Annotated in this window: 52 protein-coding genes, 2 tRNA genes and 5 pseudogenes (1 of these 59 running past the window's edge); 33 read left to right on the plus strand and 26 right to left on the minus strand. The window is 70.8% G+C overall.

The features are described from left to right. Nucleotides 1-486 (plus strand): annotated as a pseudogene (locus tag ABZV38_RS22180) (xylose isomerase); the annotation flags it as partial. A 57-nt stretch (nt 487-543) separates the two neighbouring features. Here ABZV38_RS22180 and ABZV38_RS22185 read toward each other — a convergent pair. From ABZV38_RS22185 to ABZV38_RS22200, 4 genes are all read right to left on the minus strand, one after another. Then, on the minus strand, nt 544-1788 hold the full coding sequence (locus ABZV38_RS22185; protein WP_356329455.1) for an ROK family protein: 1245 nt from the start codon (nt 1786-1788) through the stop codon (nt 544-546). 109 nt (nt 1789-1897) lie between these two features. Further along, a complete protein-coding gene (locus ABZV38_RS22190) occupies nt 1898-2518 on the minus strand; it encodes a DUF305 domain-containing protein (protein WP_356329561.1) in 621 nt (206 codons plus the stop codon). Nucleotides 2519-2544: 26 nt separating this feature from the next. Next, entirely contained in the window at nt 2545-3195 is a 651-nt protein-coding gene (locus tag ABZV38_RS22195; RefSeq protein ID WP_356329457.1) for a DUF3105 domain-containing protein, read from the minus strand. A 63-nt stretch (nt 3196-3258) separates the two neighbouring features. Beyond that, the gene (locus ABZV38_RS22200) at nt 3259-3696 is read right to left on the minus strand and encodes a hypothetical protein (protein ID WP_356329459.1); all 438 of its coding nucleotides are present in this window, start codon (nt 3694-3696) and stop codon (nt 3259-3261) included. 102 nt (nt 3697-3798) lie between these two features. On the opposite strand from ABZV38_RS22200, the gene ABZV38_RS22205 reads away from it, so the two are divergent. Further along, a complete protein-coding gene (locus ABZV38_RS22205) occupies nt 3799-4632 on the plus strand; it encodes a phospholipid scramblase-related protein (protein ID WP_356329461.1) in 834 nt (277 codons plus the stop codon). 127 nt (nt 4633-4759) lie between these two features. After that, nucleotides 4760-5404: a GNAT family N-acetyltransferase gene (locus ABZV38_RS22210; RefSeq protein ID WP_356329463.1), complete on the plus strand. Its 645-nt coding sequence runs from the start codon at nt 4760-4762 to the stop codon at nt 5402-5404. 73 nt (nt 5405-5477) lie between these two features. Here ABZV38_RS22210 and pcaB read toward each other — a convergent pair whose 3' ends face one another. From pcaB to ABZV38_RS22225, 3 genes are all read right to left on the minus strand, one after another. Beyond that, nucleotides 5478-6848, minus strand: a complete 1371-nt coding sequence (gene pcaB, locus ABZV38_RS22215; RefSeq protein ID WP_356329465.1) for a 3-carboxy-cis,cis-muconate cycloisomerase — start codon at nt 6846-6848, stop codon at nt 5478-5480. Next, nucleotides 6848-6973, minus strand: a complete 126-nt coding sequence (locus ABZV38_RS22220) for a hypothetical protein (protein WP_356329467.1) — start codon at nt 6971-6973, stop codon at nt 6848-6850. The genes pcaB and ABZV38_RS22220 overlap by 1 nt, the downstream gene beginning before the upstream one ends. Before the next feature lie 87 nt (nt 6974-7060). Beyond that, entirely contained in the window at nt 7061-7825 is a 765-nt protein-coding gene (locus ABZV38_RS22225) for a VOC family protein (protein ID WP_356329469.1), read from the minus strand. 147 nt (nt 7826-7972) lie between these two features. Here ABZV38_RS22225 and ABZV38_RS22230 point away from each other — a divergent pair, with 147 nt between their 5' ends. The 8 genes from ABZV38_RS22230 to ABZV38_RS22265 all read left to right on the plus strand — a co-directional run bounded on the left by ABZV38_RS22230 (nt 7973) and on the right by ABZV38_RS22265 (nt 17262). Then, nucleotides 7973-9796, plus strand: coding sequence for an FUSC family protein (locus ABZV38_RS22230; RefSeq protein ID WP_356329470.1), 1824 nt, complete (start codon nt 7973-7975; stop codon nt 9794-9796). After that, complete coding sequence (locus ABZV38_RS22235; RefSeq protein WP_356329471.1) at nt 9793-10299, plus strand: MarR family transcriptional regulator; 507 nt, start codon at nt 9793-9795, stop codon at nt 10297-10299. Before ABZV38_RS22230 ends, ABZV38_RS22235 begins: the two co-directional genes overlap by 4 nt. A gap of 777 nt (nt 10300-11076) precedes the next feature. Then, a complete protein-coding gene (locus ABZV38_RS22240; protein WP_356329473.1) occupies nt 11077-12681 on the plus strand; it encodes an ATP-binding protein in 1605 nt (534 codons plus the stop codon). After that, entirely contained in the window at nt 12678-13085 is a 408-nt protein-coding gene (locus ABZV38_RS22245) for a roadblock/LC7 domain-containing protein (RefSeq protein WP_356329475.1), read from the plus strand. The genes ABZV38_RS22240 and ABZV38_RS22245 overlap by 4 nt, the downstream gene beginning before the upstream one ends. Then, nucleotides 13082-13453, plus strand: coding sequence for a DUF742 domain-containing protein (locus tag ABZV38_RS22250; protein WP_356329476.1), 372 nt, complete (start codon nt 13082-13084; stop codon nt 13451-13453). Before ABZV38_RS22245 ends, ABZV38_RS22250 begins: the two co-directional genes overlap by 4 nt. Next, nucleotides 13434-14048, plus strand: coding sequence for an ATP/GTP-binding protein (locus ABZV38_RS22255; RefSeq protein WP_356329478.1), 615 nt, complete (start codon nt 13434-13436; stop codon nt 14046-14048). Before ABZV38_RS22250 ends, ABZV38_RS22255 begins: the two co-directional genes overlap by 20 nt. Before the next feature lie 118 nt (nt 14049-14166). Then, entirely contained in the window at nt 14167-15759 is a 1593-nt protein-coding gene (locus ABZV38_RS22260; RefSeq protein ID WP_356329480.1) for a cytochrome P450, read from the plus strand. A gap of 156 nt (nt 15760-15915) precedes the next feature. Next, on the plus strand, nt 15916-17262 hold the full coding sequence (locus tag ABZV38_RS22265; protein WP_356329482.1) for a 6-phospho-beta-glucosidase: 1347 nt from the start codon (nt 15916-15918) through the stop codon (nt 17260-17262). 15 nt (nt 17263-17277) lie between these two features. Here the strand turns inward: ABZV38_RS22265 and ABZV38_RS22270 are convergent, their stop codons facing one another. From ABZV38_RS22270 to ABZV38_RS22295, 6 genes are all read right to left on the minus strand, one after another. Continuing rightward, a complete protein-coding gene (locus ABZV38_RS22270) occupies nt 17278-18834 on the minus strand; it encodes a hypothetical protein (protein WP_356329483.1) in 1557 nt (518 codons plus the stop codon). Beyond that, nucleotides 18755-20914, minus strand: coding sequence for a DUF5682 family protein (locus tag ABZV38_RS22275; protein ID WP_356329485.1), 2160 nt, complete (start codon nt 20912-20914; stop codon nt 18755-18757). Before ABZV38_RS22275 ends, ABZV38_RS22270 begins: the two co-directional genes overlap by 80 nt. After that, on the minus strand, nt 20914-22086 hold the full coding sequence (locus ABZV38_RS22280) for an AAA family ATPase (RefSeq protein ID WP_356329487.1): 1173 nt from the start codon (nt 22084-22086) through the stop codon (nt 20914-20916). The genes ABZV38_RS22275 and ABZV38_RS22280 overlap by 1 nt, the downstream gene beginning before the upstream one ends. Further along, nucleotides 22083-25709: a DUF4132 domain-containing protein gene (locus ABZV38_RS22285; RefSeq protein ID WP_356329489.1), complete on the minus strand. Its 3627-nt coding sequence runs from the start codon at nt 25707-25709 to the stop codon at nt 22083-22085. The genes ABZV38_RS22280 and ABZV38_RS22285 overlap by 4 nt, the downstream gene beginning before the upstream one ends. Before the next feature lie 149 nt (nt 25710-25858). Beyond that, nucleotides 25859-26302 (minus strand): hypothetical protein, encoded by a 444-nt coding sequence (locus ABZV38_RS22290; RefSeq protein WP_356329491.1) that lies wholly within the window; start codon nt 26300-26302, stop codon nt 25859-25861. Then, a complete protein-coding gene (locus ABZV38_RS22295) occupies nt 26296-26754 on the minus strand; it encodes an ATP-binding protein (protein ID WP_356329492.1) in 459 nt (152 codons plus the stop codon). The genes ABZV38_RS22290 and ABZV38_RS22295 overlap by 7 nt, the downstream gene beginning before the upstream one ends. 206 nt (nt 26755-26960) lie before the next feature. On the opposite strand from ABZV38_RS22295, the gene ABZV38_RS22300 reads away from it, so the two are divergent. The 3 genes from ABZV38_RS22300 (at nt 26961) to ABZV38_RS22310 (ending at nt 28965) form a co-directional block, all read left to right on the plus strand. After that, entirely contained in the window at nt 26961-27821 is an 861-nt protein-coding gene (locus ABZV38_RS22300; RefSeq protein ID WP_356329494.1) for a helix-turn-helix transcriptional regulator, read from the plus strand. A gap of 2 nt (nt 27822-27823) precedes the next feature. Then, a complete protein-coding gene (locus tag ABZV38_RS22305; RefSeq protein WP_356329563.1) occupies nt 27824-28066 on the plus strand; it encodes a DUF397 domain-containing protein in 243 nt (80 codons plus the stop codon). Nucleotides 28067-28155: 89 nt separating this feature from the next. After that, nucleotides 28156-28965, plus strand: coding sequence for an SAM-dependent methyltransferase (locus ABZV38_RS22310; RefSeq protein WP_356329496.1), 810 nt, complete (start codon nt 28156-28158; stop codon nt 28963-28965). A 107-nt stretch (nt 28966-29072) separates the two neighbouring features. On the opposite strand, the gene ABZV38_RS22315 is transcribed toward ABZV38_RS22310, so the two are convergent. Next, nucleotides 29073-29489, minus strand: coding sequence for a cupin domain-containing protein (locus ABZV38_RS22315; RefSeq protein WP_356329498.1), 417 nt, complete (start codon nt 29487-29489; stop codon nt 29073-29075). 53 nt (nt 29490-29542) lie between these two features. Here ABZV38_RS22315 and ABZV38_RS22320 point away from each other — a divergent pair, with 53 nt between their 5' ends. Further along, on the plus strand, nt 29543-30508 hold the full coding sequence (locus tag ABZV38_RS22320; RefSeq protein WP_356329500.1) for a helix-turn-helix domain-containing protein: 966 nt from the start codon (nt 29543-29545) through the stop codon (nt 30506-30508). Nucleotides 30509-30579: 71 nt separating this feature from the next. Then, nucleotides 30580-31035 carry a YchJ family metal-binding protein gene (locus ABZV38_RS22325; protein WP_356329501.1) on the plus strand — a complete coding sequence of 152 codons (456 nt, stop codon included), beginning with the start codon at nt 30580-30582 and terminating at the stop codon, nt 31033-31035. A gap of 22 nt (nt 31036-31057) precedes the next feature. On the opposite strand, the pseudogene ABZV38_RS22330 reads toward ABZV38_RS22325, so the two are convergent. Both ABZV38_RS22330 and ABZV38_RS22335 read right to left on the minus strand, forming a co-directional pair. Continuing rightward, a pseudogene (locus ABZV38_RS22330) lies at nt 31058-31264 on the minus strand (hypothetical protein); the annotation flags it as partial. 164 nt (nt 31265-31428) lie between these two features. Further along, nucleotides 31429-32268 carry a hypothetical protein gene (locus tag ABZV38_RS22335; protein WP_356329502.1) on the minus strand — a complete coding sequence of 280 codons (840 nt, stop codon included), beginning with the start codon at nt 32266-32268 and terminating at the stop codon, nt 31429-31431. A gap of 142 nt (nt 32269-32410) precedes the next feature. On the opposite strand from ABZV38_RS22335, the pseudogene ABZV38_RS22340 reads away from it, so the two are divergent. Further along, nucleotides 32411-32775 (plus strand): annotated as a pseudogene (locus ABZV38_RS22340) (hypothetical protein); the annotation flags it as partial. Here the strand turns inward: ABZV38_RS22340 and ABZV38_RS22345 are convergent. Beyond that, on the minus strand, nt 32768-32974 hold the full coding sequence (locus ABZV38_RS22345) for a hypothetical protein (RefSeq protein WP_356329568.1): 207 nt from the start codon (nt 32972-32974) through the stop codon (nt 32768-32770). The pseudogene ABZV38_RS22340 and the gene ABZV38_RS22345 overlap by 8 nt on opposite strands. Before the next feature lie 67 nt (nt 32975-33041). On the opposite strand from ABZV38_RS22345, the gene ABZV38_RS22350 reads away from it, so the two are divergent. Beyond that, a complete protein-coding gene (locus tag ABZV38_RS22350; protein ID WP_356329505.1) occupies nt 33042-33227 on the plus strand; it encodes a CsbD family protein in 186 nt (61 codons plus the stop codon). A gap of 142 nt (nt 33228-33369) precedes the next feature. Here the strand turns inward: ABZV38_RS22350 and ABZV38_RS22355 are convergent, their stop codons facing one another. Together ABZV38_RS22355 and ABZV38_RS22360 are read right to left on the minus strand one after the other, a co-directional pair. Then, a complete protein-coding gene (locus ABZV38_RS22355; protein ID WP_030980463.1) occupies nt 33370-33633 on the minus strand; it encodes a hypothetical protein in 264 nt (87 codons plus the stop codon). A gap of 218 nt (nt 33634-33851) precedes the next feature. Beyond that, a pseudogene (locus tag ABZV38_RS22360) lies at nt 33852-34318 on the minus strand (helix-turn-helix domain-containing protein); the annotation flags it as partial. A 159-nt stretch (nt 34319-34477) separates the two neighbouring features. Here ABZV38_RS22360 and ABZV38_RS22365 point away from each other — a divergent pair. The 3 genes from ABZV38_RS22365 (at nt 34478) to ABZV38_RS22375 (ending at nt 36910) form a co-directional block, all read left to right on the plus strand. Continuing rightward, nucleotides 34478-35311, plus strand: coding sequence for a PP2C family protein-serine/threonine phosphatase (locus ABZV38_RS22365; protein WP_356329507.1), 834 nt, complete (start codon nt 34478-34480; stop codon nt 35309-35311). An 89-nt stretch (nt 35312-35400) separates the two neighbouring features. Continuing rightward, the gene (locus ABZV38_RS22370) at nt 35401-36426 is read left to right on the plus strand and encodes an MASE1 domain-containing protein (RefSeq protein ID WP_356329509.1); all 1026 of its coding nucleotides are present in this window, start codon (nt 35401-35403) and stop codon (nt 36424-36426) included. Nucleotides 36427-36742: 316 nt separating this feature from the next. Continuing rightward, entirely contained in the window at nt 36743-36910 is a 168-nt protein-coding gene (locus ABZV38_RS22375) for a hypothetical protein (RefSeq protein WP_356329510.1), read from the plus strand. On the opposite strand, the gene ABZV38_RS22380 is transcribed toward ABZV38_RS22375, so the two are convergent. Beyond that, nucleotides 36899-37960, minus strand: a complete 1062-nt coding sequence (locus ABZV38_RS22380) for an ATP-dependent DNA ligase (RefSeq protein WP_356329512.1) — start codon at nt 37958-37960, stop codon at nt 36899-36901. The genes ABZV38_RS22375 and ABZV38_RS22380 overlap by 12 nt on opposite strands. A 96-nt stretch (nt 37961-38056) precedes the next feature. Between ABZV38_RS22380 and ligD the strand changes: the two genes are divergently transcribed. After that, complete coding sequence (gene ligD, locus ABZV38_RS22385) at nt 38057-39067, plus strand: non-homologous end-joining DNA ligase (RefSeq protein ID WP_356329565.1); 1011 nt, start codon at nt 38057-38059, stop codon at nt 39065-39067. Continuing rightward, nucleotides 39064-40143, plus strand: coding sequence for an ABC transporter permease (locus ABZV38_RS22390; RefSeq protein ID WP_356329514.1), 1080 nt, complete (start codon nt 39064-39066; stop codon nt 40141-40143). Before ligD ends, ABZV38_RS22390 begins: the two co-directional genes overlap by 4 nt. A 14-nt stretch (nt 40144-40157) precedes the next feature. Here the strand turns inward: ABZV38_RS22390 and ABZV38_RS22395 are convergent, their stop codons facing one another. Both ABZV38_RS22395 and ABZV38_RS22400 read right to left on the minus strand, forming a co-directional pair. After that, nucleotides 40158-42392 (minus strand): family 16 glycoside hydrolase, encoded by a 2235-nt coding sequence (locus ABZV38_RS22395; protein ID WP_356329516.1) that lies wholly within the window; start codon nt 42390-42392, stop codon nt 40158-40160. Next, nucleotides 42389-44827, minus strand: coding sequence for a ThuA domain-containing protein (locus tag ABZV38_RS22400; protein ID WP_356329517.1), 2439 nt, complete (start codon nt 44825-44827; stop codon nt 42389-42391). Before ABZV38_RS22400 ends, ABZV38_RS22395 begins: the two co-directional genes overlap by 4 nt. 291 nt (nt 44828-45118) lie before the next feature. Between ABZV38_RS22400 and ABZV38_RS22405 the strand changes: the two genes are divergently transcribed. After that, nucleotides 45119-46117 (plus strand): multicopper oxidase domain-containing protein, encoded by a 999-nt coding sequence (locus ABZV38_RS22405; RefSeq protein ID WP_356329519.1) that lies wholly within the window; start codon nt 45119-45121, stop codon nt 46115-46117. A 3-nt stretch (nt 46118-46120) separates the two neighbouring features. On the opposite strand, the gene ABZV38_RS22410 is transcribed toward ABZV38_RS22405, so the two are convergent. Further along, a complete protein-coding gene (locus ABZV38_RS22410) occupies nt 46121-48313 on the minus strand; it encodes an SNF2-related protein (RefSeq protein ID WP_356329521.1) in 2193 nt (730 codons plus the stop codon). A 402-nt stretch (nt 48314-48715) separates the two neighbouring features. Between ABZV38_RS22410 and ABZV38_RS22415 the strand changes: the two genes are divergently transcribed. The 8 genes from ABZV38_RS22415 to ABZV38_RS22450 all read left to right on the plus strand — a co-directional run bounded on the left by ABZV38_RS22415 (nt 48716) and on the right by ABZV38_RS22450 (nt 53867). After that, nucleotides 48716-48982 (plus strand): hypothetical protein, encoded by a 267-nt coding sequence (locus tag ABZV38_RS22415; protein WP_356329570.1) that lies wholly within the window; start codon nt 48716-48718, stop codon nt 48980-48982. After that, complete coding sequence (locus ABZV38_RS22420; RefSeq protein WP_356329566.1) at nt 48939-49031, plus strand: S1 RNA-binding domain-containing protein; 93 nt, start codon at nt 48939-48941, stop codon at nt 49029-49031. The genes ABZV38_RS22415 and ABZV38_RS22420 overlap by 44 nt, the downstream gene beginning before the upstream one ends. Nucleotides 49032-49453: 422 nt before the next feature. Further along, complete coding sequence (locus ABZV38_RS22425) at nt 49454-50251, plus strand: VOC family protein (RefSeq protein ID WP_356329523.1); 798 nt, start codon at nt 49454-49456, stop codon at nt 50249-50251. Nucleotides 50252-50334: 83 nt separating this feature from the next. Further along, the gene (locus ABZV38_RS22430; RefSeq protein WP_356329525.1) at nt 50335-50589 is read left to right on the plus strand and encodes a WhiB family transcriptional regulator; all 255 of its coding nucleotides are present in this window, start codon (nt 50335-50337) and stop codon (nt 50587-50589) included. A gap of 67 nt (nt 50590-50656) precedes the next feature. Continuing rightward, complete coding sequence (locus ABZV38_RS22435; protein ID WP_356329527.1) at nt 50657-52276, plus strand: GMC family oxidoreductase N-terminal domain-containing protein; 1620 nt, start codon at nt 50657-50659, stop codon at nt 52274-52276. A gap of 15 nt (nt 52277-52291) precedes the next feature. Next, a tRNA-Gly gene (locus ABZV38_RS22440) sits at nt 52292-52361 on the plus strand. 17 nt (nt 52362-52378) lie between these two features. After that, a tRNA-Ala gene (locus ABZV38_RS22445) sits at nt 52379-52452 on the plus strand. A 14-nt stretch (nt 52453-52466) separates the two neighbouring features. Further along, nucleotides 52467-53867: an SDR family oxidoreductase gene (locus ABZV38_RS22450; RefSeq protein WP_356329529.1), complete on the plus strand. Its 1401-nt coding sequence runs from the start codon at nt 52467-52469 to the stop codon at nt 53865-53867. Nucleotides 53868-54082: 215 nt separating this feature from the next. Here ABZV38_RS22450 and tnpA read toward each other — a convergent pair. Further along, nucleotides 54083-54349: pseudogene (gene tnpA, locus ABZV38_RS22455) on the minus strand (IS200/IS605 family transposase); the annotation flags it as partial. On the opposite strand from tnpA, the gene ABZV38_RS22460 reads away from it, so the two are divergent. Further along, on the plus strand, nt 54308-54757 hold the full coding sequence (locus ABZV38_RS22460; protein ID WP_356329571.1) for a hypothetical protein: 450 nt from the start codon (nt 54308-54310) through the stop codon (nt 54755-54757). The pseudogene tnpA and the gene ABZV38_RS22460 overlap by 42 nt on opposite strands. Before the next feature lie 31 nt (nt 54758-54788). Here ABZV38_RS22460 and ABZV38_RS22465 read toward each other — a convergent pair whose 3' ends face one another. Together ABZV38_RS22465 and ABZV38_RS22470 are read right to left on the minus strand one after the other, a co-directional pair. Then, nucleotides 54789-55763: an acyl-ACP desaturase gene (locus ABZV38_RS22465; protein ID WP_266999701.1), complete on the minus strand. Its 975-nt coding sequence runs from the start codon at nt 55761-55763 to the stop codon at nt 54789-54791. 268 nt (nt 55764-56031) lie between these two features. After that, a protein-coding gene (locus tag ABZV38_RS22470) for an ABC-F family ATP-binding cassette domain-containing protein (RefSeq protein WP_356329530.1) crosses the window boundary here: on the minus strand, nt 56032-56900 show its 3' portion. Its footprint extends 763 nt past the window's final position; 869 of the gene's 1632 nt are visible here — the last part of the coding sequence; its start codon lies beyond the right edge, outside the window — the gene reads right to left on this strand; its stop codon occupies nt 56032-56034.

A 56900-nucleotide genomic window follows, 5' to 3' on the forward strand; every position in this document is an offset into this window, starting at 1 on the left:
AACTTCCCGCACGGCATCGCGCAGGCCCTGTGGGCCGGCAAGCTCTACCACATCGACCTCAACGGCCAGTCCGGCATCAAGTACGACCAGGACCTGCGCTTCGGCGCCGGCGACCTGCGCCAGGCCTTCTGGCTCGTCGACCTCCTGGAGACCTCCGACTACGAGGGCCCGCGCCACTTCGACTTCAAGCCGCCGCGGACCGAGGGCTACGACGGTGTCTGGGCGTCGGCCGCGGGCTGCATGCGCAACTACCTGATCCTCAAGGAGCGCGCCGCCGCCTTCCGCGCCGACCCGGACGTCCGGGAGGCGCTGCGCGCGTCCCGGCTCGACGAGCTGGCCCAGCCCACCGCCGAGGACGGCGTGGCGGGGCTGCTGGCCGACCGGTCGGCCTACGAGGACTTCGATGTGACCGCGGCGGCGGAGCGCAGCATGGCGTTCGAGGCGCTGGACCAGCTGGCGCTGGACCACCTGCTCGGGGTCCGCTGAGGCCAGGGGGCGGGGCCGCCGGACCGGAGCCAGGTCCGGCGGCCGCACACCCCGTTGTCAGCCCGCCGCCCGTGCCGCGTACGCCGCGGGGTCGGCCAGTACGTCCTGCATCACCAGCGCTGCCGCACCCCGTGCGGCATCGCCCGCGACGGACGAGGCGCGCAGCCGCCCGCCGCTGCGGGACCACAGCCCGGACACCACCCTGCCCGTGAGCTCCTCGTCGGCGGGCGCCGACAGCCACGGCATCAGGCTCCGGTAGATCCCGCCGAGCACCACCGCGTCCGGGTCGAGCAGATTCACCGCCCCGGACAGCACCCGCCCCAGCATCCGGCCGGCCTCGGCCACCGCAGCCACCGCCCGCTCGTCCCCGGCCCGCGTGCGCCGCTCCAGCTCGGCCACTCCCATGCCGCGGCCGGTCTCCTCGATCCCGGCCGCCCGCAGGAGCGCCGCCTGTCCCGCGTACTGCTCCAGGCAGCCGCGCGAACCGCACCGGCACTCCGGACCGTCCGCGTCGACCACCACATGCCCGATCTCCCCGGCGAACCCGTGCGCGCCGCGCAGCAGTTCACCGTCGATGACCAGGGCGCCGCCGACGCCGATCTCACCCGTCAGGTACAGAAAGCTGCGCACCTCGTCGAGCCCGCCGAACCAGAGCTCGGCCAGCGCCGCCAGATTGGCCTCGTTCTCCGAACTCACCGGCAGTTCCGTGCAGCCGGGGCGCAGTGCGGCGAGCGAAGCCGAGAAGAGCTCCTCGGCCGGAACCTGGTGCCAGCCCAGGTTGGGTGCCTGGCGCACCGTGCCGCCGGACACCAGACCGGGCAGTGCGAGCGCCACCCCGACCGGGAACAGGTCCTGCTCGGCCGCCGAGTCCAGGGTGCGCGCCGCGATCCCGGCGGCCCGCGCCAGCACCTCGGCGGGCGGTGCGCCCCGGTTGTCGAGGTGCTCGGTCAGCCGGACCCGGCCGGTGCCGGCCAGATCGACGACGCACACCGACACATAGTCGATGTTGACTTCCACACCGAGCCCGGCGGGGCCGGTGCGTGCCACCTTGAGTGCGGTGCCGGGGCGTCCGGCCTGCCCGCTGAACGTCTTGCCGGACTCGGTCAGGAATCCGCTGTCGAGCAGTTGCTCGACCAGGGAGGACACGGCGGCCCGGGTCAGCCCCACGCGCGCGGCCACCCCGGCCCGGGTCGCCTCGCGGTCGCCCTCGTCACGGACGGCACGCAGCACCAGGCTGAGGTTGCTCCGTCGCACGGTGTCCTTGTCGGCCTTGGGCCCCAGCGTCGTGAGGTTGCTCTTCATATCGCTGATGAGCCTATGCGATGCCGTACGTCAGTACGGTCCGGAGCAGGCTCCGGACCGGGCTCGGGGGTCTCCTGTGTAAGGGATCACCGAGCCCGGACCGTCCGGCTCACGCCGTGGCGCCGCGCTCCTTGAGCATGTCCGCCATCAGCGCGATCTCCGACTGCTGGCCACGGACCATGCCCGCCGCCAGGTTCCTGATCTCCTCGGTGCCGGCCCCGGCGGCCGCCGCCTGTGCCATCTCCGCACCGGCCCGGTGGTGCACGGTCATCAGCCTGAGATACGTCACCTCGGCGTCCTTGCCCTTCGCCGCCCGCAGCGCGTCCAGCTCGGTGTCGGTCGCCATGCCCGGCATCAGCGAACCGTCGCCCCTGGGCTCGACGGCGTGGCCCATCCACTCCATGGGCGGGCGGCTCGAGCTCTTGGCGCGGCCCCACACGTCCAGCCAGCCGAGCATCATGCCGCGCTGATTGGCCTGGGTGTTGATGATGTCGTACGCGAGCCGTCGTACGTCCTCGTCGGCCGTCCGGTCACGGACGATGAACGACATCTCGACCGCTTGCTGATGGTGGATCGACATGTCTCGGGCGAACCCGGCATCGACCGAGGCGTCCGCGGGCTCGGTCGCCCGGTTCGCCTCCTGCGGAGCGGACGACGAGGTCGGACGTACGAGCATCAGCGCGACCAGCCCCAGGGCCAGCAGCAGTACCGCAGCTCCCGCCGCACCCATCCGCCACGGAGTGCGTACCGGGGGTGTCACTGGGCGATCCCGCCGGTGCACGCGGCGCCCGGCTCCGGGGTCTGCGGCCCCTGGACGTACTTCGTGAAGAACTGCGCGACGCGTGCGTCGGTCGCGCTCTTCACGGTGACCTGCTCGCCCCAGGCGCTGAGGATGAGCGGGGCGCCCTGGTCCTTCACCGGGCTCATGAGGGAGTACGGCGTCCTGGCGACGCGGTCGGCGAGTTTCTTGATGTCGGCGGGCTTCGCCTTCCCGTTGTACGTGACCCAGACGGCGCCGTGCTCCAGTGAGTGGACGGCGTTCTCGTCCGGGACCGGCTCGGTGTAGACGTCGGCGTCGCAGTTCATCCACACCGGGTTGTGGTCCCCGCCGACCGGCGGGTTCATCGGGTAGTCGACCTTCTTCTGGACATGGTTCTGGGTGAGCTCGTCCCAGCTCCGTTCGCCCCGGACGGGGGAGGACTTGGCCTGCTCCTCGGCCTGGTCCTGCTTGTCGGCGGCGGACATCAGATAGCCGCCGCCGGCGACGAGTCCGGCGATGACGGCCAGGGATGCGGCGATGGTGATGATGCGGTTGCGGCGCTCGCGGGCCCGCTCCTTGCGGCGGGCCTCATCCAGCTTGGCGCGGCGCGCGGCGGCAGGGGTGTTCTGCTTCTTGGCGGAAGCCATGGGGAGTCCTCGGGTTCAACACGATGTACGGAAAGTGGGCAGGCGGAAGAACTGGGCCTGCTTCTAAGTCCGTTGAACCTGGAGGCGGAGACGATCGACGGCGTCCACGGCGTCGTTGGAGGGGCCGCGGATACCGGTGGCGCCGGTGAGTCGGCCTTCCGGGGCGGTGACCGTCGAGGCGGGGAGCGCGACGGGAGCGGCCTGGGCGGGCAGGACGACGGGTGTCGCATGCTCCGAGACGTCGTGGCAGGAACTGCCGGCGCCACGGCCGCCCGCGGCCTCGGCCACGACGACGATGCGCGCGGTCGGCGGGGGAGTCGCGCCGGGAGCCGTGACCGCAGCCGGAGCCGCGGTCGCGGTCATGGTGCGGTGCGTGGCCGCGCCGGGCTCGGCGAGCGAACAGCACGAGACCGCGGCGAGCAGGGCGAACAGCCAGACGAGAACGGTGGACACACGGGCGTCACCGCGCCGCGCGCCGGTCCGTTCACTGAGCCTGGTCATCACCGACATGGTAGCGGTGTGTGAAATTTCAAGGAGTGTGGGGAGGCTGTGGATGTGGCAGTTGAGGGTTCCGCTGCTGGACCGGCGGGATAGTGTGCCTCGGTGACAACGCACTCGAACGTATCTGCGGGCTGGTATCCGGATCCGCATGGCGCGCCCCAGTTGCTGCGCTACTGGGACGGCTCCCAGTGGACCGAGCACACCAACCCGGCCGGCGGACAGCAGCCCCAGGCGCCGGCCCAGGGACAGGTGCCCCAGCAGCAGGCCGCCCCCCAGCATCAGCAGGCCGCCCCTCAGCAGATGGCGCAGCCTCAGCAAGGTGGTGTCCCCGGTGGCGCCTCGCTCTTCAATCAGCAGGTCCTGGTCGTGAACCAGAAGGCCAAGCTGATCGAGGTGACGAACGAGTACAGCGTCTTCGACCAGCACGGCAACACGATCGGCTCGGTCCTCCAGGTCGGCCAGAGCGCACTGCGCAAGGTGCTGCGGTTCGTCTCCAGCATCGACCAGTACCTCACCCACAAGCTTGAGATCCGTGACGCGTACGGCCAGCCGCAGCTGCTCCTGACCCGCCCGGCGAAGTTCATCAAGTCCCGGGTCGTCGTGCAGCGCCCGGACGGCAGCCCGGTCGGCGAGATCGTCCAGCAGAATGCCATCGGCAAGATCAACTTCGCCATCATGGTCGACGGTCAGCAGATCGGTGCCATCAAGGCGGAGAACTGGCGCGCCTGGAACTTCGCGATCGTCGATCACAACGACGCGGAGATCGCCCGGATCACCAAGACCTGGGAGGGCCTCGCGAAGACGCTGTTCACGACGGCGGACAACTACGTGCTGCAGATCCACTACCAGCTGCCCGAGCCGCTGCTGAGCCTCGTCGTGGCGACGGCGCTGACCGTGGACACCGCCCTCAAGCAGGACGCCCGCGGCCTCGGCTGACCAGGGAGCCCTTCCGCACGGCGCGCATCCGTACCTATGTGTACGGTGCGCGGGCGGACCCTCGTCCCGGGCAGGTCGCATGGCCGCTTCCCGGGTCGGGCGCCCCCTCGGTGGGACGATGACGGCCATGCCCTACCTGGTGCCGCCCCACATCCCTTCCGGCCGTCTCGCGGACGGTGCGCAACCCGCCCTGCCGGTCGCCGGCGATCTGCGCCTGCGGCCGTGGGAGTACACCGACGCACCCGCCGTTCACGCCGCCTTCTCGGATCCGGCGATCCAGCGCTGGCATCTGCGGCGGGCCGACTCCCAGGAGGAGGCCCGCGACTGGATCGAACAGTGGCAGGACGCCTGGCACGCCGAGACCGGTGTCCACTGGGCCGTCGTCCGCCCGAGGAACGGCGCGCCCGACGGAGCCGAGGAACTGCTCGGACGGATCTCGCTCCGCTCGCTGACGCTGGGCATCGGCCAGGCCGAATGCGCCTACTGGACCCTGCCCGCCGCCCGCGGGCAGGGCGTCGCACCCCGGTCCGTGGCCGCCGTGGCGCGCTGGGCCTTCGACGAGGTCGGCTTCGAGCGTCTGGAACTCGCCCACTCGGTCATGAACGAGGCGTCCTGCCGCGTTGCGACCAAGTCGGGCTTTGCGCTGGAGGGCACCCGGCGGCGAGGTCATCTGCACGCCGACGGCTGGCACGACATGCACATCCATGCCCGGATCCGGGGCGACGGTTCGAGCATCGCCGCCGGTCGGGGGGTCTGTCCCGACGCACCCTAGGGGTGGCAGCGTGGTGATCGCCCTGTCCGGCAGGCCGCATACCAAGGTGCGGCAGGCGGTCGCGGCGGAGCAGTCATCGGCGTTCCAGTGCCCGGTCGGTGAGGAGGCCCGCGGATCCGGTGTACCGGGTGGGGTCGGCCAGCTCCGCCAGATCGAGGCCTGCGAGCTCGGGTTCCTCGCGAAGGACGTCGAAGAGCACATCGGCGAGGTCCGTCGTCTCGGATCGAGCCCGGTCCGCCGCATCTGCGAGCACCTCCCTGGCCCGGGCCCGGCCGATCCGGTCGGCGAACACGGCAGCCAGTCGCTCCGCGACGATCAGACCGTCGGTGAGCTGGAGGTTCTCCCGCATGGCGTACGGGACGACCCGCAGCCCGGCCAGGAGTGCGGCGCCCTCGAGCGTGGCGCCGCCGACGAGCTGCAGCAGAGCGCGCAGCGGCTCCCACTCGGCGTGCCACGCCCCGGCAGGCCGCTCGTCCTCGGCGGCCAGTGAGCCGTAAAGGGTCGCCGCCAGGCCCGGCGCACGGCGGGCGGCCGCCGCGATCAGCGTGGCGCGCACCGGATTCGCCTTGTGCGGCAAGGCGGACGAACCGCCGCCCTGCTCCTCCTCGACCTCGCCGATCTCGGTGCGGGAGAGCGTGAGCACATCGGCGGCCACCTTGCCGAGAGCGCCCGCGGTGAAGGCGAGCGCACCGGCGAGATCGGCGATCGGGGTACGCAGGGTGTGCCAGGGCAACACCGGTTCCACCAGACCCACTTCGCGCGCGTAGGCGGCGACCAGAGCAGGTCCGTCGACCTCACCCTGCCCGGCGGAGGAGTCGGAGAACGTGGCGGAGAAGGCGAAAAAAGCCGCCAATGTGCCTGCCGCGCCACCCAGTTGGGCGGGCAGTGACGCCCGTACCGCAGCCAGCCGGTCCCGGGCGTCGAGGATCAGCGCGCGCCACCCCGCAGCCTTCAGCCCGAACGTGGTCGGCACGGCGTGCTGGGTGAGTGTGCGCCCCGCCATCTGTGTGTCGCGGTGCGTGGCCGCGTGCCGTGCCGCCTCGCCCGCCGCCCGCTCGAGATCGTCGAGCACCGCTGCCAGCGTCCGCGAGGCGACCAGCATCGCGGCCGTGTCGAGGATGTCCTGGCTGGTCGCCCCCCGGTGCACGTAGGGCCGGGCGTCCTCGGGAACAGCCGCCGTGAGGTCTGCCACCAGGGGAATGACCGGATTGCCGTCGGAGCGGGCCCGCAGCGCCAGATCGCGTACGTCGAAGCGGCCGGCGTCCGCCGTGTCCGTCACCGCCCGCCCGGCTCCGGCGGGGGCGAGTCCGCAGGCGGACTGGGCGCGGGTCAGCGCGGCCTCGGCGTCGAGCATCGCCTGAAGGAAGGCGCGGTCGCCGGTGGTGGCCTCGGCGGGGGAGCCGGCCCGCCCGGGGGCGAGCAGGCCGGCATCGCTCTCGTACATCAGCTGAACTCCAGGAGGACCGTTTCGCCGGCGCCGTGCAGACAGATGCCGAATCGATGGGTGCGCCGGTCCGTGGGCGTCGCGATCAGTGTGGCCCGGCGCTTCGCGTCCAGCGACTCCAGCAACGGGCCTCCGGCACGGACAGGGCCGTCAGTGCCGGGAGTCCGATCCGGGTGATCGCCCCGGCCCCGGCCGTGATCCGCCGGACACCCCTAGCCCTCCTCGCCCGCCAGGTGGATGCCGAAGACCGCTCCCTGCGGGTCGCGTACCACCGCGATCCGTGGGCCGTCCGGGACGTTCGTCGGCGGCAACATCATCTCGCCGCCCGCACCCTGCGCGGTGGCCGCGGTCGCGTCGACGTCCGTCACGGCGAAATAGGGCAGCCAGTTCGGCGGTGTCTCGGGCGGGAACGTGTCGTCCATCACCAGCATGCCGCCGAAGTCGGCGCCGTCCACGCCCCACTGCGGATACGTCTGCGACGCGTTGACCGTCCAGCCGAAGACCGCCGGGTAGAAGGAGAGCGCGGTATCGGCCTCTCGGGTGACGAGTTCGACCCAGCCGAGCGCGCCCGGCTCGTTCAGCAGGTCGGCGCCCGCGAAGGCCCGGCCCTGCCACAGCGAGAACACCGCGCCGGACGGGTCCGCGACCACCGCGAACCTCCCCTGGTCGAAGACGTCCATCGGGCCGACCAGCTGCGAGCCGGCCGCCGCCGTCACCTTGCCGACCGTGGCATCTGTGTCCTCGGTGGCGAACGAGACCGTCCAGGCGGGTGGCTGCCCCGGCTGATAGACCGGGCTGAGTGCGGCGACCCGCGCATCGCCGAGGTGTGCCAGCGTGTAGCCGCCGGCCTCCTCGCGCGGATCGGTCTCGGACCGCCAGCCGAAGAGCGCCGCGTAGAACGCCTTGGCTGCCGGGATGTCGGGCGTGCTCAGCTCGACCCAGCAGGGACCGCCGGACACCGGCTTGGTGAGTTTCATTCCGTTTCCCCTGTTCCCTCTGTCACTGCGTGGACGTGTGGGAGGCACCTGTGTTCTCGCACGCTATGACCGGCCGGGGAGCGGGGCCAGCGCGGCGCGGCATCGAGGAAACTGTTTTACGAGTGTAATACCTGTTAAAGTATGTGGGTGAGTGATTCAACCCTTCGTACCCGGCAGTCCGCAGTCCGCAGGCTTCCCCTGGTCGGCCCGTTGCGCCTGACCCGCCCCTCGGACATGTGGTTCAAGCCGGCACTGAGCGTGGTCGTCGCCTCCGCCGTACCGAATCTGGTGCTCCTCGCCTTCGGCCGGCTCGACCTTGTGATGTACACGATGGCCGGCTCGCTCTGTGCGCTGTACGGCCACAGCCTCCCGTACGCCCGCCGCGCCCGTACTGTCGCCGGAGTCGTCGTCGGCATGCTCGTCGGCATGGCGATATCCCTGGTCACGGCATCGCTCACCGACTCGACCGCCGTGCTGATCGCCGTCGGCGCGCTGCTCGCAGCCGGGCAGAAGGCGCTCTGCGACGCCACCCGCATCGGACCGCCCGGGCCGGTGATCTTCACCTTCGTCACCTCGGCCGCACTCTTCGCCCCGCAGCACCTCGGCCAGGTGCCCGGACACCTGGCGCTCACCGCGGCCGCGGGCGCGGTCTCCTGGCTGGTCACCGTCGGACCCGCGCTGCTGCGCCGGGAGGGCCCGGAGCGGCGCGCGACCGCCCGCGCCCTGGCCGCTGCCGCCGCGTACGCGGACGACCCCGGGCACCGCACCCGGCACGCCGCGGCCGCCGCCGTCCACGCGGCCTGGCAGACACTGCTCGTCGCCGGGCGCCCCACCCCTGTACGCCGGGAGCTGGAGCGGCTCGTCGTCCACGCCGAAGCCACGCTCGCCCTGGGCGCCCTGGGCGCACACCCCGGCCGCCACGCCGGTCCGGGCAGCAGCACCGGGGATGGCGGCCACGCCCGTACGGCGGACCGCGACACCGAGCTCGCCCCTACGACGGTCCGCACCCGCACCCGCGACCACGACACCGGAGCCCCCGTCGCCGACCCCGACCGGCTCCGCGCCTGGGCCGGGCAGACCCGGGCCCGTGGCCCCGTCCCCACTCCGCCGCCCGCCCCCGGCACCGCCGAGGAGCTCTTCGGGATCGAGGCCGAGCGGGCCGCCCGGCGGACGGGAAGCCGACGCGACGCCCGCCGTGCGGTGCTCCGCTCACTCGCCCCCGGCTCCCCGCTGCTGCCCGTCGCCGCCCGCGCCCTCATCGGCTGCGCCCTCGCCGGATATGTCTCGATGGCCGTCGGCGTCGGCCGCCCCTACTGGGCGATCGTCACCGCCGCCTCCCTCTATCAGGCCAATGTCACGCTCTCCTGGAACCGCGCCCTGCAGCGCACCCTCGGCAACCTCCTCGGCGTGCTCGTCTTCGCCGCCGTCCTCCCCGTCTCCCGGACAAGCCCGCTCGCGCTCATCGGCTGCTGCCTGCTCTTCAACTTCGCCGCAGAGGCTCTGATCACCCGCAACTACTGGCTCGGCTCCATCGCCGTGACCCCGATGGCCCTCCTCGTCCTGGAGTTCGGCGGGACGCACCCGGCCGGAGAGCTCATCGGCGACCGGGTCCTGGACACCGTCATCGGCGCCGCCGTCGGAATGCTCGCCGCCATGGCCGTCACCAACCGACGGGCCACCGGAAGCCTGGAACGGGCCCTCGCCGCCACCGACCGGGCCCGGGACCACGCCGTACAGACCATCGCCGCCCCGTCGCCCGCGCCCGCTGCCCTCGATGCCGCCCGTCGCAGACTGACGGGATCGCTCGTCGAACTGCGCGAGGCCGGCGACACGGCAGCCGGCGAATGGTGGCAGCGCGCCCTGCCGGAGGAGCACATTCTCGCGGCCGAGCAGGCCGGACACCGTACGCTCGCGGCGACAGCAACACGGCAGGGGCTCATCGCCCCCGTCCCGGAGAACGGAGCGGTGTGACCGACGACATCGTCGCCTCGGTGGTACGGCAGTGGCACGCCGTCAACCCGGAGCTGGACACCGGACCGATGGAACTCATCGGCCGGATCAACCGCTGCGCCGCCCTGCTCCAGCAGGCGGAGGACGCCCCGCTGCGCGCCGCCGGACTCTCCCGCGCCGAGTTCGACCTGCTGGGCGCCGTACGGCGTACCGACCGCGAGCTCACCCCCGGTGAGCTGGCCAGGGAGACGTTCTCCTCCGGTGCCGCCGTCACCAAGCGCCTCCGGACCCTCCAGGAGCGCGGCCTGGTCGACCGTCGCAGCGACGACCGCGACCGCCGCGTCGCACACGTCCGTCTCACCGAGGAGGGGCGTACCCTGGTCGACGAACTGCTGCCCCGGCAGCTGGCGTACGAACGCGCCGTGCTCTCCGGCCTCGACGAGCAGACCCGTGGCGAACTCAGCGCGCAGCTCAGCGAATTGCTGGTCCAGCTGGAGGGACGCATCGGCGGGGTCCGGCGCTGACCCAGACGCCGGACCCCCACTTCGCGCGCGTGGGCGACGGCTGCCAGACGGCCCGCTCCGGCCGTCGGCCCACCCGTGGACGGACGGCCAGGATCAGCACGCAGCCCACCGCGCCCTCGTTCATCGCCGGCGCCATCCCCTGGTACGTGATCAGCAGCGCGGCGCCGACGGCAGGGGGGCCGAGCCCCGCGTAGAAGATCGTGCAGGCGAAGAGGGTGTCGAACTCCTTCTCCGTCGCCTCGTGCGCGGGCCTGATCGGGCCGGTGATCCCGGCGTTGTCGATCAGGATGTCGATCCGGCCGTGGGCCGCGCGCCGATTCCGCCGGCACCGCCCGCCACTCTCACTCCTGTGCCGTGCCCTCGTCCGCCGGTCATGTTTCTACTTCGGATCCTCTTCGATCGCATGTGCTTGCGTTCCTCGGGGTGGGACTGAATGGGCCACTCGAGCATCGGTGCGTTCGGCAATTTCGTCCCTCACCGTCCCCTCTTCGAAAGTGAGTCCCGACAATGTCCGCAGAGGGGTACGTAAAGGGGTGCTGTCCTCGCGCTTCGGCGTCACGTCACTCCTTGTGCGCGGCCGAAGGCGGTGCGTGCAAAAACTCGTGAGTGTATTACCGCCGGAGCGCCCGCGCAGGGGGTTGGGTGAATATGCCGAAGCACTGTTTCTATCTGGCTAAGCTCACGCGCAGAGAAGTCGAGTTGAGATGAATTCGAGCGCTTGTTCCTGCACACCCCTGATGTGCGCATATCTCCCGAATCAACCGCCAGAGGTCTTAGATGGTTCGAGTTGAATCACCACCGATCGACCGAGAAGTCCCCGTTGCTCGCGCCGCGTTGCTCCCCGTGCTCCTGATGGCCGGCGCCACCGCCGCCGCCGCGGCACTGGTCTCCGAGCCCGCGCGGATACCAGTCGTCTGGTGTGGAGCCGTCGCCACCGTCGTGGTCGCCTCACTCGCCGTCGTGCTCGCCCGCCGCGGACGCGCGATGCGCAGGCAGCGCGCCGAGTACGAACGCCGCCTCGCCGTCCTGGAACACCGCCTCGCCACCCATGACGAAGAGGCCATTCGGATCAGCAAGGAGCTGCTGCCGGCCGCGATCCACCGGCTCCGGGTGGGCAATTCGCCCGACGAGGTGCTGCGCGACGTCATCGACGCCGACGAGACGTACCGCGACCTTCCCGACGCCCAACGCGCCCTTGTCCGCACGGTGCTGAACATCATCGACAACGAGGAGGCGATGCGTGACTCCGCGCAGCGCGCCTTCGTCAACGTCGCCCGGCGCGTCCAGGCGATCGTCCACCGCCAGGCCTCCGAGCTGCGGGAGATGGAGGAGCACCACGGGCGCAACCCCGACGTCTTCGACGACCTGCTGCGCATCGACCACGGCACCGCGCTGATCGGCCGCCTCGCCGACTCCATCGCGGTGCTCGGCGGCGCCCGCCCCAGCCGCCAATGGCCCAAGCCCGTACCGCTGTTCAGTGTGCTGCGCGGCGCCATGTCCCGGATCCTCGAGTACCCGCGCGTCGATCTGCACTCGATCGCCAAGGTCGCCATCATCGGCACCGCGGTCGAGCCGCTCATCCATGCCTGCGCCGAGCTCCTCGACAACGCCACCCGCTACTCGCCGCCGCAGACCCGGGTACACGTCACCGCGGTCGAGGTGCAGACCGGCATCGCCATCGAGATCGAGGACGGCGGCGTCAGCCTCAGCGAGGAGGCCCGCGAACGGGCGGAGAACATGCTCGCCAGGGCCCAGGCCGGATCCAATATGAACGACCTCGGCGAGTCCCCGCGACTCGGTATGGCCGTCGTCGGCCGGCTCTCCCGGATGTACGACCTCCAGGTCTCGCTGCGGCAGTCCGCGTACGGAGGGGTCCGCGCCGTACTCATCGTGCCCCGCGCCATGATCACCACAGGCCCCGCCCCCGGTATCGCCCACGGCATCGGCGCCACGTCGAGGCCCACCAGCGACATCGACCTCTCGAACATGAAGCATGTCGTTCCGCCGCGCAGCAAGCACCGCCAGCCTCTCCCCGTGGAATCCCGCCCGGCCACCGGACCGGTCGCCTCCGACCCCCGGCCGGCCGCCCCCGCGTCCGCCATGGGGGACGACGCCCCGGTGGTGACCGAATGGACCGCCGGCGGCCTCCCGCAGCGCCGCAGCCGCGGCCGCGCACCGCTCGGCTCGCACAATCTCCCCGCGCAGCCCGCCGCCCCCGCCGCAGGACAGCGCAACGGCCACCGCAACGGGAGCGACAGCGCCAAGGAGCCCCCGCCCGGACTCTGGCTGGAGGCATTCACCAACGCCGTCAACGGCGTGCCGCAGGAGCCGAAGACCGGCGAAGACTCTGACGATGCGTGGGACAAGGGAGACCTGAAGTGATCCAGCAACGCGGCAATATGGACTGGATGCTCAAGGAGCTGGCCGACGACGTTCCTGACATCCATCAGATCGTGGTGCTCTCCGCGGACGGCCTGCGCATCGCCCGGCACGGCGGCGACCCCGATGTCGCCGACCGGCTGGCGGCCGCCTGCGCCGGACTGCAGAGCCTGGCCGCCGCCGTCGCCTCCGAAATCCCTTACAGCGACGGCATGATGCGGCTCGTCGTCATCGAAGTCACGGGCGGTTTCTTCTACCTGATGGTTGCCGGGACCGGTGCGTACCTTGCGGTCCTCGCCGGAGAGACGGTGGATGCGGGACTCGTCGGGGCACGGATGCGCGACATGGTCGTCCGGATCGGCGCCCACCTCACGAGCCCGCCGCGTCATGACGGGCAGGCCGGATGAGTGCTCCCCGACGAGAACGCCGAAGGACCGATCCGGCACTGAGCGATCCGGAACGGTTGTACGTGATCACCGGCGATCCCGACGGCAGCGAGCGGGCGGCGCTCGACCTGGTCACGATGGTCGTTGCGAAGGTGGAACCGACGCCGACGGTCCAGCCCGAACAGGCCGTGATCCTGCGGCTCTGCCAGGCGCCGTTATCCGTCGCCGAGATCTCGGCCTACCTCAGCCTGCCGTTCAGCGTGGTGACCTCGCTCCTCACCGATCTCCTCACGACCGAACTGATCGAATCGCGCGCGCCCATTGTCCGCGCCACACTCCCGGACAGGTCTCTTCTCGAAGCGGTGATGCATGGACTTCAGAAACTCTGACACGATCACCGGCCCCAGGACCGAGGACATCCTGCCCACCACGGCCACCGCGGCCGTGAAGGTGGTGATAGTCGGTGGGTTCGGGGTCGGCAAGACGACCATGGTGGGTTCCGTCAGCGAGATCCGGCCCCTGACCACCGAAGAGACCATGACCCAGGCCGGCGTCGGCGTGGACGACAACTTCGGGGTGGAGAGCAAGACCGCCACCACCGTCGCCATGGACTTCGGCCGGATCAGCATCAGCGACGAGCTCATCCTCTACCTCTTCGGCACCCCGGGCCAGGAACGCTTCTGGTTCCTGTGGAACGGCCTCTTCGAGGGCGCCCTCGGCGCCGTCGTCCTCATCGACACCCGGCGCCTCGAGGTCAGCTTCGATGTCATCGGGCGTCTGGAGGAGCGCGGAGTGCCGTTCGTCGTCGCCGTCAACACCTTCCCGGACGCCCCGAAGCACTCGGTCGAGGCATTGCGCAGTGCCCTGGACCTGCCGGACGAGGTCCCGATGATCGACTGCGACGCGAGACTGCGCATGTCCAGCCGCGATGTGCTGATGACCCTGATGCGCTATCTGCACAGCCTGGCCGTCCCGCTCGGCTGACGCCACCCCACCGCGCTGTGCCCGCCCCCACACGCACCCCGCTGGACACCCTCTTGGCACCCGCTCGATGCCTCGCCCGTACTCATCCGATCTTGACAGCCTTATCCCTGGAGCGATCGTGACAACCCCTTTCCACTACGAGCCCGGAGCGGCCACTGGGCCGGTTCCACCGCCCGAGTGCCCGGCCCACGGACTCGGTATCGGACCCGGCGGGCTCCGCCGGTTCTACGGCCCCGAGGCCGAGCGGGACCCCGCAGGGCTGTACGACAAGCTCCGCGCCGAACACGGCACGGTGGCACCGGTCCTGCTGCACGGGGATGTACCCGCCTGGCTGGTGCTCGGGCACAGCGAGAACCTGCACATGACCCGCACCCCCTCGCAGTTCTCCCGCGACTCCCGGCGCTGGCGGGCCCTGCAGGACGGCAGTGTGGCCCCGGACCACCCGCTGGCCCCGATCTTCACCTGGCAGCCGGTGTGCGTGTTCGCCGACGGCGCCACCCATGAACGGCAGCGCGGCGCGGTCACCGACAGCATGGCGCGCATCGACCACCGCGGCGTGCGCCGCCACATCAACCGCTACAGCAACCGGCTCGTCAACGACTTCTGCCAGGAAGGCCGTGTCGACCTGGTCAGCCAGTTCGCCGAGCGGCTGCCGATGATGGTGATGTGCGCGATCCTCGGCATGCCCGAGGAGTACAACGACCGGATGGTGCAGGCCGCCCGCGACATGACCCGGGGCACGGCGACGGCTGTCGCGAGCAACGCCTATGTCGTTGCGGCGCTGAACCGGCTGGTCCAACGGCGCCGGGCCGAACCCGCCTCCGACTTCGCCACCTGGCTCGTCGAGCATCCCGCGGGCATGACCGACACGGAGGTCACCGAGCATCTTCGGCTGATCCTCATCGCCGCGTACGAGGCGACCGCCAACCTGATCGCCAACGTGCTGCGGATGGTGCTCACCGACCCGCGGTTCCGGGCCAGGCTCAGCGGCGGCCACATGACGGTGCCGGAGGCGGTCGAGCAGACGCTCTGGGACGAGCCACCGTTCACCGCGGTGTTCGGGCGCTGGGCGGTCGGCGACACGGAGCTCGGCGGCCAGCGCATCAGGGAGGGCGACGCACTGATCGTCGGCATCGCCCCCGCCAACACGGACCCGGTGGTACGGCCCGACCTCGCCGCCAACATGGAGGGCAACCGCGCCCACCTCGCGTTCAGTGGCGGCCCGCACGAATGCCCCGGCCAGGACATCGGGCGAGCGATCGCGGACGTCGGTGTCGACGCCCTGCTGATGCGCCTGCCGGACCTCGAGCTGACCGTCGACGAGAACGAGCTGCAGTGGATCGGGAACATCATGTCCCGGCATCTCGTGGAACTGCCCGCGGAGTTCGCCGCCCGCCCGCCGCAGGACGACAACGAACCGCCGTCGACAGGCCGGCGCAATCCGTCGCGCGACAACTGGGAAGTGCAGTCGCCGGTCCCGCACACACCGCCCCTGCGCACTCCGGCGCCCTCGTCCGTTCCGGCCGGCGCAGGGGCGCAGGCTGCACCCGGCGGGACCGGTGCCGTGCACGGGGGCGGCGTGCAGACCGAGACGACGCCCGATGGCACGGCTGCCGGGCAGCAGGCAGCCGGCCGGATTCCGCACCAGCGCAGGCCGGCCGCACCGGCGAGGCTGTGGCGCGCGGTGACGCGCTGGTGGAGCGGCTACTGACCTGACCCGTCCGCGCAACGGCCGGCACGGTCGGCATACGCGGTCTCACGGGCCGGTGGACCTGGACCTCGGAGTCCGGGCCCACCGGCCCGCGCGCTGCCGCGGCGATGGCGGCGGGCACGGTACGGAGCTTCGCGCCCCGTACCATGCGGAAGCGTGAAGCTGACAATTCTGGGCGGCGGCGGATTCCGGGTCCCCCTCGTGTACGGGGCGCTGCTCGCCGACCACGCCGAAGGCCGCGTCACCGCCGTCACCCTCTACGACACGGACGCCGACCGGCTCACCGCCGTCGCCCGCGTCCTCGCCGATCAGGCCGAGGGGGTGCCGGACGCACCCACCGTTCTGGCCACCACCGAGCTCGACGAGGCGCTGCGGGGCGCCGACTTCGTCTTCTCCGCCATCCGTGTCGGAGGCCTCGAAGGCCGTGCCGCCGACGAACGGGTCGCCCTCGACGAAGGTGTGCTCGGTCAGGAGACGGTCGGCGCGGGCGGCATCGCGTACGGGCTGCGCACCGTCCCCGTCGCGGACGGCCTCGCCCGCCGCATCGCCCGGCTCGCCCCGCACGCCTGGGTCATCAACTTCACCAACCCGGCGGGCCTGGTCACCGAAGCCATGTCACATCACCTCGGTGACCGGGTCATCGGCATCTGCGACTCGCCGGTGGGCCTCGGCCGCCGTATCGCCCGGGCCCTGGGCGCCGAGCCCGACCGTGCCTGGATCGATTACGTCGGCCTCAACCACCTGGGGTGGGTCCGCGGGCTGCACATCGACGGCCGTGACGAAATGCCGCGCCTGCTCGCCGACCCGGAGCTGCTGGGCTCGTTCGAGGAGGGGAAGCTCTTCGGCACCGACTGGCTGCGTTCACTCGGTGCGATCCCCAACGAGTACCTGCACTACTACTACTTCAACCGGGAAGCCGTCCGCGCCTACCAGGACGCCGAGCAGACCCGGGGCGCTTTCCTCCGCGATCAGCAGGAGGGTTTCTACGCCCGCATGAGGGACCCCGCGAACCCCGCCCTGCCGACCTGGGACCGTACCCGCGCCGAACGCGAGGCCACCTACATGTCGGAGAACAGGGAGGTCGCCGGGGTCGGCGAGCGGGACGAGAGCGATCTGGAGTCCGGCGGATACGAACAGGTCGCCCTCGCCCTCATGCGGGCCGTCGCCCGCAACGAGCGGACGTCCCTGATCCTCAACGTCCGCAACCGCACCACACTGTCCGTGCTCGATGCGGACGCCGTCATCGAAGTCCCCTGCCTGGTCGACGCCAACGGCGCCCATCCCGTGGCCGTCGACCCCCTTCCGTATCACGCTGTCGGCCTGGTCACCGCGGTCAAGGCCGTCGAACGCGCGGTCATGGACGCGGCGGCAACCGGCTCACGCGCCACCGCCGTACAGGCCTTCGCACTCCACCCCCTCGTCGACTCGGTCCCGGTCGCCCGCCGACTCGTCGACGGGTATACGAAGGCCCATCCCGGACTCGCCTATCTGAACCGCCCCTGACCCGGACACGGCTGCTCACTCCGGAGCGTCCTCAGCCTTGGCGGCCCGCAGTTCACCGCTGACCAGGAGGTGGAGCTGGACCTCCAGCCAGGCGGCGGTCCGCCCGCCCTCCGCCTGCGCGTCGAGCGTGTTCAGGAACGCCCGCAGCAGGGCCGCCGCGCGGGCCAGCCCGGTCCGCGACAGGGCGGTCGCCGCTTCTTCGATTCGGGACCGGGCCGGGGCGCTCGGACGGGACAGCCCGCTGTGGGCCGCGGCGGCGAGCGCGGACATCGCCTCGTCCAGCGCCGCGGACAACGGATCCGGCGAGCGGCTTCCGGCCGCCGCCAGGGCCACGGAGCCGTCACCCGCGGCCAGATCGGGCACCGTCACCCCGGATGGGGTGAGCACCGCGATCGGGTCGACGAGGATGCCGCCGCCGGCGCGGTGCACCGAACCGCTGACATGCGTGGCCCCGCTTTCCAACGCGTCCGCCAGCGCGTCCAGCGCCCCCGGGCACTCCGGGCGGTACGCGGACGTCAGCACGGCGGGGGTTCCCGCGGCGTCCCGGACCTGCGCTTCGAGACGCTGCTCGGCGGGGTCGTACCCGACGCTCCCGACCTCGGACAGGGCGACGACGCGCACCGATTCCGCCTCGACCCTCGGACGGATCAGCCGCGGCGGACGCCCCTGCCAACGTGCTGTGAGAGCCGACAGATCGCGTACGAGGAGGGGATCGGGGAGCTCCGTCCAGGCGGCACCGACCGGGGTGATGCTCGTGGTGCCGAGCCGGCCCCGGGTGATCGTCAGGGCGCGGCTCGCGGTGCGCCGGACGCTCTCGCTGACCAGGCTGCCGGTGGCCAGCGCGGAGAGCGACGTGGACAGGACACGGCGGGTGGCCAGCCGGTGCCCGGTGAGCTCCTGGCCGTCGGCGGCCGTCCACTCCTTGCGCAGCACCAGGACGGTGCCCGCGCCGGGGTGCGCGAAATACACCTCGGCGACCAGGGCTTCGGACGTGCCGCGGACCCGGCAGCCGAGCGAGGTGAGCCGGACCCGGCGCAGCGGGGTGTCCCCGGCCTCCCGGGTGCCGAGCGCACCGGGGACAGCGGCGGCCCGCCGCCGGGCATGGACCTCGGTGAGCAGGGCGGCGACCAGCTCGGGGCGGTAGCGGGCGCTGCGATCGGCGTAGGCCGCGAGCTGGTCGGCCAGTTCGGCGACCGCGCCGGCGGGCCAGTGCAGCGAACCGGCGGCCAGCGCGTCACCGGCACGGGCCAGGGCACCTCGGAGCACCGGACCGGCATGGGCCACCCCCTCCCACAGCAGCTCGTCGGCGAGCGCCGCCGCCGCGTCCAGTGCGGGACGGACCTCGGGCTGCGCGGTGGGGCGCCCGCCGACCCGGACGGTGGAGGACCGGTCCTCGGCCCCCGCTTCGTCGGCGGCCCGGAACGCCCAGACCGTCAGCGTCACCATCTCGTCCCGCACCGCGGCGGCCGCGTCCGTCAGCGCGTACGCGATCTCACCGGGCACCGGGAACCGCACCGTGCAGGTGGGCAGCTCGACCCACGGCTCCGGGCGCTCGGCCGTGGGGCGGTGCACCAGGGCGCCGTAACCGCGCTCGAAGGTGCGGCGGGCCGCGGTGAGTGTGCGGGCGCCGACAGCATCGGTGAGCGCACGGTCGTCGGTGGAGCCGGGGGACCAGTCGGTGACGGGGGCGGGTGCGGGGGCGCCGTCCGCGCCGGCCCCGGCGTGACGCTGATAGGCGAGGACGAGTGCGACGAGGTGGCGGCACATGTCCGCCGGGACGCCGCAAGCAACTCCGACGCGTGCAGCACGGCATCCCGCACGGCGACCACGGCCCGCAACCGGGCGAAGTCCACACCCCCGACGCACCGCGCGCACCCTCCAGGAGCCACAGCAGACGTCCCGTCGCCCCGTCGATCACGGCGGCGAGCAAGGGGCCGCGCGCCACCCCGTACACCCGGTCGTGCCGCCACAGCCCCAGAGCCGTGGCGAGCACGTCGCCGAGCGGTCCTGGTTCCTTCAGCTCGCCGACGCGTGCAGCCAGTTCGGTGAGCAGTTGCTCCGAGAGGGCGCCCACGCCGCACAGCACGGTGTCGAACAGCACCCCGGCCATCGTGTCGGCCCCGGCCTCCGCGTCATGGGTCCGCTCGGTGAGCACGGCCGCTGCCGCCTCCGCCAGGCCCGCCCCGTACGCCCCCGCCTCGACCAGCGCGGCCTCGCGCCCCGGCGACGGCCGCGGCTCCCAGCGCTCGGTGAACACCGGGTCGATGCCGTGCTCGGGACCGGCGGTCCGCTTGTGGCCGGGGATCCCCAGCACCCGCAGCCGGTGCAGCACCCGGCTGCGCTCCAGATCGGTGGTGTCGGTGAGGTCGAGGCGGTACGAGGAGCCGTGACCGCCGTCGAGTCCCAGCCGGGCGAGCTGCGCCGCCACATCGTGTACAAGCGGCGGCGCCGGGGTGGCGGGATGCAGCCGCCCCGCGCGATCGCCGCTGCAGGCTGCCACCATCTCGACGACCGCGGGATGGCTGCCCGTGGACAGCGTGCCCCGGCTCGTCCACGGCAGCGGGCGGTCCAGGTCGTCCGTGATCAGGGCACCCGCGAGACCGTCCAGCACATCGATCCTGGCAGGACGCGGATGGCCGCGCAGCGCCGTGAGCCCCTGGGACAGACTGCGTGCCGCGATGAGATCGGCGGTGGACACCGGGAACTTCCGGGCCCGCAGCCGCTCGACGACCGTCCGCAGCAGCCCGTCCGCCGCGGCCTCGGGGCCCGCTTCCCATACCTGCTGGTAGTAGCCGGGCGACGGCATGCCCGACTGATACCCGGCGAACGCGTCCAACTGGCGGAACGAGTACGGCACGAGGAAACTCCCTGCCCGCGCCTCCTCCGGCGGAACGGGCACCTGCGGCCACCCGTCCGCCCCGAGCGCCCAACCGTCCCCACCGTCGCCGAAAGGACCGTCGCCGATACCACCAGCGGCCTCGACAGCGGAATCAACGGTTCCGTCAGCGTCACCGGTCGCGGCGAGCGCGCGCAGCGCCGGCTGGTGGAAGCCACCGGTCACCACCAGCACCGGCCGCTCCCCGGCCGCAGCCACCGCCGCTCGCACCCACGCCGCCATATAGGCCTCGCGTGCCCGGTCACCCGCATCGGCCTCCGCGTCCCCGCGCACCAGCGCGAAGTACGCGTCGAGACGTGCGGCGAGGCCGTCGTCCGGTTCCACCTCGAACAACCGGTCCCACAGCGCGTCCGAGGAGTCCACCGCGAAGTGCCGGCAGAGCCGCTCGGTGGCCTCTGCGTACCGGACCTCCGCGTCGGCGTACCGGTTGGTGCGCTCGGCGAACGCCGGATGCCAGGCCGGCAGGTCGATGAAGCGGACCTCCGCCCCGGCCGCCCGGCCCGCCCGCAGCGCTACCCACTCCGGCGAGTAGTCGCACAGCGGCGCCCAGGACGTCGCGGCCCGATGGCCGTCGCGGTAGTGGCTGAACACCGCGACCGGCAGCTCGTGGCCGAGCAGCAGCTCGTCCAGCCGGGCGTTCATCTCGGCCGGGCCCTCCACCAGCACGTGGGCGGGGCGCAGCTCCTCGACGGTCCGCTCGACGAGCCGGGCGCAGGCGGGGGAGTGGTGGCGCACCCCCAGGAACACGGCAGACATCAGTCGGCCAGCAGATGACGTGCGTCGTACAGGGCCTGCCACTGCGGGCCGCGGCGGCGCGGCACCTGCTGCTCCAGGTAGCGGCGCAGCCGGGCCAGGTCCTCCGGGCTGTCCTTGGCAGCCGTACCGGCCAGACACGCCACTACATCGGCCGCGCTGCCCGGCTCGCCGCGCAGGAACCAGCCACGTACCCCGACGGCATGGGCCACCGAGACCGCCTCCGCCGTACTCATCACCGCTGAGGGCCGGCCCGGGCCGGCACCCGAACCGTCCGGCCCGCCCGACCCGGCGCCTGCGCGCAGCTCGCGGAACGTACCTAGCAGGACCTCCAGGACGTCCCGGTCCGGTGGCGGCTGCACGCCCGAGCGCCGCAACAGGGTGCTCACCTCGGCCTCGACGAGCGCCAGCTCGGTGTCCAGGTCCGGGATCGGGAACACCGTCTCGAAGTTGAACCGCCGCTTGAGCGCCGCGCTCATCTCATTGACACCCCGGTCCCGGGTGTTGGCCGTCGCGATCACATTGAAGCCCTGCCGGGCGAAGACCATGCCGTCAGGACCGGTCAGCTCGGGGATCGCCACCACCCGCTCGGACAACAGCGAGAGCAGCGAGTCCTGCACCTCCAGCGGACAGCGGGTGATCTCCTCGAACCGTACGAGCCTGCCCTCCGCCATCCCGCGCAGCATCGGGGCCGGGACCAGCGACCGTGTCGACGGACCCTCGGCGACCAGCAGTGCGTAGTTCCAGCCGTACTTGATCTGGTCCTCCGTGGTGGCCGCGCCACCCTGCACCGTCAGCGTGGAGTCCCCGCTGACCGCCGCCGCGATCAGCTCGGACAGCAGCGACTTGGCGGTGCCCGGCTCGCCCACCAGCATCAGCCCGCGGCTTGTCGCCAGGGTCACCAGGGCGCGGTCGACGAGCGACGGATTGCCGACGAACTTCCGGCTGATGCCGGCGTCCGTGTCACCGATGATGAACCTGCGCGCCGCGCGCAGGCTCAACTCCCAGCCCGGCGGCCGGGGATCGCGGTCGTCGGCGCGCAGCGCGGCCAGCTCCCGCGCGTACCGGACCTCGGCCGGGGGCCGCTGCACGGACGGCCCGGCCTCCGTACCGTCCGACGACCCGCCCGACAGGTCTTCCGGCACCGGCACCGCGTCCGTCTTCCGCACGGTCATGACGCGACGCCCTCGGTCAGCTCCGTCAGGTCGGCCAGCAGTTCGGAGACGGTCACCGGGGCGAGACCGGCGAACCGCAGCGGATAGGTGTGCAGCGGGTGGTGGTCGGTGGGTTGATCGTCGAGCCACACCGTTTCGAGGGTCTGGTCCGGGAACATGTCGACGACCCCGACCGCGATGCCGGTGTCCAGCGCGATCACCAGATAGGCGTTGTCGGCGAGGCGCTTGGAGATCCACCGCTCGACCCCGGCGTCCTGCGGCACCCCTCGCTCCCAGCCGCGACGCTCCAGCCCGAGCACCTTGCCCGTCGGCACCTTGAGCCCCTCGAACCGGGTCAGCCGGTGGCCGCCGGCCTCTTCGTCCGCCAGCCGGAACACGGCACGCCCCAACTGGGGGAACGGCTGCAGGATCTCGTAGTCCGCGCACACCTCGGACCAGTCCCCGAGCTCCTCGCCCAGCGCCAGCGGGTGCGCGATCCGCACCGCCGCGCCGTCGGCCGGCTCGAAGCGATCGTCCTCGACGTTCGCGAACGTACGGTCCTCCGCCACCCGGAACGCGGTGGTCACCCCGTCGGTCTCGCTCAGCCACACCAGCCGGCGCACCAGGTGCCAGAGCAATGGGTGGTGGAGGAACAGCTCACGGAACTCCGCCGTCGTCCAGGAACGCTGCGCCACCATCGCGGCTTCCAGCCGCCGCACCTGGTCGGAAGCGACCGTCCGCACGTCCTTCTTCAGCGCCATGAACCGCTTGCGCTCCGCCGGAGCCAGCTCCGCGTCGTCCCGCGCACCCGGCACCGGCAGATCCTTGCGGCGCTTGCCGTCGCCGTCCCATACGTAGGGCCGCAGCTGCTCGTCGAATCCGACCGTGAAACGGCGGGTGCCGTAGTCGACGACCGTCGAGCCCCCGGCGTCCAGCCCGAAGTCCGGCACCAGCCGGTCGGAGAGCTGCTCGCCGGTCAGCCCCAGCCCCGAGGCCACCTCGGCGATCTTCTCCTGCGCCCGTACCTTCAGCGCCTTGAACTTCACGCGCTGCGAGATGCCGTGCAGATGCAGCAGCGCCACATCGGTGCCGATGGCGGCCAGCACATCGAGACCCTCGACCGCCCTGTGATGTGCGCCCTCGCCCGGCCAGGCCCTGATGACCGGTGTGAGACTCCGTACCGTCCCGTCGTCACCGACCAGCCCGAGCGCGTGCAGCGCCCAGGACTCCTTGGCGGGCATCCCGGACAGCCGCCACTGCTCGAACAGCGCCCAGGCGAACGCGGCGAGCGACTCCGGCTCCCCCGTCTCCCTGAGAACGGCGACCCCCGGATAGGTCTCCCCGGGCCTGGACAGCGCCAGCAGCATCAGGGCATGCCGGACGGACTCCTCCGGCAGCGCGCCCCCGGCCCTGACCAGGATCTGCGGCAGCAGGGCCGGTTCCGCCCACGCGGGTACGACCGGCATCCTTGCGGGCAGCGCCCGCTCCAGCGGGTCCGCCGACAGCAGCTCGTCGACCACGCCTGCCGCGCCGGCGCCGTATCCGGCGGCGGCCTCCCGCACCACCGCGTCCCCGTGCAGCGCAGCGACCTGCAGCAGCGCCTGCTCGGCGGCGCGGCGGCCGGACCCGGCCGTGCCCACCGCGTCCGGTACCAGATATGCGGCCGCCGTGGCGCCGTGCCGGACGAACCAGGAACGGGCCGTCGCCGCAACCGACTTGAGCCTCATCGACCAGTCGGCCATGTGCCGGGCGACCGCAACGTCCACGTACGGCAGGAACAACGGGGCGAGTGAGCTCGGCTGGTGGGGCGCCGCGCGGAGCAGCACCGGCAGTGCGTCGAGTCCGAAGCGGGCGGCGACCGGCTTGAGCGTCTCCTCGGCGTCCCACAGATCGTCCGGGGCCCATTTGCCGAGCCACGGCCGGACAATCTCCTCGGGGCCGTGCAGGAACATCCAGGCGGGCTGGAGGCTGGTCAGGGTCTCCGTCGCCGCGTACGAAGCGGCCTGCTCCTCCCAGTACTTCGCGTTGCCGTAGGTGCGCTCACGCTCGCGGTTGTACCAGGTGCGGCAGGAAGCCCACTTCTCCTTCTCGCCCGGCAGCCAGGCGATAGCGGGCTCCGCCTCGGCCGACAGTCCGTCGACGACCGTCGTGCGGGTGGGCTTGCGCGGACGGGACCACGGAGGGGAGACCAGCAGTTCCGGCAGTGACTGCGAGGAGGCGTCGGCGACCCGGCCGACAGGGTTGAGCAGCGGATCGACCAGCGCGGCGAGGTCGGCGTCGAGCGTGGGGAGCACCGTCGCCACCAGTTCGCGGTGGGCGCCGATGTGCCCGGCGAGCAGTAGCCGGGTCGCCTCGGCGGAGCCCGGGCCCGAACCGTCGCGCACGGCCGCGCCGAGCAGTCGCAGCGCGCGTACCGGATAGCGGTGCGCCGCCTTGAACAGTGCGGCCCGGACATGCTTCGCGTCCGAGTGGGTGAGGAGAAGCCCGAAGGCCTCGTCCGACGGGAGCTCCACCAGTGCGTTCGCGATCAGCTTCAGATAGTCCGTGTGGTAACGGTCGCTCATGGCACCTGCCAGCAGCGGTGCGACCGCCGGTCCGATGCCCTCTGCGACCGTCCCGATCAGCGCGACCGACCAGGCGAAGCCGGGCCGCTCCGCGAGCTCGCCGACCTGCTCGGAAGAGTTGAGCGAACAGAACACCATGGAGCGCAGGGTGTGGTCGCTCTCGGCAATCACCTGAGGGGCGGCACAGAGCTCGGCCACCCACTCCGTCTCGCTCGGCACCAGATACGACCCGACGATCCGGCGCACCGTATCGTCGCGGCAGCCGGCGAGCGCGGCGACCGCCGCCCGGTAGGTCTCCTCGTCGGCGTTTGCGAGCAGGGCGCGGACCCGGTCGGCGGCCGGCCGGTGCGTGCCCGTCCGGTACCCGTTACGACGGCCTGCCACGACCTCGAGCCACGGGTCGTACCGCCGCATGCCCTCCTGGGTCGAGTGCGCCTCTACCGTGAAGAGCTCCACGACCGCCCGGGCGGCGAACGGCAGCCCGTACGCCTCGGTCCAGCTGTCCGCCCAGGCCGACTGTGTCAGCTGGTACAGGCCTACCACCGAGGCGAGGACCGCCGCCCCGACGGGATCGGGGCTGCCCGCCAGATGCGCCCGGGCGGACTCGACGAGCCGGTCGTCGCTGCGCGGAGCCGCCAGGAACTCGGCGATCCATTCGCGCTCCTCGGAGAGCCGGCGCTCCACCGCGGCCAGCGCTTCCTGCGAGGCCTTGCCCGCGGAGCGCCGCACACCCCCGCGCCGCGGGTGCAGATGGCGCCGCCAGGCGCTCGGCAGCTCGAAGGTGTCCTCGTCCGGCAGCGCGCCCGCAGTCGCGTCGGCAGTCTCGGCGTCCGCGTCGGCAACCTGCGCGGGCGCCCCGGCCGCCACCGTGGCCCCGCCCACCTCTCGGTAGCCCTTGCGCTCCTTCTCCGCGATCGTCCTGCGGATCTGCTCCTGTGCGGCGTCCGCCGACGCGTACTCCTTGCTCTGAGTGCGCCCGTCGCTCCCGCATCGCCCGTAGCGCACTGTCACCACGGCACCGTCGGCCCCGGTCTCCCAGAACTTCGACGCAGTGCCCTCGACGTACTCCCAGCGCCGCACCGGCCCGCCCCCTTCACACCTGGACAGCCCGCTTCGCGACGGGCTTCTCGATCAGTGCTGCCACACTAGAACCCGCCACTGACAACGCAGTGTGACGGTGCATCGAGCGAGAAGAATCCCAGGTCAGGGGCGCAGTGAAGGGGCCGGGGTCAGCCGGCGGGCACCGCGTGGGGGCCACCGGCCACCGCCCAGGACGGTGTCACCCCGGTGACCTGGCACACCATCAGGAACAGCGGAATGGGCGGGGTGTAGGGCGTACGGCTGTCGGGTGCGTGGATCAGCCGCGGCCGCACCGCGGGGACGTACGCACCCCTGGCATACGCGACCTGCGCCGGCCAGTCCAGTTCGAGGTCCGATCCCGCCGGCACGATCCACCACCAGCGGTCGGCGTCAGCGAAGACACAACCGGTGCGCGGCAGATGGGACATCAGCCGGAAGCCGTATGCGGCCGGGACCCCCACCGCGTCGCAGCCCAGACTCGCCGACAGCGCGGGCGGCACCGGCAGCTGCACCCCGACGTCACCGGCGCCGGGCGGCTGGGGCTCACGGGAGCGGCGCGTTCCGAGCAACTGTGACATCGCGTTCCTCAACATGACTGCTCCGTGCCGTGCGGCAGTTCTGCCCAGACGATGCGGCCCGAGCCGTCCCCGGCGTCGCGGGACCCCCAGGCGCTGCTCATCGTGTCGACGAGCAGCAGGCCGCGTCCGTGTTCGTCATCGGCGGTACGGCACAGCTTCGGGCCGCCGGGCTGGTGTCCTTGGTCCTGCACGGCTATGCGCAGCCGTCTTTCGAGGCAGCGCAGCTCGCACACGACGCGAGCGCTCGCGGTGTGCACCACCGCGTTGGTGACCAGTTCCGAGACGATCAGGACCGCCGCTTCGTGGGCATCCGCGTCCAGCCGCCACTTGTCCAGCCGGGCCCGCGTCAGCCGCCGCGCACCTGCCACCGACTCCGGGTGGGCGGGGAGCGCGAAGCAGTACCGGAGCGCTTCCGTCCCGGGGCTGAGGTCGGTGAGCCGGGGGATGAGCGCACTGCCAGGTGCCACGACCGATTCCTCACAGTGGGGGGCTGCGTCATGCTTCGCATCTCGGGGGGAGGGAGCGGGCATGACTAAGTGAACTGGTTCACTCGCCAACTCTCCCCCTGTCGCGAGCACTTGGCAAGGGGCACTCTGAAAATTCCAGAGTGGCTGTGTCTTTGAAGGCATATGCATGGCACACTGCTCGCAAACACCGCATCGGGAGGTCTGAAGTGAGCGAACCGCGGTCCGCCCCGACCGTGGGTCAGGTCGTTCTCGGCAAGCGCCTGCAGGACCTGCGGGAGCGTGTCGGTCTGAGCCGTGACCAGGCTGCCAAGGTGCTGCGGGTCGCTCCTGCGACGATTCGCAGGATGGAGACCGCAGAGGTCGCTCTCAAGATTCCGTATGTGCAACTGCTCCTGAAGGCCTACGGGATCGCCGACGGGGAGGCCGACTCCTTCGTCGAGCTCGCCGAGGAGGCCAACAAGCCCGGCTGGTGGCAGCGGTTCCACGACGTCCTGCCCGACTGGTTCAGCATGTATGTCAGCCTGGAGGGCGCCGCGAGCCTCCTGCGCATGTACGAACCGCACTTCGTCCCCGGACTCCTGCAGACCGAGGACTACGCACGTTCCGTGATGCGCACCGGAGCCGTCGGCCAGACCCGGCCCGAGGACATCGAGCGCCATGTGGCGCTGCGGATGGAACGCCAGGCGCTGCTGACGCGCCCGGACGCCCCGAAGCTGTGGGTGGTGATGGACGAGACGGTCCTGCGCCGTCCCGTCGGCAGCGTCGACGCCATGCGCGAGCAGACCGACCGGCTGCTCCGGGCGACCGAGATGCCCAACGTGACGCTGCAGATAGCGGAGTTCGCAACGGGCCACCACCCCGGCACCTACGGCCCGTTCGTCCTCTTCCGCTTCGCCGTCCCCGAACTGCCCGACATGGTGTACAGCGAGTACCTGACCGGCGCCGTCTACTTCGACGCGCGCCCCGAGGTGGCCTCCTACCTCGAAGTCATGGACCGCATGGCGGCTCAGGCCGCAACTGCACAACGCACGAAGGAAATCCTCCGGGACTTCCGCAAGGAGCTGTGATGATCGACCCCATATACAGCGGCATGCCGGCCGCCGAACTCGGCTCCGAAGGCTGGTACAAGCCGTGGAGCGGCGGCAACGGGGGCAACTGCGTCGAAGCCATGAAGCTGGCCGACGGCAGAGTCGCTGTACGCCAGTCCGCGGATCCCGAGGGCCCCGCCCTGATCTACACCCCCCGTGAGATCGCCGCATTCATCCAGGGCGCCAAGGCCGGTCAGGCGGACTTCCTCCTGACCGGAACCTGACGCGCACCTACCGGACCCTGAAGAGCCGGCGCCTGTCCGCGCCGCACGTCAGTCTCTGTTCGCCGATCCACGGACCCAAGGAGCGCGCTATGACCGGGCACGACCCGCAGCCCATCGAGATCGACACCAGCAAGCCGCATCCCGCCCGGATGTACGACTGGTTCCTCGGTGGCAAGGACAATTACCCGGTCGACGAACAGATGGCGCAGCAGCTTCTGGCCCTCGACTCACGGGGCCGCGACATGGCCCGGGTCAACCGCGCGTTCATGCACCGCGCCACCCGCTGGCTCGCCGAGCGGGGCGTACGCCAGTTCCTCGACATCGGCACCGGCATCCCCACCGAGCCCAACCTCCACCAGGTCGCACAGCAGACCGCCCCGGACGCGCGCATCGTCTACTGCGACAACGACCCGATCGTCCTCGCGCACGCGGCGGCCCTGCTGCGCTCCACACCCGAGGGCGCCACGGAGTACATCCAGGTCGACGCCCGCGATCCCGAGGCCATACTCGAGCAGGCGGGCAAGGTCCTCGACTTCAGCCGCCCCATCGCGTTGTCCCTGCTGGCCCTGCTGCACTTCCTCGACGACGAGGACGGTGCGGCCGAGCTCGTCGACCGGCTGGTGGCGCAGCTCCCCTCGGGCAGCTATCTGGTGCTCTCGCACACCACCGGGGACTTCAACCCGGAGGGTGCGGCCCAGGCGTCCGCCATGTACAAGGCCCGCGGGATGACGCTGCGTCCGCGCTCGCACGCCGAACTCAGCGCGTTCTTCGACGGGCTGGAGCTCGTCGAGCCGGGCGTCTCCCTCTCCGCGGACTGGCACCCGGAGCTCGGCGAGGTCATCGACGTGCCGGGCGACGAGCCGATCCCGGGATATGCGGGTGTGGCCCGCAAGCCCTGACCCCGAGCCGGAACCGGTCACTGCCGGCTGACCGACCGGGTGTTGCCCGCGGCGATCGTCGTCGCGAGCAGCCACCCGGTCGCTATCGGCAGACAGGACGGCCGTGTTCAGGCCTCCAGCGCGTGTCCCGTCGTCGCCTCGACATGGTCGGGCACCTCGTCGTGCCGGTCGCCCACCGATGACGTACCGGACGGCTCGAACAGCAGGAGCGACGCACCGTCCGCCGAGTACGGCCGGTGCCAGGTGGCGCGCGGCACGACGAACAGCGCGCCCCGGTCGAGGGTGACCGTCCGCTCCCCGCCGGCCTCGCGCAGTGCGATGTCCAGGGAGCCGTCGAGGACGAGGAAGAACTCGTCGGTCTCCTCATGGACGTGCCAGACATGCTCCCCCCGGACCTTGGCGACCCGCACGTCGTAGTCGTTGACACGGCTCACGATCCGTGGGCTCCACAGCGCGTCGAACGTCTTCAGGGCATCGCTCAGCAGGATGGGGTCCGGGCCGGCCGTCGTCGTGTGATCGCTCATGCTCCCCATCGTCGGCGTTGGACTCCGCTTCGGGCGAGTGCTACGAATCGCATATGGCGCAAGAATCCTCGCACCGGGTCGTGATGATCGTCTCGGCCGGCTCCAATCCCTTCGAGCTGGGCGTGGCCACTGAACTCTTCGGGCTGCGCCGCCCCGAGCTGCCGGTTCCCTGGTACGACTTCGAGCTCTGCGCCGAGACCCCGACCGTGCGCATGAGTCACGGCTTTTTCCAGCTCAGCGGGGTTGCCGGACTCGACGCCGTCGACCGGGCCGACACCGTCATCGTGCCGAACCGCCCCGACCCGGAGACCGACCCCGACGCGGCCGTCCTTGACGCGATCCGTCGCGCCGCCGACCGGGGCGCCCGGCTGGTCAGCTTCTGTACGGGTACCTTCGCGCTGGCCGCAGCCGGTGTGCTGGACGGCCGGCGCGCCACCACCCACTGGCGCTGGGCCGACGCCTTCGCCGCCCGCTTCCCGCAGGTCCGCCTCGACCCCGATGTGCTGTTCGTCGACGAGGGGCAGATCATCACCGGGGCGGGTAGCGCCGCCGCCCTCGACACGGGCCTCCACATCATCCGAGGCGACCACGGAGCGGAGATCGCCGCCGCCGTGAGCCGCCGGCTGGTCTTCGCCGTCCACCGCGACGGTGGTCAGCGCCAGTTCGTCGAGCACCCGCTGCCCGACGTACCCGACACCTCGCTGGGCCCGCTGCTGGCCTGGGCCGAGGAGCGCCTCGGCACGGACCTCACGGTGACCGGCCTTGCCGCGCAGGCCGCCGTCAGCCCCGCCACCCTGCACCGTCGCTTCCGCGCCCAGCTCTCCACCACCCCGCTCGCCTGGCTGACCGAGCGACGGATCACCCTCGCCTGCCGGCTGATGGAGCGCGGTGAGGAGCGCCTCGACATGGTCGCCCGCGTCAGCGGACTCGGTACGGCGACGAACCTGCGGGCCCAGCTGCGCCGCCGTACGGGGCTCACCCCCACCGAGTACCGCCGCCGATTTGCGGGGACGCGGTGACACACCGGTCGGGTACGGCGGCGACCACCCTGGCGCACCGGTCCGATCCCACCGCGGGCCACAATGGGTCCATGTCCCGACGCACCTCACGCCCCCGGCAGACCTCCGCCGCGCGCACCCGGACCGCATCGGCCGCCGCGATCACTCCGGCCTCGCCGTGCCCGTGCGGCCTGCCCGCCTCGTACGCCGACTGCTGCGGACGACTGCACGCCGGGGCCGCCGCGCCGACCTGCGAGGCGCTGATGCGTTCGCGGTACGCCGCGTTCGTCGTCCAGGACGTGGCGTACCTGCTCCGCACCTGGCACCCGGACACCCGGCCGCCCGCCATCGACTTCGACCCCGCAATGCGCTGGGTGCGCCTGGAGATCCTGGCGACAACGGACGGCAGCGCCTTCCACACCACGGGCACGGTCACCTTCCGCGCCCACTACACGGACAACGGCCGGCCGGACTCGCTCCACGAACAGAGCCGATTCGTCCGGCACGAGGGCGCCTGGGTCTACGCGGAGGCGGTCTTCGTCGAGTGACCTGCGGACACCGGCGCCCGGCTCAGGCCGGAACGGGAACCCGTGACGCCCCGTCCGCGTCCGCCGGGGACAGCGCCTGCGTCAGGTCCTCCGCCAGCAACCGTTTGGCGATCGCGTCGACTGCGGCCCGCAGCTGTCCGTCGTCGGGGCGGGCGCAGTCGTGGTCCTGTTGCGCATTGAGCCAGGCGCCCCAGGCACGGGAGATCGTCGTTGCCTCCCGTCGGCCCGCTTCTCCCCAGCACGATCGTGGTGAAGACGATGTTCCGGCGACGCGGGTCGAGCACGGGCGGCGCGGCGACACCCTGCGCGGCGGGGGCGGTCTCGCTGGCAGTGGTCACGCTTGCATCCTCACACCGGCCCCTGTCTCCCGCATGTAGGGGACGGCCGGACGGCTCAGCGGATCAGCTCCCGTACCGACGTCTTCATCCGGGCGACGAACGCCTCCCGCACCGGCTCCGTCACCCGGTCGAGCGAGAGGTACGGATTGAGGTCCTCCAGCTCGACGAGCAGCAGTTCGCCGTCGGCCGTCCGGCAGGCGTCGATGCGCTGGATGCCGTGCGCGACGGTGTTCCACTCCACGAACCGCCGGGCGAACTCCAGATCCGCCGCCGTCGGCCCGTACGGCTCCAGCACCCAGCGGCTGTCGGTGTGCGGTGCGTACAGCGCGTACTGGAAGTCCCGGTCGACGAAGTAGAAGGACACCTCGTAGCTGAAGTCGATCTTCGGCTGGACGAGCACGGTGCCGTCCGGCTCGGCGGCCATCTCGGCCGCGAGCAGCTCCGGTGCGACGAATCGCAGCCCGACCGAGTCCGCGCCCAGCTTCGGCTTGATCACATACTCCGTGGCCTCGGGCAGCAGCCCCAGATCGGCTGCCCGGTCCACGGTCGCGATCACCGGATACTTCGCGGCGCTCAGGTCGACCAGATACTGCTTGCCTGCCATGTCACCTCGGCCGGTCAACGGGTTGTACACCGGCACGTTCCGCTCGCGTGCGCGGGCACAGAACGCGTCGTACGCCTCCTGGTAGTGCAGCACCGGACCGCTGTTGCGTACGACGACGACGTCGAAACCGTCCAGGAGCGCGGCCGCGTCCCGTGGATGGCAGAGGGCGACATCGAACTCCTCGCGGAGCCGAGAGGTCAGAAAGATGTCCTCGTCGCAGTAGCGTCGGCCGCGCGCCTCGTAGGCAAGATCGGTGACGAAGAGGACGGACGGGCGCGGACCGGCGGGCATGACGTTCCCCCAGGGGGTGTGTGAGAGGACAGCGGATCAATAACCTTGATGGCGTTGCCCGTTCACCACTTTGGAGCGTCATGACCTCTGCTCCGCAGGAGTCGCACGCGTCGCCACCTCCCGACATTCTCTCGCCCGCCTCGTCATCGCCGACATGCTGGGTCGGGACCGGGCGGACCATGACCGCTTCCACGCCTGGTACACGACCGTCATCGCCTTCCTCGGCAGCTCGCGGCGGTACGGGAGGTCCGCAGCCTTATCGAGGGGGCCTTCGCGGAGACGCTGCGCTACACCCCGCCGGTCCATATGATCATGCGCCAGACGGCGACCGAGGTCACGCACAGCGGTTTCTGCGTCGGGGTGCTGCCGGCCCGGGCGGAGGTGGAAACCGGGGTGAACCAACTGCTGGACTCGATGCCCGACCTACGGCTCGCGGACGGCTTCAGCCCCACTGAACAGGGCGTCTTCGCCAGGGGCCCGCAGTCGCTTCCCGTGCGGTTCACCCCGGTCTGGCCGGATCGGCGGCCAGCATCCTCTGCGCGACCTCGTCGACGATCGGTTCGCCATGGATGCGGGTGTCGCAGCGGACACCCACCGACTGGTCCAACGGCGCGGTCGGGGCGGGCGCATCGCTGCCCTCGCGGTACGGCGCCGGTGCGACAACGGTTCCGGGGCCGGGCGGGTCCGGCAGGGCCGCACCTCTCAACGCAGGCGATGTGGGCGAGTGTGTCCTATTTTGGGCATGCATGATCCGTACGATCCAAGGAGCACTAGTGAGTAGCGGAAGCGCCAAGGACAAGGCCAAGGGCAAGGCCAAGGAAGCCATGGGCAAGATGACCGGCGACCAAAGCCTGAAGGCCGAAGGCAAGACGGACCAGGCCAAGGGCAAGGCCAAAGGTGCCGCGCACCACGCGCGGGAAAGCGCCAAGGGCGTGAAGGACTCCCTCAAGCGCGACTAGGCCCCGCGTCCACAGAGAGAGCCCCTGCCCGCACGGGCGGGGGCTCGGCCCGTCCGCTGTGGTTCCGGGCTCCGGAGGCGGAGGGGTGCGGACCGAACTGCTGCGGCAAGCGCTGTCCCTCCGAAAGGCAGGGGCGGGGAAGTCACCAGGAGCTGCCGGGGCGCACCGGCAGCCCGGGGTGGTGGGCGGCGAGCACCTTGTTGGCCCGGGCCAGCTCGGACAGGGCCTGCTCGCGGTCGGCCTGGTCCTCGATGCCGAGCCGGGGGCCGCGGAACCTGCGGACCTCGCGGGCGGCGCACTCGGCGTCGAATTCCGCCTGCACGATGTGCGGCGGGATGCAGGAGCCGATCAGCGCGGCGACCCGGTCCGGGATCGGCACGGGGACGAGGAGGTGGGAGGCGGTCATGGGGCGGTTCCCTCTCGGATGGTTGACCAGGAGGTGGTGCTGTGCGGCCGCCGGGTGAGCGGTCGACTCCTCCTTATGTAACGGGACGCAGTTCCGGTTTTCTCGTTGAGAACGTCTCCGTCTGGCAACCGTTCGGGAGTGACCGGCTATTTTCCCTTACCCGTAAGTAAGTTGACTCCTTGTGAGGTACGTGCTCGGGTCGGAATCCGCCCCGCGTCGCTGCTGCGGGCGCGCAGCTGCATCGCGCGCAGCACGGCCTCGGTGGAGAACCGCGACTCGGGGTCGACGAGTTGTTTGCCGAAGATGGTCTCCAGATTACGCATCCGGTGGCGGACCGTCTGCGGGTGTACGTCGAGCAGTTCGCCCATCTGGGCCGCGGTGCCGCGGGTCTCGAGCTGGATCCGCAGCGTCTCGATCAGGCGCTCGCGACGGTTGGCGCTGATCTTGGCGATCGGGGGAGCGGTCCCGGGATGAGTAAGTGCGGCTGCGGGTCGGTGAAGTCGGCCAGGATGCCGCGGTCCGTGCCGAGCAGTCCCAGGTCCGCCGTCCCGCGCACCGCGACTGTCGTCACCTGCTCGGGCAGCACCCAGCCGGTCTGTTCGCACAGTTCGGCGATGGCGGTACGGGGCACCGGCGGCCCGGCCTGCAGCAGATGCAGCAGGCGCCGCCTCAGCGTGTCCGGGTGCGCGGGAACTCCCAGTAGTTGATTCGTGGACGAAGGCGCCGGCCCTGAGAGTTTTCGACGAGGGTTCCTGCACCGTCCGTCGGCCGGTGGCCCGGCTCCCCGGCACAAAGAGAACTAAGGTGGTATACGGGACAAGTAAGAACGCCCCCCGGAGGGGCCATGCGCCACCACCGCCGCACCACCCATGCCGACAGCGCCCAGGAAGCCCTGCTCACCCTGGGGCGTCTTGTCGACCAGGCGCTGGAGCGGATCAGGATCCAGCGGGCTCGTGTGGAGCTGGCCGAGGCGCTGCAGCGCCATCTGCTCCCGCCCCAACTGCCCCAGCTGCCCCGTCTGGCCATCGCAGCCCGTTACACCCCTTCGCGCGACGGTCTCGATGTCGGGGGCGACTGGTACGACGCCTTTCCGATGACGAACGGGTCGGTCGGGATCACCATCGGTGACGTGCAGGGACACGATGTGGAGGCCATTGCCTTCATGGGGCAGGCCCGCACCGGCCTGAGAGCCCTCGCCTGCGCCACGACCGATCCCGGAGAGATATTGAGCCGCACCAACGACCTGCTCATCTCGATGAGCTGCGGCCTCTTCGCGACGTGTTGCTTTCTCACCTTCGATCCGGGCAGCGGTGCGCTCGCCCTCTCCCGCGCAGGCCACATCCCGATGGTCTGGGCCACAGCCACCAGTTGGTCCGGCATCGTCCTCGACAGCGGGGGCCCGCCCCTGGGGATTCTTCCCGGCGAGGCCTATCCGGTGACGCGACGACGACTGACGGAGCCGGGCTCGTTGGTCCTGGTCACCGATGGGGTCGTGGAAGGACCGTCCTGCCCGATGGAGAAAGGGCTCGACGAAGTGGCCCGGCTGGTGCGTGATGGTTACGACGGAGATCCCGACCGGCTGGCCGGTGAGGTGATGAAGGTGGCCGATCTGACGGGCCACTGCGACGATGCCGCTGTCCTTGTCGTCCGCTATGACGGCACCCCTGCTGGGGGGTAGCCGTGTCCGGCCCCGCATGCTCCGCGCTGCAGCGACTGAGACGTCTCCCGGCGCGTCATGGCCGGTAGAGCCCCTCCAGGTGGTGTCTGATGGCTGCCGTGGTGACCGATCAGAAGCTCCGGCGTACGGGCGCCGCGACTCTGCTGGTCGTCGCTGTCGCCGCCGTCTACTACGGGGCTGCCCAGTTGGGCCTTCTCGAACAGTTGGTGCGCGAGCAGGTCACGCCGCTCTGGCCGCCCACCGGTATCGCCGTGGCCGGTCTGCTGGTCTTCGGACTGCGGATCTGGCCGGGCATCGCGCTCGGCGCCTTTCTCGCCAATGTGACCATCGGGCCGACAGCTCTCACCGTTGTGGCCATCATGGTGGGAAACACGCTCGCACCGGTCTGCTCCTACCTGCTGCTGCGGCGTGCGGGGTTCCGCAACGACCTGGACCGGCTGCGCGACGCGCTGGCGCTGGTCTTCCTGGGCGCCCTGGGCGGGATGCTCATCAGTGCGACCGTGGGCAGCAGCGTGCTGGTGCTCTCCGGTGCGCTGCCCGCAGGCGTTTTCTGGTCCACCTGGTCGGTGTGGTGGACGGGCGACGCGATGGGTGTGCTGGTCGTCGCGCCGTTTCTGCTCGTCCTTCGCGAGGCGCGGTGGCCACGGGGTGTGGCACCGCGGCGCTGGGCCGAGGCAGCGACCCTGTTGCTCGGCACCCTTGCAGTCACGCTCATGGCGACGGGCAGCACCAGCGCCACGCTGCTCTTCCTCGTCTTCCCGTTCCTGATCTGGGCCGCGTTCCGCTTCGAACGCGCCGGTGCCGCGTCGTGCGCGCTCGGAGTCTCCACGCTGGCGATTCTGGCGGCCAGCCGCGGGACCGGCCCGTTCGCCCATAAGGATCTCTTCACCAACATGGTCACGCTTCAGGCCTTCAATGGGGCCACGGCACTGACCGCGTTGCTGCTCGCGGCGGTGATCACCGAGCGGAACCGCACCCATGCGGAGATCGAACGGCTCTGCGCACGGCTCACGGACATGGTGGCGGCCATGCCGGACCACCCGGTGACCGACCAGTGGCAGACGTCCGACGACCCCGACGACCCCTGCGGCCGGGCCGGTAACGGGCAGCCGTAGCCCCTTGGTCCCGTGCAGCGGTTCTCCGATGGTCGGGCGCGTCAGATTCTGCGGGCGGAGCAGGATCGGGTCCGAAGCGGAGATACCGGTGATCAAGGGAATGCCGCTGGGGCACATCAGGCCGAGCAGTCCTCCGGGGATCTGCGTGGAGTCGGCGACGAGAGCGTCGCCCGGAGGTGAGACCACGGACGCCCCGCCACCCGGACCGGCGGCACGGCAGCCGCCGTAGCCGCGACGGCAGCGCTCACCGCGTCCCGGGCACCCGGGCTGACGAACCCTCAACGCCGAGCCGGCACGAGGCGTTGGACGAGGTGAAGTGGACGAGGTGCTCAACGACGACTCCTACCACACCGAACTGTGCCCCACGGACACCCCGTCGCCCGACCCGACCGATACAACCGGCGCCACGGACTCGCCGTCGCCGGACCCCGGCCCGGGCGACGACCCCTGCGCCACCCCGCCGGGCCCGACATCAGCGGGCTGACAGCACCTCGGTCAGGTCGTACCGCACCACCTCTTCCAGCTGCGCATACGTGCAGTCGCCGGCGGTGCGGTCCGGCCGCCACCGGCGGAACTGGGCGGTGTGCCGGAACCGGTCGCCCTCCATGTGGTCGTACGCCACCTCGCACACCTGCTCCGGACGCAGCGCCACCCACGACTGGTCCTTCTTCGCGGACCACCGGCTCTGCGTACCGGGCAGCCGGGCGCTCTCGTGCGCGGTGGCGTCCGCCCAGGCCGCCCATGGATGGTCGGCGAAATCGGTCCGCAGCGGTTCCAGCTCCGCGACCAGCTCCTCGCGGCGCTTCATCGGGAAGGCGGCGCACACCCCGACGTGCTGCAGGACGCCGCCGGCGTCGTACAGACCGAGCAGCAGCGAGCCGACGATCGGGCCGCTCCTGTGGAAGCGGTAGCCCGCCACGACACAGTCGGCGGTCCGCTCGTGCTTGATCTTGTACATGACGCGGACGTCGGGACGGTACGGCAGATCGAGCGGTTTGGCGACGACGCCGTCGAGCCCGGCCCCCTCGTACCGTTCGAACCACTCCTGGGCGACGGCCGGGTCCGTGGTCGCGGGGGCGAGATGGACGGGGGCCGAGGCACCGGACAGCGCCGCCTCCAGCACGGCCCGCCGGTCCACCTGCCGGGTACTCAGCAGAGAGTCGTCGCCCACCGCGAGGATGTCGAAGGCGACCAGGCTGGCCGGAGTCTGTTCGGCCAGCAGCCGCACCCGTGAATCGGCCGGGTGGATGCGCTCGCTCAGCCGGTCGAAGTCCAGCCGGCCGTCGTACGCGACGACGATCTCCCCGTCGATCACACAGCGCGGCGGAAGGTTCTCCCGAACTGCCGTGACCAGCTCGGGGAAGTAGCGGGTGAGCGGCTTGCCGGTGCGGCTGCCGATCACCACCTCGTCGCCGTCGCGGTGCACGATCGCCCGGAAGCCGTCCCATTTGGCCTCGTACTGCATCCCGGGCGGGATCGTGGACACGGACTTGGCGAGCATCGGCTTCACGGGCGGCATCACCGGCAGATCCATGCAGCGATTCTTACCCGGATACCTCGATGAGTCTCCCGATATGCGGCATATGTGGGCTCGGCCTAGCGTGGCCCCATGGGCGCAGCGGGAACAGCGGTGGAGCTGGATGCGGACGGGCGGGTGGTACGGCTGTCCAGCCCGGACAAGGTGTACTTCCCGGAGAAGGGCTACACAAAGAGGGACGTCGCCGAATATTTCCTCTCCGTGGGCGCCGGGATCACCCGCGCCCTGCGCGACCGGCCGACCACCCTCCAGCGCTTCGTGGACGGCGTCGACGGCGACTTCTTCTACCAGAAACGCGCCCCGAAGAATCTCCCCGACTGGATCCCCACGGCCCGGATCGTCTTCCCGAGCGGCCGGCCCGCCGACGAGATCTGTCCCACCGAACTCGCCGCCGTCCTGTGGGCGGCCAACCTCGGCACGCTCACCTTCCACCCCTGGCCGGTACGGAGCGCCGACACCGACCACCCCGACGAGCTGCGCATCGACCTCGACCCGCAGCCCGGCACGGACTACGCCGACGCGGTCACCGCCGCCCATGAGCTGAGGGCCGTCCTCGACGACCACGGGCTGCGCGGCTGGCCCAAGACCTCCGGCGGCCGCGGCATCCATGTCTTCGTACCGATCGAACCCCGCTGGACGTTCACCGAGGTCCGCCGCGCCGCCATCGCGGCCGGACGCGAACTGGAACGCCGGATGCCGGACCGGGTGACCACCGCCTGGTGGAAGGAGGAGCGCGGCGAACGCATCTTCGTCGACTTCAATCAGACCGCCCGCGACCGGACGATCGCCTCCGCCTACTCCGTACGGCCCAGCCCGCACGCCCCGGTCTCCGCACCCCTGCGCTGGGACGAGATCGACGACGCCGAGCCGCGCGACTTCGACATCAGGACGATGCCGAAGCGGTACGCGGAGGTGGGCGATGTGCACGCGGGCATGGACGACCACGCGTTCCGGCTCGACGGACTGCTGGAACTGGCGGACCGGGACGAACAGGAACGCGGGCTGGGCGACATGCCGTACCCGCCGGAGTACCCGAAGATGCCCGGTGAACCCAAACGGGTCCAGCCGAGCCGCGCCCGGCACGACGAGGACGAGGGTGCATGAGCGCGCCCGACCCGGAGCCCGTCCCTCCGCACGGGGAACATGCCCGGGCCCCGGCCCGCGGTGACCGATGGGCGGCGTTCAAGGCGTCCCCGTATCTGCCCGCAGTCGTGCTTCTGTTCATCATCGCGGCCGCGGCCGGTCTCTTCGCCGGCTCCTACACGTATGCGATGGCCAACCCGACCCCGCGCAACATCCCGGCCGCCGTGGTCGGCGACCCCGACACCCTTGGCGACAAGGTCTTCCTCGACCGGCTGGAGGTCGCGCTCGACGCCTCGCTGGTGCTCCGTCCGTACGCCACCGAAGCCGAAGCCCGCACCGCACTGGAGGAGCAGAAGGTCTTCGGCATCCTGCGGTCCGAGGACGGCGGGGTCGGCCTGGATGTCGCGAGCGCATCCGGAGCCTCGGTCGCCCAGCTGCTTGCCGAGTCCACGCTGAAGGTGGGGGAAGCGGCCCAAGTGCCGGTGAAGGTCAAGGACGTGAAGCCTCTGCAGCGGGGCGACCCGCGCGGCCTCGCCCTCTTCTACATCTCGCTCGCCGCGGTGATCATCGGATTCGTCGGCGCCATCCAGCTGAGTGTGCACGCCAAGGCGCTGCCGCCCCTGGACCGGATTGCGTTCACCGTCGCCTACGCCCTGCTCGGCGGGTTCGCGATCGCCGCAGTGGTGGACTGGATGCTCGGCTCCGTCGACCTGCCGTTCCTCCAGTCATGGATGATCCTTGCCTTCACCATGTTCACCACGGGCATGGTCTTCACCATGTTCAACGCCCTGATGGGGCGCTGGGCGATGATCCCCACCTGGGGACTGATGGTGCTGCTCGGCAGCCCGTCCTCCGGCGGTGCGGTGTCCTGGCCGCTGCTGCCGTCGGTGCTCGGCTTCATCGGCCGCTGGCTCCCCCCGGGCGCCTCGGTCAACGCCCAGCACGCCGCCGTCTACTACCAGGGGCACCAGCGGGTCTTCCCGTACCTGGTGCTCGCCGGGTGGTCGCTGGTCTCCTGCACCGTGTTCCTGGTGTGGCACCACCGGAACCCGGGAGACCGCGACCACATGCCTCAGCATGCGGCCGCGGCCACCTGACTCCGCCTGAGCGGTTACAGCTCCTTGATCCGGATGTCGCGGTACGAGACCACATCCGTGGTGCTGTGGACCTGGAGTCCGATGTAGCCGGAGGAGAACCTGCGGCCGTCGGTGCCCGGGTCGTCGCCCCGCGGCGGCTCGAAGACCTGGCCGCCGGTGTTGTCGAACTCGTTCAGCAGGACACCGTTGCGGTAGACCGAGTAGTGCTGGTCCACCACCCGGATCTCGTAGTCGTTCCAGGTGCCCTTGGGCGTCACCCCGGCGCCGGCCAGACCGATCCGGTCGAACCCGTAGATCGAACCCGTCTTGTACATGTCGCCGTCGGGCCGGTCGAGGATCTGCACCTCATGGCCGTACTTGATGGCGACCCACTCCGGACGGGACTCCTCCGGGTTGTCGTGGACGTTCGGGAAGCGGACGAACACCCCGCTGTTGGCGTTGCCGGTGCCGGGGGCGTCGTCGCGCCACTGCAGCTTCAGCGAGAAGTCGTCGTACTGCCGCCCCGGGAACCAGAGCATGCCCATGCCGGCCACCGTGGTGGAGCTGGTGATCGTTCCGTCGGCGTTGAGGCCGAACTTTCCGCCGCCGACCTGCTGCCACTTGGCGAACGAGTCCGCCGTGCCGTCGAGGAGCTTCTTGTACCCCTCGTCCTGGCCCGGTCTGCCGATGCCCGACTGCTTGGCGGCCCGGTAGATCTTCTTGTGCTCGCGGGCGTCGATCACACCGTCGGCGAGCAGCTTGTCGAGGACCTTGTCGACGTGCTTCAGGAACAGCGCGTGCGACGACCAGTTCTTCTCGTCCTCGATCAGCTCATTGATCGTGCAGCGGTTGCCGGTGATGCGGTTGGGAACACCCGTGTCGACCGTGCCGACGATGACGGTCAGCCGCTCGTCGAACTCCGGGCAGTTCGGCGCGGGCACGCCCCCGCTCTCCGCGATGGTGAACGACACCTGCTTCGCCTCGGAGGTGTTGCCCGCCTTGTCCGTCGCCCGGTGGGCGACGGTGTGGTAGCCGACGCGGTCGACGATGACCGTGGCCGTGTACGCGAGGTACGGGCCGCCGTCGAGCGAGTACTCGATCCTGTCCACACCCGACTCGGCGTCGGTCGCCGTCACTGTCACCTTGGCGCTGGTGAGGTAGGCGTTGTCCGAATTCTTGTCGCCGTCGACCTTCGCCGTCGTCTCCGGCGGGGTCGTGTCCTGCGACGGCGGCGCGACGACGGTGAAGTCGACGGACTTCTCGGCGGCGGTGTTGCCCGCCTTGTCGGTGGCGCGGTAGCGGACCGTGTGCGCCCCCACCTCGTGGACCATCACCGGTGCGGTGTACGGCTGCCAGGCGCCGTCGGGCCCGACCGCGTACTCGATGGTGTTGACACCGGAGCCGGTGTCGGACGCGGTCACGGTGACGGTGGCCATACCCAGGTACGCGCCCTGGCCGTCCTTCTCACCGGAGACGGTCGCCGAGGTCTCCGGCGCCGTCTTGTCGTCCGTCGGCGGCGCGGCGACCGTGAAGTCGACGGACTTCTCGGCGGCCGTGTTGCCCGCCTTGTCGGTGGCGCGGTAGCGGATGCTGTGCGTACCGACCTCGTTCACCACGACCTGCGTCGTGTACGGCTGCCATGCGCCGTCGGCCCCGACCGCGTACTCGACGGTGTCGACGCCCGAACTGTCGTCCGCCGCCGAGACGATGACCGTCGCCTGACCGATGTACGCGCCGTCGGCGTTCTTGTCGCCGTCGACCTTCGCCGACGTCTCGGGCGCGGTGGTGTCCTCGCCGCCACCGCCTTCGGTCACGGTGAGAATGCCCTGCATCGCCTGATGCCCCGGCATGGTGCAGTGGTAGAAGTACCGGCCGGGCGTGAGCGTGACCTCGACGGTGTGCCTGCCGCCCTGGTCGTCACCCGGGTTGGCCAGGATGTTCAGCGGCACGTCGTTGTTGAACTCCGGGTCCGACACGCTGAACGTCAGCGTGTGCGGCATGCTCGTCGTGTTGCCGGTCGCCGTGCTGTTCTCGAAGACGATGGTCGCCTTGCCGGCCACCGCGGTCGTGGGAGCCGACAGATAGTGGTCGATGGGGTCGCCCGCGGTCCAGGTGAGGACCTGATCGGCCGCCGCTGCCTCCCGGCCGGAATCACGACCGTACGCGGCCGTCGAGGTCAGCCCCAGAACCATCAGGAACGAACCCAGCAGAGCAAGCCACAGCCGGGCGGGCCGGTACCGGGGTCGAGCGAAGAACGAACGGTGTCTCACTGCACTGCCGCCTTCCTGGCCAGATCCGAGGCGGCCGGGGTCGGCGCGCCGCCCTTGTACGTCACACGCCACAGCGCGGACTTGGAGTCGGAGGTGAAGAAGCCGCGCCCGTAGTCCAGGACGTACAGCGAACCGTCCGGGGCGAACTTCCAGTCCATCAGGTTGCGGATGCCGTCCGCCCCGACCGGGATGATCTTCTTCAGGGACTCGGCGTGGGTGGGCAGACCGCCCTTGCCGACCGTCTTCGGGTCGGTGAGTACGGCATGCCGTGGCTGCGTGTCGTCGTAGAAGTCACCGACGAACCACTTGCCGTCCCAGTACGAGGGCCACTTGTCGGCGCTGGTGCTCGCCGCGTCGTACCGGTACACCGGTCCGTTCATCGTCGCCTGGCCACCGCCCTTGAGCCAGGGCAGCAGCTGCTTCTGATCCTCCACCTTGTAGCTCGGGATGCCGTTCGCGTCGCGCGGGTAGTCCACGCCACCGCCCTGCGGCGAGTACCAGATGGTGTTGGACGTGATCGGCGGCAGATTCACCAGACCGTCGTTGTTCGGCGACTCGTTCTTGGGATGGTCGCAGTCGTACCAGCCGAGCGGCTTGCTCGGGTCCGGCAGGTTGCGGTCCCGGTAGGGCTGCTTGTTGCCCATGCAGTAGGGCCAGCCGTGGTTGCCCGCCTTGGTGATCGCGGCGAACGTGTCGTACTTCGCCGGACCCCATGTGGTGCTCGGCGCACCCGCGTCGGGGCCGACCCAGCCCGCGTACAGGGTGTCGGTCGTCTTGTCGACGGAGATCCGGGCCGGGTTGCGCACGCCCATCACATAGATCTCGCCGCGAGTCCTGCCGCCGCCCTCGCCCGGCTCATTGCCGGTGAAGAGATTGCCCTCGGGCAGTGTGTACGTGCCGTCGTCCTCGGGGTGGATCCGCAGGATCTTCCCGTTGAGGTTGTTCGTGTTGCCCGCGGTGCGCCGGGCATCGGCGAACGACACGCCCTTGTAGTTCGGTGCCGGGTTGTTGCCGGAGTAACCGTCGCTGAAGCCGGAGGAGTTGTTGTCGCCGGTCGCGATGTACAGGTTGCCCTTGGAGTCCCATGCCATCCCGCCGCCCGCGTGGCAGCAGCTGTGGACCTGGACCGACCAGTGCAGCAGCACCTTCTCGGAGGAGAGATCCAGCTTGTTCGTGGCCAGGTCCAGGGTGAACCGGGAGACCTGACGCACCGCCATCTGCCTGTCGCGGTCGATTTTCGCATGGGGCGTGTAGTGCAGATACACCCAGCCGTTGGTCTCGAAGTCCGGGTCCAGCTCGATCCCGAGCAGGCCCTCCTCGACCTTGACCAGCTCGTCACCGCCGCCCTTGTTCCCGAAGACCGTCAACTCTCCGGCGAGGGTGACCTTCTTGGTCTTCGGGTCGTAGACATGGATCTGGCCCAGGCCCTTGCCGATGTCCGGGTTGTTCCAGTCGATGACCACCGGCTTGCTGCTGTCGGCGCCACCGCGCCCGATGTACAGCACCCGTCCGTCGGGCGCGACGACCAGTCCGTGCGGCTCGCCGATCTGGTCGCTCTGACCGGGCTGATTGGGCTGGGTGACCCGCTCCGCCTTGTAGTTGGAGATGATCGTCGCCTTGCAGTCGGCCCGCGAGATCCGGGTTGTCCAGGCGAGTGCGCCCCGCAGATGGTCGCGGAAGTCGGTCTCCGCGAAGCTGTCGACCGTGCCGCCCATCGCGGTGTAGAAGGACCGGCCGCCGTCGTAGTCACGGCACCAGGACACCGGGTGGTCCCAGCCGTTGGCACTCGCCCCCGGCTTGTACGTGATCTCCCGGACACGCGCCACGGTGTGCACATTGCCGGACGGGTTCTTCGTCCAGTTCAGCCACTTGTCGGGGCGCTTCCACTCCAGTGGCAGGTTCTTCGTCGCCGGATGCTGCCGGTCTCCGAACTCAACTGTCGCTTGCTGCACAGCAGTTGGGATGTCGGCTGCCGGGCGGGCGCCGACCAGGCCGGTGAACCAGTCCGAGTACGGTTCCGTGCGCGCCGCGTCATGGATGCCGAGGAAGCCGCCACCGGCCTCCATGTACGCCTCCAGGCCCGCCTCCTGCTCCGGGTCGAGGACATCGCCGCCGCCGGTCAGGAAGACGACGGCGTTGTACTTGCCGAGCTGCTTGCCGTTGGTGAAGACGGCCGGATCGTCGGTCGCGACAGTCCTGAACCGCCCGGCCTCCGGGCCGCTGAGCCCGAGCTTCTCGATCGCCGCGATACCGGCGTCGACGGTCGGGGACTCGTCGGTCGCCGAGCCGTGGAAGACCAGAACCTTCACGTTGGCGCCGCCGGGCGGAGACGGCAAGGACAACGTTGTCGCCATCGTCTGCGTGTCCACCGGATGAGGTCTGGCATCGGCGGCATTCTGGCCGAGTAATGAGACGGTCAGCGCGCCGGCCGCCACGGCCGCCGCTAGTCCGCGTCGCGATCTGGACCGGTGATGTGGTGTGCGCTGCATGTGGTCACCCACCCCTCTTTGGTCACTGCAACATCATGGAGTCACTGCAACAGCCGACGAAGCTAGACCTCTTTTCGCGACTCGCCAATAGCTATGGCGGCAATGGCGCGAACTTTGTCCTTAGTGTGGATAAACGAAGATCCCCGGGCTACGGTGTGGCTCGTCCCGGGGGTCACGTGCGCCCCGCCGGTCTCTGGAAACCTCCGCAAATACCCTTATGACAGTGGGGAGTTCGACATGGATCGAAGGATCTTCAATCGCCGGTTCCTGGTGGGCGGCGGGGTCGCGGCGGCGACCGGAGTGACATCGTTGTCCCTCGGAACGATCGAGGCCAGCTCGGCGGAGCCCCCACCGAAGACCGCTCCGGCGGGCGGCGTGGTCCGCCATCTCAAGCTGTACGCGGAGAAGCTGGCGGACGGTCGGATGGGCTACGGCTTCGAGAAGGGCAAGGCCACGGTGCCGGGACCGCTCATCGAGATCAACGAGGGCGACACCCTGCACATCGAGTTCGAGAACACCATGGATGTGGCCGCCGGCCTTCATGCGCACGGCGTCGACTACGACATCGCGAGCGATGGCACCCGGATGAACAAGAGCATCGTCGAACCGGGCGGCACGCGCACGTACACCTGGCGCACCCATGCGCCGGGCCGCAGGAAGGACGGCACCTGGCAGCCGGGCAGTGCGGGCTACTGGCACTACCACGACCATGCCGTCGGCACGGACCACGGCTCGGGAGGCATCCGCAAGGGGCTGTACGGTCCGGTGGTCGTCCGGCGCAAGGGTGACGTCCTGCCGGACAAGACGATCACCATCGTCTTCAACGACATGACAATCAACAACAAGCTGGCGAACGAGAGCCCCGACTTCGAGGTCACGGTGGGGGACCGGCTCGAAGTCGTCATGATCACGCACGGCGAGTACTACCACACGTTCCATGTCCACGGTCACCGATGGGCCGACAACCGCACAGGCCTGCTCACCGGCCCCGACGACCCCAGCCGGGTCATCGACACGAAGATCGTCGGCCCGGCGGACTCCTTCGGTTTCCAGGTCATCGCGGGCGAACACGTGGGCGCGGGCGCCTGGATGTACCACTGCCATGTGCAGAGCCACTCCGACATGGGCATGGCCGGGCTGCTGCTGGTCGCCAAGCCGGACGGCACGGTCCCGGGGTACGACCCGCACGACATGCATGACATGAAGACCGACCCGCCGAAGGCTGACGAATCCTGAGGGTCAGCCTTCCGTCGCGCCCGTCGCGAGGCGCAGCTGTTCCTCCTCGACGATGCGCCGGGCCAGGCTCCACTCCGACACGTCCACGGCGTCCGGTGTCGTCTCGGCGACATCGCTGCGCCGTGCGTACGCGTCGAACAGCCGCTCCTTGCGGGCCAGGATGTCCAGCATCCGCTGGTCGACACTGTCCGTCGCGAGCAGCCGGTGCACCTGGACCGTGCGTATCTGTCCCATCCGGTGGGCGCGGGCCACGGCCTGGTGCTCCATCGTCGGCTTGATCTGCGGCTCGCAGAGGATGACCACCGACGCGGCCTGCATGTTCAGTCCGACCCCCCCTGCCTGGATCTGGCTCAGCAGGACCGCATGGCCGTCCACCGCACTGAACTCGTCGATCAGCTCCTGCCGCCGAGCGGCCGGGACGTTCCCGGAGACCGGCCCGAAGACGCCCTCGCCCAGGGCCTCCCGAACCGTGGCGAGCACCTCGCGGAAGTACGAGAACACGACGACTTTGAGCCCATTGCCGGCGGCCTCCGTGACCAGCTCACGCAGCCGGTTCAGCTTCGCCGAGCTTTCGGGGCGGGCGTAAGCCGCCCGGCGCATCCGCATGAACTGCCCGGCGGCGACCGCCTCGCGGTAGACGTCGAGATCGGCCGCGCTGAACTCCTCCCACTCGTCGACCTGCACCAGCGCCGGGAGTTCGGTCAGCACGTCCTCCTGGTTGCGGCGCAGATAGGCGGGCGCGACAGCTCTGCGGAAGGCGTGCGAACCGGCGACACCATGGGTGGTGCTGATGGACGGGGCCAGTTCGGGCTGGAGATGGCGGACCAGACTGCGGAACTCCTCGACCCGGTTCTCCATCGGTGTACCGGTCAGGAAGAGCACCCGTTCGGTGTGTCCTGCCCAGCCGGACACCGCGCGCGAGCGGCGGGTGTCCGGGTTCTTGACGTAGTGGGCCTCGTCGACGACCAGCATGCCGGGGCGCTGCCCGCCGTCCCGGGCGGCGGGCAGGGTGTGCAGCGCGTCGAACGTGGTGAGAGCGACCCCGCCGCACTCGTGCCACTCGGCGAACGCCTCCTGCCGCTCGGGGCCGTGCACCGGCAGGACCCGCAGCGTGGAGCGGGCCCGGACCTCCCGCGCCCAGTTGATCAGTACGCTCGCCGGGCACACCACCAGGAAGTGTGTCTCGCCGCGCGCCGCGAGATGCGCGAGCGCGGCAATGGCCTGGACGGTCTTGCCGAGTCCCATCTCGTCGCCGAGGATCACCCGCTTCTGCGCGAGCGCGAAACGGGCGCCGAACGACTGGTATCCGCGCAGCGAGACCCGCAGGTGCGCGTCGTCGAGCCGCACCCCGCGCACCCGGTCCGCGATCCCGGAGGGGAGGAACCCCTCGGCGGCGTGCCGGTCGGGGCCGGTGCCCGACACCTCGGCAAGCAGGCTGTAGTACTCGGCGGACCGCAGCTCGAAGTCGACCCAGGCCGCCAGGTCCGACTCCGGGGCTCGCAGCAGATCGACCGACACCTGCCCGAACAGCAGCGGAAGTCCGCGCTCCGTCGCGTCCGCGACGACGGCCCGTACGGAGGCTACGGCGGCGAGCGCCGTCGCGCGGGCCTGCCGGCCGGAGAACAGCATGCGCAGCCGCCCACGGGCCGGCCCGGCCCCCGCCAGCAGTGGGTCCAGCCGGCTGACGAGCCGGCGGGCCGCGTCCACCGACCGCCGGACGTCAGGTCCGGCCTCGACCAGCCGGTGCAGGACCGTGATCAGGGCGGTGGTGGACTCGTCCGGCGCCTCCACATCGATCCGGACGGCGACCGTGTCCCGGACCGCGTGGGCGATCTGCCCGGCGGCGGCCAGTGCCTGGTCGGCGGTCTGCGCGCCGACTCCGGGGATCTGACGGAGCTCGTACCGGTTGGCCTCATGGACCTGGCCGACGGTGGTGTAACCGGCCTGCTCGACGGGGCCGATGCGCAACCGGCCCTCGGTGACGTCCTTGAGCCGGGATACCGGGATGGCGGCCAGCTCGCGGCGGACCAGGGAGTCGAGGATCGGGGTGAGGGCGGCGTGTATGGCCTCGACGGCGCGGGTGTGATCGGACAGCACCGCACGCGCCGCGCCGAGCAGCTGCTCGGCGTGCGCGAGCAACTCCCGGGCGGCCTTCCCCGTCGGAGCCCCGGTATCCGTCTCCCCGGCCTCTGTCATGTACGTACCTCTGTCCGCGCAGCCCCGCTGCCGCCTCGCCCGACACCTGCCCGAGTGAGACATATCGTGCCACGGGCCGATGACAGGGACGGCCGGGCGGGGCTGCGGCGGTGCAGGGTCGGAGTGTGCGGGCGGCGTCCGGCCGGGGACAGCAACAGGACCTCCAGGGCCTGCGCACAGGTACGCGCCTGTGTCAGGAACCACTCGGTGCGCGCCTGCCTGATCGGCGCGGGAGTCGGCCCGTACCGTCAGAGCGAACCGAACATGCCTTGCACCGTCCAGCACCGACCGTCAGAGCCCGTAGTGCGGCGGGGCGGATGCACTGTATTCGGCACGGCGGCAGTGCGATGTGAGGCGGGGAACCGCGGTGCGCTCGGCGGGGGCGCGTCGTACGCTCCCGCCGTGAGCCCCTACCCATTCTGCTACCGGATCACCAAGTACGACCCTGCCGACCGCGACACATACGGCAGGTACACCGGCGCCGAGGACTCGGTCAGTGACCACGGGCCGGTCGAGTCCGCCTATCTGGAGTCGGTGGCCGCGTTCGCCGAGGACACCGGAATCCACCACCTGACGATCCGGGAACCGGAGATCGTCGGTTTCGGTGGAGAGGCCCGAGGACGTCGTGACGGTCGGGGACGAGCTCGTCGTGAAGATCACCGAGGTTGACCGCGAGCGCCATCGCATGGCCCTGTCGCACCGGCAGACCCGCTTCTGATCTCGGAGCGGGGGCGGACGGCGGCGGAAATACGCGTGAGGTCGACCACCGACCAGACAGTGCCCCCGGGCTCCCGCAGATGGATACGGGAGCCTCGGCAGACCACCGCGCTCGGGCCCGGCACCTTGCCGTCCGGCCGGACCAGCGGCGTCGTCGGCTCGACAGCCGTGCCGGTGATCCGGACGTGCTCCAGCGTCTTGTTGCGGCGACCGGCGGCGCGTGGGCCGAGGGGCGGAGCAGGGGGCGCCTACAAGGCATGGGCCTTTCGGGTCGTCATGCGCCGATCATCGATGAGGGCCGTGCTCCGGCGCAATGGATTCCGGCGTTGCGAGGACCGCGGTTGTCAGTGCCCGGTGCAAGACTCGGATCGTCAGGAGATACCGCTGCAGTACAGGTACGGGACTCGCTGAAGGAGCCGCGCGATGCTCACCACCGATTTTGTCACCGGATCCCCCAACTGGCTCGATCTCGGCACGCCCGACCTCGATGGGGCCACCACCTTCTACCGAGGCCTCTTCGGCTGGGAATTCGTGCCCGGCGGTCCCGAGACCGGCGGGTACGGGATGTTCATGCTGGACGGGAAGTCGGTCGCGGGCGCGATGACCGTCCCGGCGGAGCAGGCGAAGTCGTCCTGGTCGGTCTACTTCCAGACGCCTGACGTCGATGCCACCGCGAAGTCGGTCGAGCAGGCCCGCGGCGCGGTGCCCTTCCCGCCGATGGATGTCCTCGACTTCGGCCGGATGGGCGGCTTCACCGACCGGGGCGGGGCGTACTTCGCGACCTGGCAGCCGAAGAAGATCCCGGGCCTGGGCGCGGTGGGTGTTCCGCGCACGCTCTGCTGGGCCGAGCTGTACACCCCGGACGTGCCCGCGGCCGCCGCGTTCTACCGCGCTGTCTTCGGCTGGGACACAGCCCGGACGCCGTTCCCCGGCGGCGGGTCCTACACTGTGGTCCGCACCGAGGGCGGCGGCGAAGAGGCCGGCTTCGGCGGGATCGTACCCCTCAACACCGTTCCGACCCAGGCCGTTCTGGGACCGCACTGGCTGCCGTACTTCGAGGTGGACGACTGCGACGCCGCAGTCGCGGACGTCGAGCGGCTGGGCGGCAAGGTGACGCTGGAACCCCTGGACATGGAAGGCGTGGGCAAGCTCGCCGATGTCGCCGATCCGTACGGGGCACACTTTGCGGTGATCAAGAGCGCCGAGACGCCGGGAAGCTGACCGGAGGCCGGGGGACGGCAGTGGACCCCCGCATTGATGCATCGTTGATCAGTCGTTTATCGCGACCGGGCACTGTGTGCGCCATGCTGATCAACACCGTGACCGACCCCGCACTCGCCTGGCAGGAGACAGCGCTGTGCGCGCAAGCGGGACCCGAATTCTTCTTCCCTGCCCCCGGCAGCTCCACACGTGAGGCGAAGCAGTTGTGCAACGCCTGCGAGGGCCGGGAGGCCTGCCTGGAGTACGCCCTCGACAACGACGAGCGGTTCGGCGTCTGGGGCGGCCTCTCGGAGAAGGAGCGGGAACGGCTGCGCAGAGTTGAGCGCAACCGGGCCTGAACTGCCCCTGTGCGTGCCACAATTCGGCCCTGCGCGATCCTGAGCCCACAGTCCAGGGGGAGCCGAGTTGAGCGAGTACGACTACATCGTCGTCGGGGCGGGATCGGCGGGCTGTGTGCTGGCCGCACGACTCTCCGAGGACCCGACCGTCCGGGTCGCGCTCGTCGAGTCGGGCGGGCGTGACCGAAAGCCGGAGATCCGGATTCCGGCCGCTTTCCCGAAGCTCTTCAAGACGGCGTACGACTGGGACTTCAGTACGGTGAAGCAACCGGCCCTCGGCGGCCGGGAGCTGTACTGGCCCCGAGGGCACACCCTCGGCGGATGCTCGTCGATCAACGCCATGATGTGGGTGCGAGGGCACCGCGACGACTACGACGCCTGGGCCGGGTCCGCCGGTGCGGACTGGTCCCACGACGCGCTCGTACGGTACTTCCGCCGAGCGGAGCGGTGGACCGGCCCGACCGGCGACGGCACGGTGTACGGCACCGAGGGCCCCCTCTTCATCTCGCCGCCCCGCGCCCCCAGCCCGCTGACGGCCGCCTTCCTCGACGCCCGCTCACTCGACGGCCTGCCGTTCCTGCCCGAGCTGAACGCACCGGACCACAGTGGCAGTGCCCTCACCCCGGTAAGCGTCTACCGGGGCCGCCGCTGGAGCGCCGCCGACGGCTACCTCAAACCGGCCGGCCGCCGCGCCAACCTCGACATCCTCACCGGAACCCGCATCCGCTGCCTGGCCTTCGACACAGAAGACTCCACCCGCGTCACCGGCGTCGTCACCGAACGCGGCCACGGCGCGGCCACGCTCACCGCCCGCCGCGAGGTCATCCTCAGCGCCGGAGCCATCGGATCACCGCAGCTGCTCCTGCGCTCCGGCATCGGCGACCCGGACCAGTTGCGCGAGTCCGGTATCGAGGTACGGACCGCATCCCCGGACGTGGGCCGCCATCTGCAGGACCATCTGTCCTTCGCCGTGACCGTGCACTGCCCGCAGCCGGTGACCATGACCGGAGCCGACAGTCTCGCCAATGTCGGCCGCTTCCTGCTGGCGCGGCGCGGGCCGCTCACCTCGAACCTCGCCGAAGCGGTGGCGTTCATCCGCTCCACCCCGGAACTCGCCGCCCCTGACCTGGAATTGATATTCGCCCCGGCTCCGTTCATCAACCACGGTCTGACGGCCCCGACCGAACACGGCATCACCATCGGCGTGGTCCTGCTCCAGCCCGAAAGTGCCGGCCGTATCACCCTGGACCCGGACACCGGCGAGAACGCCGACGGCACCCCGGGCCTCCGCATCGACCCCGGCTATCTGACCGCCGAGTCGGACCTGCAGCGCATGATCGCCGGAGTCCGCCGCGCCGAGTCCCTGTTCGCCGCCGCGCCCCTGGCCCCGCACACCTCGGGTCCGATGGGGCCGTACCCCGGACCGGTGGACGACGCGCGCCTCGCCGAGGCGATCCGTACCGGCGCCGAGACGCTCTACCATCCGGTCGGCACCTGCAGGATGGGCGAGGGCCCGGAGTCGGTGACCGACCCGCGGCTGCGGGTGCGCGGCGTGGCGGGGCTGCGGGTGGTCGACGCGTCGGTGATGCCACGCATCACCCGCGGCCACACCCATGCGCCCACGGTGGCCATCGCCGAGCGGGCGGCCGAAATAATTCGTGAGGACGCACGGGTGACAGCTGGTTAGGATCTCCCCAATGCCCGGACGCAGCGCAGAGGCAGGCGCGCCGCCTCGCCGGGGCGGATACGCCGGTTCGAATCCGGCCGTTCTGGCAGGTCGTCCTCTCGGGGCCCCGTAGCGCAGAGGCAGTCGCGTCCGCACTGCATGCGGAAGGACGCCGGTTCGACTCCGGCCGGGGACCACGAGGGGCGGATCGATGGACAGTGGCATCACGGACGAGGAGCTGGCGGCCTTCGACCGCCTCGTCGGCCGGCTCCGGGCACTGCCCTCCGACGACCCCGCCCGGCTCCGCGCCGAACAGGTCGCCGCCTCGTTCACCCGCGACGGCCGGCTGGGGCGCCGCCGGATACGCGGCGACCAGCAGATCGTGGCCGACGCCGCGGTCACCTCGGCGACGGCGACCGGTGCGGCCGTCCGGCGCGAGGACGCCCCGCTGGACTCCGGCGCGATACCCGTCCGCCCGGCGGGAACGCTGGCGCGGGCCCGCCGCTGCTACATCTGCAAGACGCGGTACCGGCAGGTCGACGCCTTCTACCATCTGCTCTGCCCGGACTGCGCGACGGAGAACCGGTCCCGGCGTGCGCTCTCCACCGATCTGGCGGGACGCCGCGCCCTCCTCACCGGGGGCCGGGTCAAGATCGGCTTCCAACTGGCGCTGATGATGCTCAGGGACGGCGCCGAACTCGTCGTCACCACCCGCTTCCCGCACGACGCCCTGCGCCGCTTCCGGGCCTTCGAAGACAGCCCGAAATGGCTCGGCCGGCTCACCGTCGCCGCCGTCGACCTCCGCGACCCGCGCCAGGTCCTCGGCCTGTGCGAGCAGCTGCGGGAAACGGGCGAGCCGCTCGACATCCTGATCAACAACGCCGCCCAGACCGTGCGCCGTCCACCGGGGTCGTACGCGCTGCTGGTGGCGGGGGAGCACGGAACACTGCCCGCCGGTGCGCTCCGTGCCCCCGGCTATGTGCCGATGACCGCCCTCGAACGCCCCTCCGCGTCGAGCGCACTGGCGCTGGTGCTGCCCGACGCAGAGAGGAACGGACTGCTGCCCGGCACGGACGAAGCGGATCTGTCGCCCGCCGTCGACGAGGCGGGTCTGCTCCCCGACCCCGCGCCCGCGAACTCCTGGTCCGCGCGGATCGGTGAACTGGACCCCACCGAACTCCTGGAGACCCAGCTCGTCAACGCCTTGGCCCCCGCGCTCCTCTGCGACCGGCTGCTCCCCCTCCTGCTGGCCTCCCCGCGGCCGCGCCGCTACATCGTCAATGTGACGGCGGTGGAAGGCCGGTTCGCGGTACGGAACAAGACCGGTGGGCACCCGCACACCAACATGGCGAAGGCCGCCCTCAACATGCTGACCCGCACCAGCAGCGCCGAACTCGCCGCCCAGGGCGTCCATATGTGCGCCGTCGACACCGGCTGGATCACCGACGAGAATCCGGTGCCGAAGAAGGAACGGATCGCCGCAGGAGGCTTCCGCACTCCGCTCGACATCGTGGACGGCGCCGCCCGCGTCTATCACCCGATCGTGCGTGGCGAGGCGGGATCGCCCGTCTCCGGCGTCTTCCTCAAGGACTACCGGGAGGCGGCATGGTGACCTCGCTGCCGCACGCCGGAGCCCTCGCCGTGCATGCCGATGTCGCCGTCGTCCGAGGTGTTCACCGGGCCGCTCGAGGCGCTTCGATCCCCGAAAGGCACAATCGCCCCATACGTGGTCTTGCGTGGGTATCCGCGGCTTCAGCCGGGGAGGGAATCGCATGCTTGGTGCAGAGGCGTGAAGCGCCGTGGATCTTCGCTCCAGCGCCGTGATGGTCAGACGGGCCGCTTCTGGCCCTCGATGTACTGACGGATCACGGTCAGCGGTGCACCCCCGCAGGACCCGGCGAAGTACGAGCGCGACCAGAACACCGACCCCATGCCGATCCGATTGATCCGTCCGGTGTACTCGGCGCGCAGGTATCGGGAGCTGACGCCCTTGAGGCTGTTGATCAGCTTCGACAGTGCAATCTTCGGCGGGTAGTGCACCAGCAGGTGCACGTGATCGGTCTCGCCGTTGAATTCTCGCAGCTCTGCTTCGAAGCTGGCGCGGCGCACCGGGGCTTCGTACCGCAGGCTGCCGTACTCCTCGCCCACGCACTGGACCTGGACGCCGGTCCCGACCCGCTGCACTCGGCGCTGGTCCGGCTGGCCCGCCTGCACGAGGGGCGGCCCGTGCTCGCCTCCCGTACCGCGCAGACGCTCACCACCCGGCTCACGTACGCACACCGCAACGGCATCGGGGACACCGACACCCTGCTCACTGTCGCTGCCCGGCTCGGCGCCACCGGCGACACCGCGGAAGGGCTGTTCGCCGCCGCGCTCACCGCGACAGGCGGCGCCCGCACCGCATGGACCGGGCCGTGGCGCACCCAGCTGAGGCTGCTGCGCCAGCACCCGGTCCCCGACGTGCGCGACGCCGCTTACGCAGAGGTGACGGCCCGCGAGTGAGCGGGCCCGTGGGCCGTCCGGGAGCCGTGGGTCAGGCGCCCGCGCGGGCGGCCATCCGCGCCTTGCGCGCGGCCAGCTTCTCGTCGAACTTGGCGGCCTCGCTGTCCAGGCCGCCCATGTACAGCCCCAGCTCCTCCTGCGCCTTCAGCCCGTCCGGGCCGAGCCCGTCGATGTCCAGGACCTTCAGGTAGCGCAGCACGGGCTGGATCACGTCGTCGTGGTGGATCCGCATGTTGTAGATCTCGCCGATCGCCATCTGCGCGGCGGCCCGCTCGAAGCCGGGCATGCCGTGGCCGGGCATCCGGAAGTTGACCACGACGTCGCGCACGGCCTGCATCGTCAGGTCCGGAGCGAGCTCGAAGGCCGCACCGAGCAGATTGCGGTAGAAGACCATGTGCAGGTTCTCGTCGGTGGCGATGCGCGACAGCATGCGGTCGCAGACGGGGTCGCCCGACTGGTGACCGGTGTTGCGGTGCGAGACGCGGGTCGCGAGCTCCTGGAAGGCGACGTACGCCACGGAGTGCAGCATCGAGTGGCGGTTGTCGGACTCGAAGCCCTCCGCCATGTGCGCCATCCGGAACTGCTCCAGCTTGTCCGGGTCGACCGCGCGCGAGGTGAGCAGGTAGTCGCGCATCACGATGCCGTGCCGGCCCTCCTCGGCGGTCCAGCGGTGCACCCAGGTGCCCCAGGCGCCGTCACGGCCGAAGAGGGAGGCGATCTCGTGGTGGTAGCTGGGGAGGTTGTCCTCGGTCAGCAGGTTCACGACCAGTGCGATCTTGCCGATGTCGGTGACCTTGGACTGGTCGGCCTGCCAGGCCTCGCCGTCCTCGAAGATGCCGGGGAAGTTCCTGCCGTCCGAGAACGGCACGTACTCGTGGGGCATCCAGTCCTTGGCGACCTTGAGATGGCGGTTGAGCTCCTTCTCCACCACCTCTTCCAGGGCATACAGCAGCTGGGCGTCTGTCCACGCCTGTGAACTGCCGAGGTGGGGAGAGGTGATCGTCACGGGGGCTCCTGGGGACGGGAGAATTACCTACGGCCTCGTAGGTTACGAAACCGTAGGTTAAAGCGGGAGTAAGGCCCCCGCCAAGCCCACCCACCCGAAGTTCGCTTACGTACCGTTATGTACGCAGGGCGCGCAAGGTGTATGGAGAGGCACATCACGCAGTCTCCGTGCGTTGCGAACTCACTGATGCGGGGGTACGGCGGCCGGACCGGGCCCCGGTGGCAGGCCCTCCCACCGCCCCCCTCCGTGCCCCGTCCGCCCCCGTTTCTCACAGTTCCGCGCGTACCGCCTCGGCCGTGGTGTCACGCAGTTCGCCGTCGAGCAGCAGCCAGCGCGTGATCCCGAGCGACTCCAGGAACGGCACATCGTGGCTCGCCACGATCAGCGCCCCCTCGTGCGACTCCAGAGCCGCCGTCAGCCGGCGCACGCTCGCCATGTCCAGATTGTTCGTCGGCTCGTCCAGCATCAGCAGCTGCGGCGCCGGCTCGGCGAGCAGCAGCGCAGCCAGCGCCGCGCGGAAGCGTTCCCCGCCCGACAGCGTTCCCGCGGGCCGGTCCGCCCGCGCTCCCTTGAACAAGAAGTGCGCCAGCTTCGCCCTGATCCGGTTGTCCGTCGCATCCGGTGCGAACCGCGCCACGTTCTCCACGACGCTCAGCCCGTCGTCGAGCACATCCAGGCGCTGCGGCAGAAAGCGCAACGGCAGATGGGCCGTTGCCTCACCGGACACCGGTGCCAGCTCGCCGGCGACCGTGCGCAGCAGAGTTGTCTTGCCCGCGCCGTTGCGGCCCACCAGGGCGATCCGCTCGGGGCCGCGCACCTCGAACTCGCCGCGCACCCGTGCCCCGTACGCAAGTTCGAGATCGCGCAGTACGAGTACCTCCCGGCCCGGGTGGACCTTGGTGTGCGGCAGTTCGACCCGGATCTCGTCGTCGTCGCGCACCGCCTCGACGGCCTCGCCGAGGCGCTCCCTCGCCTCGGCCAGCTTCCCGGCGTGCAGGGCCCGGTGCTTGCCCGCCGACTCCTGGGCGGCCCGCTTACGGTTGCCCATGACCGCCTTCGGCTCGCGCTTGGTGTCCCACATCTTTTGTCCGTAGCGCTGTCGCCGGGCCAATGCGACCTGGGCGTCGGCCAGGTCGC

The sequence above is a fragment of the Streptomyces sp. NPDC005181 genome (genome assembly GCF_040608395.1).
Lineage (GTDB): Bacteria > Actinomycetota > Actinomycetes > Streptomycetales > Streptomycetaceae > Streptomyces.

Coding starts and splice junctions, on each gene's coding strand:
- ABZV38_RS22390 (WP_356329514.1), top strand. CDS start 39,064: ATGAGCGCGCCCGACCCGGAGCCCGTCCCTCCGCACGGGGAACATGCC.
- ABZV38_RS22430 (WP_356329525.1), top strand. CDS start 50,335: ATGCTGATCAACACCGTGACCGACCCCGCACTCGCCTGGCAGGAGACA.
- ABZV38_RS22250 (WP_356329476.1), top strand. CDS start 13,082: ATGAGTGCTCCCCGACGAGAACGCCGAAGGACCGATCCGGCACTGAGC.
- ABZV38_RS22280 (WP_356329487.1), bottom strand. CDS start 22,086: ATGACCGTGCGGAAGACGGACGCGGTGCCGGTGCCGGAAGACCTGTCG.
- ABZV38_RS22195 (WP_356329457.1), bottom strand. CDS start 3,195: ATGGCTTCCGCCAAGAAGCAGAACACCCCTGCCGCCGCGCGCCGCGCC.
- ABZV38_RS22255 (WP_356329478.1), top strand. CDS start 13,434: ATGGACTTCAGAAACTCTGACACGATCACCGGCCCCAGGACCGAGGAC.
- pcaB (WP_356329465.1), bottom strand. CDS start 6,848: ATGTACGAGAGCGATGCCGGCCTGCTCGCCCCCGGGCGGGCCGGCTCC.
- ABZV38_RS22450 (WP_356329529.1), top strand. CDS start 52,467: ATGGACAGTGGCATCACGGACGAGGAGCTGGCGGCCTTCGACCGCCTC.
- ABZV38_RS22425 (WP_356329523.1), top strand. CDS start 49,454: ATGCTCACCACCGATTTTGTCACCGGATCCCCCAACTGGCTCGATCTC.
- ABZV38_RS22225 (WP_356329469.1), bottom strand. CDS start 7,825: ATGAAACTCACCAAGCCGGTGTCCGGCGGTCCCTGCTGGGTCGAGCTG.
- ABZV38_RS22380 (WP_356329512.1), bottom strand. CDS start 37,960: ATGGATCTGCCGGTGATGCCGCCCGTGAAGCCGATGCTCGCCAAGTCC.
- ABZV38_RS22190 (WP_356329561.1), bottom strand. CDS start 2,518: ATGGGTGCGGCGGGAGCTGCGGTACTGCTGCTGGCCCTGGGGCTGGTC.
- ABZV38_RS22315 (WP_356329498.1), bottom strand. CDS start 29,489: ATGAGCGATCACACGACGACGGCCGGCCCGGACCCCATCCTGCTGAGC.
- ABZV38_RS22210 (WP_356329463.1), top strand. CDS start 4,760: ATGCCCTACCTGGTGCCGCCCCACATCCCTTCCGGCCGTCTCGCGGAC.
- ABZV38_RS22355 (WP_030980463.1), bottom strand. CDS start 33,633: ATGACCGCCTCCCACCTCCTCGTCCCCGTGCCGATCCCGGACCGGGTC.
- ABZV38_RS22200 (WP_356329459.1), bottom strand. CDS start 3,696: ATGACCAGGCTCAGTGAACGGACCGGCGCGCGGCGCGGTGACGCCCGT.
- ABZV38_RS22405 (WP_356329519.1), top strand. CDS start 45,119: ATGGATCGAAGGATCTTCAATCGCCGGTTCCTGGTGGGCGGCGGGGTC.
- ABZV38_RS22370 (WP_356329509.1), top strand. CDS start 35,401: ATGGCTGCCGTGGTGACCGATCAGAAGCTCCGGCGTACGGGCGCCGCG.
- ABZV38_RS22240 (WP_356329473.1), top strand. CDS start 11,077: ATGGTTCGAGTTGAATCACCACCGATCGACCGAGAAGTCCCCGTTGCT.
- ABZV38_RS22410 (WP_356329521.1), bottom strand. CDS start 48,313: ATGACAGAGGCCGGGGAGACGGATACCGGGGCTCCGACGGGGAAGGCC.
- ABZV38_RS22310 (WP_356329496.1), top strand. CDS start 28,156: ATGACCGGGCACGACCCGCAGCCCATCGAGATCGACACCAGCAAGCCG.
- ABZV38_RS22275 (WP_356329485.1), bottom strand. CDS start 20,914: ATGTCTGCCGTGTTCCTGGGGGTGCGCCACCACTCCCCCGCCTGCGCC.
- ABZV38_RS22325 (WP_356329501.1), top strand. CDS start 30,580: ATGTCCCGACGCACCTCACGCCCCCGGCAGACCTCCGCCGCGCGCACC.
- ABZV38_RS22290 (WP_356329491.1), bottom strand. CDS start 26,302: ATGTTGAGGAACGCGATGTCACAGTTGCTCGGAACGCGCCGCTCCCGT.
- ABZV38_RS22365 (WP_356329507.1), top strand. CDS start 34,478: ATGCGCCACCACCGCCGCACCACCCATGCCGACAGCGCCCAGGAAGCC.
- ABZV38_RS22185 (WP_356329455.1), bottom strand. CDS start 1,788: ATGAAGAGCAACCTCACGACGCTGGGGCCCAAGGCCGACAAGGACACC.
- ABZV38_RS22335 (WP_356329502.1), bottom strand. CDS start 32,268: ATGCCCGCCGGTCCGCGCCCGTCCGTCCTCTTCGTCACCGATCTTGCC.
- ABZV38_RS22320 (WP_356329500.1), top strand. CDS start 29,543: ATGGCGCAAGAATCCTCGCACCGGGTCGTGATGATCGTCTCGGCCGGC.